Origin of the sequence: Vibrio zhanjiangensis (assembly GCF_030161235.1) — a bacterium.
In the GTDB taxonomy this organism is placed as follows: domain Bacteria; phylum Pseudomonadota; class Gammaproteobacteria; order Enterobacterales; family Vibrionaceae; genus Vibrio; species Vibrio zhanjiangensis.
In genome coordinates this window covers 1-57,671 of sequence record NZ_BSPW01000027.1, presented here as the reverse complement: position 1 = coordinate 57,671, position 57,671 = coordinate 1, and the positions used below count along the sequence as shown (strand labels likewise).

48 protein-coding genes and 1 pseudogene (1 of these 49 running past the window's edge) are annotated in these 57,671 nt (G+C 42.0%); 31 read left to right on the top strand and 18 right to left on the bottom strand.

The annotated features are described in order from the left end of the window. Together QQK21_RS08425 and QQK21_RS08420 are read left to right on the top strand one after the other, a co-directional pair. A protein-coding gene (locus QQK21_RS08425) for a PilZ domain-containing protein (protein ID WP_284191753.1) crosses the window boundary here: on the top strand, positions 1 to 501 show its 3' portion. 300 nt of this gene lie to the left of the window's left edge; the window shows 501 of its 801 coding nt (coding positions 301–801); its start codon lies beyond the left edge, outside the window; it ends in the stop codon at positions 499 to 501. Between the two features lie 211 nt (positions 502 to 712). Continuing rightward, a complete protein-coding gene (locus tag QQK21_RS08420) occupies positions 713 to 1,501 on the top strand; it encodes an AraC family transcriptional regulator (RefSeq protein ID WP_284191752.1) in 789 nt (262 codons plus the stop codon). 21 nt (positions 1,502 to 1,522) lie between these two features. Here the strand turns inward: QQK21_RS08420 and QQK21_RS08415 are convergent, their stop codons facing one another. Next, complete coding sequence (locus tag QQK21_RS08415; protein ID WP_284191751.1) at positions 1,523 to 2,443, bottom strand: M14 family metallopeptidase; 921 nt, start codon at positions 2,441 to 2,443, stop codon at positions 1,523 to 1,525. 181 nt (positions 2,444 to 2,624) lie between these two features. On the opposite strand from QQK21_RS08415, the gene QQK21_RS08410 reads away from it, so the two are divergent. After that, positions 2,625 to 3,521, top strand: coding sequence for a DUF808 domain-containing protein (locus QQK21_RS08410; protein ID WP_284191750.1), 897 nt, complete (start codon positions 2,625 to 2,627; stop codon positions 3,519 to 3,521). A gap of 4 nt (positions 3,522 to 3,525) precedes the next feature. Here the strand turns inward: QQK21_RS08410 and QQK21_RS08405 are convergent, their stop codons facing one another. The 3 genes from QQK21_RS08405 to QQK21_RS08395 all read right to left on the bottom strand — a co-directional run bounded on the left by QQK21_RS08405 (position 3,526) and on the right by QQK21_RS08395 (position 6,956). Further along, the gene (locus QQK21_RS08405) at positions 3,526 to 4,167 is read right to left on the bottom strand and encodes a DsbA family oxidoreductase (RefSeq protein ID WP_284191764.1); all 642 of its coding nucleotides are present in this window, start codon (positions 4,165 to 4,167) and stop codon (positions 3,526 to 3,528) included. Positions 4,168 to 4,264: 97 nt separating this feature from the next. After that, the gene (locus QQK21_RS08400; protein WP_284191749.1) at positions 4,265 to 6,133 is read right to left on the bottom strand and encodes a methyl-accepting chemotaxis protein; all 1,869 of its coding nucleotides are present in this window, start codon (positions 6,131 to 6,133) and stop codon (positions 4,265 to 4,267) included. Between the two features lie 208 nt (positions 6,134 to 6,341). Then, the gene (locus QQK21_RS08395) at positions 6,342 to 6,956 is read right to left on the bottom strand and encodes an AraC family transcriptional regulator (protein ID WP_284191748.1); all 615 of its coding nucleotides are present in this window, start codon (positions 6,954 to 6,956) and stop codon (positions 6,342 to 6,344) included. Between the two features lie 196 nt (positions 6,957 to 7,152). Between QQK21_RS08395 and QQK21_RS08390 the strand changes: the two genes are divergently transcribed. After that, positions 7,153 to 8,259 carry a 1-acyl-sn-glycerol-3-phosphate acyltransferase gene (locus QQK21_RS08390; RefSeq protein ID WP_284191747.1) on the top strand — a complete coding sequence of 369 codons (1,107 nt, stop codon included), beginning with the start codon at positions 7,153 to 7,155 and terminating at the stop codon, positions 8,257 to 8,259. Between the two features lie 23 nt (positions 8,260 to 8,282). On the opposite strand, the gene QQK21_RS08385 is transcribed toward QQK21_RS08390, so the two are convergent. Then, positions 8,283 to 8,882, bottom strand: a complete 600-nt coding sequence (locus QQK21_RS08385; RefSeq protein ID WP_284191746.1) for a hypothetical protein — start codon at positions 8,880 to 8,882, stop codon at positions 8,283 to 8,285. Between the two features lie 113 nt (positions 8,883 to 8,995). Continuing rightward, entirely contained in the window at positions 8,996 to 9,295 is a 300-nt protein-coding gene (locus tag QQK21_RS08380) for a YfcZ/YiiS family protein (protein ID WP_284191763.1), read from the bottom strand. A gap of 478 nt (positions 9,296 to 9,773) precedes the next feature. On the opposite strand from QQK21_RS08380, the gene QQK21_RS08375 reads away from it, so the two are divergent. Next, positions 9,774 to 10,235 carry a TetR/AcrR family transcriptional regulator gene (locus QQK21_RS08375; protein WP_284191745.1) on the top strand — a complete coding sequence of 154 codons (462 nt, stop codon included), beginning with the start codon at positions 9,774 to 9,776 and terminating at the stop codon, positions 10,233 to 10,235. Between the two features lie 53 nt (positions 10,236 to 10,288). Here the strand turns inward: QQK21_RS08375 and QQK21_RS08370 are convergent, their stop codons facing one another. Beyond that, positions 10,289 to 11,845, bottom strand: a complete 1,557-nt coding sequence (locus tag QQK21_RS08370; RefSeq protein WP_284191762.1) for a methyl-accepting chemotaxis protein — start codon at positions 11,843 to 11,845, stop codon at positions 10,289 to 10,291. A 348-nt stretch (positions 11,846 to 12,193) separates the two neighbouring features. On the opposite strand from QQK21_RS08370, the gene QQK21_RS08365 reads away from it, so the two are divergent. The 5 genes from QQK21_RS08365 (at position 12,194) to QQK21_RS08345 (ending at position 17,776) form a co-directional block, all read left to right on the top strand. Further along, positions 12,194 to 13,321, top strand: a complete 1,128-nt coding sequence (locus tag QQK21_RS08365) for a response regulator (protein WP_284191744.1) — start codon at positions 12,194 to 12,196, stop codon at positions 13,319 to 13,321. 168 nt (positions 13,322 to 13,489) lie between these two features. Further along, positions 13,490 to 14,494: a response regulator gene (locus QQK21_RS08360; RefSeq protein WP_284191743.1), complete on the top strand. Its 1,005-nt coding sequence runs from the start codon at positions 13,490 to 13,492 to the stop codon at positions 14,492 to 14,494. Continuing rightward, positions 14,494 to 14,937, top strand: a complete 444-nt coding sequence (locus QQK21_RS08355; RefSeq protein WP_284191742.1) for a hypothetical protein — start codon at positions 14,494 to 14,496, stop codon at positions 14,935 to 14,937. Before QQK21_RS08360 ends, QQK21_RS08355 begins: the two co-directional genes overlap by 1 nt. A gap of 64 nt (positions 14,938 to 15,001) precedes the next feature. Then, positions 15,002 to 16,480, top strand: coding sequence for an NAD(P)H-hydrate dehydratase (locus QQK21_RS08350; RefSeq protein ID WP_284191741.1), 1,479 nt, complete (start codon positions 15,002 to 15,004; stop codon positions 16,478 to 16,480). Positions 16,481 to 16,732: 252 nt separating this feature from the next. Beyond that, positions 16,733 to 17,776, top strand: coding sequence for a GMP reductase (locus QQK21_RS08345; RefSeq protein ID WP_284191740.1), 1,044 nt, complete (start codon positions 16,733 to 16,735; stop codon positions 17,774 to 17,776). A 123-nt stretch (positions 17,777 to 17,899) separates the two neighbouring features. Here the strand turns inward: QQK21_RS08345 and QQK21_RS08340 are convergent, their stop codons facing one another. Both QQK21_RS08340 and QQK21_RS08335 read right to left on the bottom strand, forming a co-directional pair. Beyond that, entirely contained in the window at positions 17,900 to 19,162 is a 1,263-nt protein-coding gene (locus QQK21_RS08340) for an LlaJI family restriction endonuclease (RefSeq protein ID WP_284191739.1), read from the bottom strand. 9 nt (positions 19,163 to 19,171) lie between these two features. Then, positions 19,172 to 20,596 (bottom strand): AAA family ATPase, encoded by a 1,425-nt coding sequence (locus QQK21_RS08335; RefSeq protein WP_284191738.1) that lies wholly within the window; start codon positions 20,594 to 20,596, stop codon positions 19,172 to 19,174. 77 nt (positions 20,597 to 20,673) lie between these two features. Between QQK21_RS08335 and QQK21_RS08330 the strand changes: the two genes are divergently transcribed. Next, the gene (locus tag QQK21_RS08330; protein ID WP_284191737.1) at positions 20,674 to 22,005 is read left to right on the top strand and encodes a DNA cytosine methyltransferase; all 1,332 of its coding nucleotides are present in this window, start codon (positions 20,674 to 20,676) and stop codon (positions 22,003 to 22,005) included. Positions 22,006 to 22,325: 320 nt separating this feature from the next. On the opposite strand, the gene QQK21_RS08325 is transcribed toward QQK21_RS08330, so the two are convergent. The 9 genes from QQK21_RS08325 to QQK21_RS08285 form a co-directional block, all read right to left on the bottom strand. Next, entirely contained in the window at positions 22,326 to 22,526 is a 201-nt protein-coding gene (locus QQK21_RS08325; protein ID WP_284191736.1) for a hypothetical protein, read from the bottom strand. Between the two features lie 348 nt (positions 22,527 to 22,874). Further along, positions 22,875 to 23,537 carry a hypothetical protein gene (locus QQK21_RS08320; RefSeq protein ID WP_284191735.1) on the bottom strand — a complete coding sequence of 221 codons (663 nt, stop codon included), beginning with the start codon at positions 23,535 to 23,537 and terminating at the stop codon, positions 22,875 to 22,877. After that, a complete protein-coding gene (locus QQK21_RS08315) occupies positions 23,504 to 24,229 on the bottom strand; it encodes a hypothetical protein (protein ID WP_284191734.1) in 726 nt (241 codons plus the stop codon). Before QQK21_RS08315 ends, QQK21_RS08320 begins: the two co-directional genes overlap by 34 nt. Then, on the bottom strand, positions 24,204 to 24,971 hold the full coding sequence (sctJ, locus tag QQK21_RS08310; RefSeq protein ID WP_284191733.1) for a type III secretion system inner membrane ring lipoprotein SctJ: 768 nt from the start codon (positions 24,969 to 24,971) through the stop codon (positions 24,204 to 24,206). Before sctJ ends, QQK21_RS08315 begins: the two co-directional genes overlap by 26 nt. A gap of 66 nt (positions 24,972 to 25,037) precedes the next feature. Continuing rightward, positions 25,038 to 25,367 (bottom strand): hypothetical protein, encoded by a 330-nt coding sequence (locus QQK21_RS08305; RefSeq protein ID WP_284191732.1) that lies wholly within the window; start codon positions 25,365 to 25,367, stop codon positions 25,038 to 25,040. 14 nt (positions 25,368 to 25,381) lie between these two features. Continuing rightward, on the bottom strand, positions 25,382 to 26,089 hold the full coding sequence (locus QQK21_RS08300) for a hypothetical protein (protein ID WP_284191731.1): 708 nt from the start codon (positions 26,087 to 26,089) through the stop codon (positions 25,382 to 25,384). 21 nt (positions 26,090 to 26,110) lie between these two features. Continuing rightward, positions 26,111 to 27,325: a type III secretion system inner membrane ring subunit SctD gene (gene sctD, locus QQK21_RS08295; RefSeq protein WP_284191730.1), complete on the bottom strand. Its 1,215-nt coding sequence runs from the start codon at positions 27,323 to 27,325 to the stop codon at positions 26,111 to 26,113. 2 nt (positions 27,326 to 27,327) lie between these two features. Continuing rightward, entirely contained in the window at positions 27,328 to 28,905 is a 1,578-nt protein-coding gene (gene sctC / locus QQK21_RS08290) for a type III secretion system outer membrane ring subunit SctC (RefSeq protein WP_284191729.1), read from the bottom strand. Positions 28,906 to 28,908: 3 nt separating this feature from the next. Next, positions 28,909 to 29,322 (bottom strand): hypothetical protein, encoded by a 414-nt coding sequence (locus QQK21_RS08285; RefSeq protein WP_284191728.1) that lies wholly within the window; start codon positions 29,320 to 29,322, stop codon positions 28,909 to 28,911. A gap of 409 nt (positions 29,323 to 29,731) precedes the next feature. Here QQK21_RS08285 and QQK21_RS08280 point away from each other — a divergent pair, with 409 nt between their 5' ends. From QQK21_RS08280 to QQK21_RS08185, 20 genes and pseudogenes are all read left to right on the top strand, one after another. Continuing rightward, entirely contained in the window at positions 29,732 to 30,043 is a 312-nt protein-coding gene (locus tag QQK21_RS08280; RefSeq protein ID WP_284191727.1) for a hypothetical protein, read from the top strand. A gap of 90 nt (positions 30,044 to 30,133) precedes the next feature. After that, complete coding sequence (locus QQK21_RS08275) at positions 30,134 to 30,640, top strand: hypothetical protein (RefSeq protein WP_284191726.1); 507 nt, start codon at positions 30,134 to 30,136, stop codon at positions 30,638 to 30,640. Between the two features lie 132 nt (positions 30,641 to 30,772). Then, positions 30,773 to 31,279, top strand: coding sequence for a hypothetical protein (locus tag QQK21_RS08270; protein WP_284191726.1), 507 nt, complete (start codon positions 30,773 to 30,775; stop codon positions 31,277 to 31,279). Positions 31,280 to 31,411: 132 nt separating this feature from the next. Continuing rightward, the gene (locus QQK21_RS08265; protein ID WP_284191725.1) at positions 31,412 to 31,981 is read left to right on the top strand and encodes a hypothetical protein; all 570 of its coding nucleotides are present in this window, start codon (positions 31,412 to 31,414) and stop codon (positions 31,979 to 31,981) included. A gap of 194 nt (positions 31,982 to 32,175) precedes the next feature. Beyond that, complete coding sequence (locus QQK21_RS08260) at positions 32,176 to 32,736, top strand: hypothetical protein (protein ID WP_284191724.1); 561 nt, start codon at positions 32,176 to 32,178, stop codon at positions 32,734 to 32,736. Positions 32,737 to 32,846: 110 nt separating this feature from the next. Then, positions 32,847 to 33,323, top strand: coding sequence for a SycD/LcrH family type III secretion system chaperone (locus QQK21_RS08255; protein WP_152431819.1), 477 nt, complete (start codon positions 32,847 to 32,849; stop codon positions 33,321 to 33,323). A 3-nt stretch (positions 33,324 to 33,326) separates the two neighbouring features. Beyond that, positions 33,327 to 34,334, top strand: coding sequence for a type III secretion system translocon subunit SseC family protein (gene sctE, locus QQK21_RS08250; RefSeq protein ID WP_284191723.1), 1,008 nt, complete (start codon positions 33,327 to 33,329; stop codon positions 34,332 to 34,334). Positions 34,335 to 34,344: 10 nt separating this feature from the next. Beyond that, positions 34,345 to 35,112, top strand: coding sequence for a type III secretion system translocon subunit SctB (gene sctB, locus QQK21_RS08245; protein ID WP_284191722.1), 768 nt, complete (start codon positions 34,345 to 34,347; stop codon positions 35,110 to 35,112). A gap of 207 nt (positions 35,113 to 35,319) precedes the next feature. Beyond that, positions 35,320 to 36,690: a FliI/YscN family ATPase gene (locus QQK21_RS08240; protein ID WP_284191721.1), complete on the top strand. Its 1,371-nt coding sequence runs from the start codon at positions 35,320 to 35,322 to the stop codon at positions 36,688 to 36,690. Continuing rightward, a complete protein-coding gene (locus tag QQK21_RS08235) occupies positions 36,690 to 37,163 on the top strand; it encodes a hypothetical protein (protein WP_284191720.1) in 474 nt (157 codons plus the stop codon). Before QQK21_RS08240 ends, QQK21_RS08235 begins: the two co-directional genes overlap by 1 nt. After that, on the top strand, positions 37,117 to 37,644 hold the full coding sequence (locus QQK21_RS08230) for a hypothetical protein (protein WP_284191719.1): 528 nt from the start codon (positions 37,117 to 37,119) through the stop codon (positions 37,642 to 37,644). The genes QQK21_RS08235 and QQK21_RS08230 overlap by 47 nt, the downstream gene beginning before the upstream one ends. Then, positions 37,637 to 38,623 (top strand): hypothetical protein, encoded by a 987-nt coding sequence (locus QQK21_RS08225; RefSeq protein ID WP_284191718.1) that lies wholly within the window; start codon positions 37,637 to 37,639, stop codon positions 38,621 to 38,623. The genes QQK21_RS08230 and QQK21_RS08225 overlap by 8 nt, the downstream gene beginning before the upstream one ends. Next, on the top strand, positions 38,616 to 39,272 hold the full coding sequence (sctR, locus tag QQK21_RS08220) for a type III secretion system export apparatus subunit SctR (protein ID WP_284191717.1): 657 nt from the start codon (positions 38,616 to 38,618) through the stop codon (positions 39,270 to 39,272). The genes QQK21_RS08225 and sctR overlap by 8 nt, the downstream gene beginning before the upstream one ends. A gap of 9 nt (positions 39,273 to 39,281) precedes the next feature. Continuing rightward, complete coding sequence (gene sctS, locus QQK21_RS08215; protein ID WP_284191716.1) at positions 39,282 to 39,548, top strand: type III secretion system export apparatus subunit SctS; 267 nt, start codon at positions 39,282 to 39,284, stop codon at positions 39,546 to 39,548. 6 nt (positions 39,549 to 39,554) lie between these two features. Next, positions 39,555 to 40,334 (top strand): type III secretion system export apparatus subunit SctT, encoded by a 780-nt coding sequence (gene sctT / locus QQK21_RS08210; protein WP_284191715.1) that lies wholly within the window; start codon positions 39,555 to 39,557, stop codon positions 40,332 to 40,334. Between the two features lie 3 nt (positions 40,335 to 40,337). Next, positions 40,338 to 41,384, top strand: coding sequence for a type III secretion system export apparatus subunit SctU (gene sctU, locus QQK21_RS08205; RefSeq protein ID WP_284191714.1), 1,047 nt, complete (start codon positions 40,338 to 40,340; stop codon positions 41,382 to 41,384). Positions 41,385 to 41,550: 166 nt separating this feature from the next. Continuing rightward, entirely contained in the window at positions 41,551 to 41,688 is a 138-nt protein-coding gene (locus QQK21_RS08200) for a hypothetical protein (protein WP_284191713.1), read from the top strand. A gap of 139 nt (positions 41,689 to 41,827) precedes the next feature. Further along, on the top strand, positions 41,828 to 47,293 hold the full coding sequence (locus QQK21_RS08195; protein WP_284191712.1) for a M91 family zinc metallopeptidase: 5,466 nt from the start codon (positions 41,828 to 41,830) through the stop codon (positions 47,291 to 47,293). Positions 47,294 to 47,385: 92 nt separating this feature from the next. Continuing rightward, positions 47,386 to 47,646, top strand: a pseudogene (locus tag QQK21_RS08190) (transposase domain-containing protein); the annotation flags it as partial. A gap of 177 nt (positions 47,647 to 47,823) precedes the next feature. Next, complete coding sequence (locus QQK21_RS08185) at positions 47,824 to 57,588, top strand: M91 family zinc metallopeptidase (protein WP_284191711.1); 9,765 nt, start codon at positions 47,824 to 47,826, stop codon at positions 57,586 to 57,588. The last annotated feature ends 83 nt before the right edge of the window (positions 57,589 to 57,671 follow it).

Below are 57,671 nucleotides of genomic sequence, written 5' to 3'. Positions count from 1 at the left end.
CGCCAAGGTTATCCTCTACAAGCTTGTGTGATCTCTTCTAAGGGGGAAGGGGCTAGAGTGTATTTTAAGTCAAAAATTGAATATGTTGTCAGCGGCAGAAATACCGAGCTGTTACTCGTGACTTTGCCTTCTGCAACACAAGTTGTAGTTGGGTTACGTGAAAGTGCGCGGCTCGAAATCAATTTGGTAGGCATTCTTGACCCTTCGGATAAAAAGTACTCGTGCCAAATAAGAGATATTTCTCAACAAGGGTGTTTGATTGTTGTGGATAGAGATTGCGCAAGTTATCGGATTGGGTCGTCGATAAATCTCAATATTTGCAGTTCAAACCAAGAAGTACAGGCTGTCGAAGGCACGCTTCAGGCCGTAGTAAAAAATGTATCGAAAATAGGGCGTTACTATAAATATGGTGTTCAATTTGAACAGCAAAGTTTGCAAGCTGTTGGCAGTCTGATTGAAAGTTTAGACTTTTGCGCGCTGCAACATAAATTTACACTTTAAGCTTGTGGCATGATTGATCAGCGCGTATGTAGTATTATTAAAATGACTGATATCTCGGTGTTTACATATGTAAACCAAATAAAGGTGTGATTCACGCGCTCCTATTGAGTTTTAAATATTCTTTATACTATTTTTGGCTTTACGCGAGTTGATGTGTGTCTTTATAATGATAAATATCTTATAAACGTCACTTCATCGTTAGGTTAAAATCGTGAGAAAGTCGGTCAAACACCGTCATCCGTCGTTACCCATTGATCGAGCACCTTCGGATGTATTCATGAACTTCGAAGCTTTTCTATCGAATACAGAAACGAGAAATCATAGCCATCCTTGGGGACAAGTTCAGTTGATTAGTGGTGGTATTCTTGAAATGGAGGCACAGGGTACACGGTTTCTTGCCCCGCCTCATCTTGCAATATGGGTTCCAGCTGGGGTCATGCACACCAGCTATAATCGTAAACCTTTATCGTACTGCTCATTAAATATCGCGCAGCAATTAACGGCCCATTTTCCGTCTTGTACGAGTCTGATAAAGATTACGCCAATTGTCTCTTCGATTATTGATGATTTTAGAAGCAGAAAGGTTAGTATTGCTCACAGTGTACAAGATAAGAGGTTGGTTCAGGTATTACTCGACCAGTTGGCGACTCGAGATATTCAGCACCACTTTTTGCCGTCGTCCGACAATAAATATTTGGCTCAGATATTGGCCGCGGTCGAAGAGAATCCACTGGACAATACCAGCCTTGCAAAGTGGGCCGAAAAAGTTCATACCACAGAGAGAACGCTAGCAAGACATTGTCAGTCTGAGCTGGGTATGAGTTTCACCGAGTGGAGATTAAGAGTACGTTATCTCTACTCGATGGAACTGCTTAGAAAGGGCCATTCAGTAAAGGAAGTAGCGTTAACCTTAGGTTATCGCCAAGCCAGCCCATTTATTGCAATGTTCAAAAAGTACGCTGGACACACACCTGAGCAGTATAAAAGTAAACTTCGTTGATCTACTGTCATCACTCCTTGACTAGAGTACGGTAAGAACATAGTCCAATCCACCGACTATCGCGGCAACTTGAGCTTGGTTACACTGCTCTGCGGTAACGTTTGGGCTGTCAGGGTAAACTTCGGTTGTTGTTCCATAGACACACTGGGTCATGCCGCCGCACAGGCCAAGTTTTACCATGGGATAATTGATCACTCCTTCTTGAACAACTGGCGAGCCAATGATTTCGCCTTGGTCATCTTGTGGTGCAATATGCATGACACGGCTCACGGATTGAATCACCGCTGTTTGAAATTCAGGCTGGGGATTTTCACTGTTGCCAACGGTATAAAATCCATCTGGAATGGTTCCTGGTATGAAGTTGACTCCGTCGCGTGCTGCTAAAGCTGGCCTAAATTCAGTTTCATCTGTATCAGTCGTCTCATGCAAATCGAAGTGAACTAGGATGGGTTGCTCAATTGAATCGACTAAACGGATGAGATTGGCAGACTCTTGTGCAGGACTATTTGGATAAAATGAACGGTTTGGATCGATTGCAAGCGGATTCCATCGGTTAATAGTCTCGTAACCCCATGGACTGACGCAAGGAACGACAATGATATTGAAATACTGGCTATAGTTTTCCATTTCCGTGTCAATAAATTGGAGGGCTCCGTGAACACCACTGGTCTCATAACCATGTACTCCGCCAGTAATGAGTACCACGGGTTTGTTCACGCTCCAGTTATGACTCTTTACATAAAACAAGGGATATTGTTTGGCGTCGTAGGATAATGTGCCGTATTGTTCGACGGTAAATCGACTCGCAAGCGCTTGAACTTTAGTGACTACTTCATCGTGGTAGTCGCGCTTTATTGAGGTTTGTTCCCGCCAAGCCTTGCACTCGGCCTCTTGCCATTTTTTGCCCGCGGTTCCGATTGGATATAATTCCCTTGTATTCATAGCTGTTCCTGTGTCCTTGGCGCGATATGCGTACAGGATAAAATGTCTTGTTGTCGGAAGCAATGGCAATAGCTTCGTAGGATAATATTAAGATAAACGTATTTATAACAGGAATTGAGTTTGAGTATTAAAGTCTAAGTGATACATTTAACGACATATCATTATATTTGAAGAGACCCTTATGGCTGGCGCGAGCTTATTAACCTTGTTGGATGATATTGCTTCTGTACTGGATGATGTCGCTTTGATGTCAAAGGTTGCAGCAAAAAAGACGGCAGGAGTGCTGGGAGATGATTTGGCTTTAAATGCTCAGCAAGTATCAGGTGTTGCCGCTGAGAGAGAGATCCCGATAGTGCTCAGTGTGGCTAAAGGATCGTTTCGTAACAAGTTAATCTTGGTACCTACAGCTTTAATTATTAGCTCGATTGCTCCGTGGCTGATTATGCCTTTGCTATTGATCGGTGGGCTGTTTCTTTGTTTTGAAGGTGCAGAAAAAATTGCTGAAAACTTATTTCATGCCGAGCAAATGGACGAAGATGAGGAGCTAACAGGACCGATTGATGAATATGAGAAGCGCAAGATAGCAGGCGCAGTGCGTACCGATTTCATCCTATCGGCTGAAATCATTGTTATTGCCTTGGGCACAGTGCAAGGACACTCGATGACGACACAAATCCTGGTCGTTAGCTTTATCGCCGTACTTATGACGATTGGCGTCTACGGTTTGGTAGCGGGTATTGTTAAACTCGATGACCTAGGGTTTTATCTCAATCGCGTTTCTCAAGGAAAGGGAATAAGAGCGTGGTTTGGTCAGAGCCTAATTACCTTTGCTCCCAAGTTAATGAAATGCCTTGCCGTAGTTGGCACGGCGGCTATGTTCTTAGTTGGGGGAGGCATTGTGGTACACAATGTTCCAGCGATTCATCATTGGTTAGAGCCCGTGGTTATGAATTTGCCGAATTTACCATTAGTGAGTGCTCTAATTCCTACACTCTTAAATGGCCTGATAGGTATGTTGGCAGGGATTATCGTACTTGGTGTCTGGACAGGTATAGAGAAAATTCGCCACAGAGCATAGAGTCTTATAGCTCTGCAATGTCTAAAAGGGTGTCGACCAAAATTTCGGTCGGCTGAGCGCCTGAAATTAGGTGCTTTTTGTTGATGATCATAGTTGGGACTGAATCAATACCGGCTTCAAGCCATTGATATTCGGTCGAGGAGACGGCTTCAGCCCAGCTTTCATCATCAAGTATCTGTTCACACAAGCTTCTTTCAAGGCCAATGGAGTCCGTGATGCTTAGCAAAACGCCTGAGTCACTGATATCTCGGCCATGAGTGAAGTATGCGCGAAATAATGCAATTTCTAATTCTAGCTGCAGATTGTAGGATTGAGACCAAAGTAGAAGTTGGTGGGCTTTGCGAGTATTGTAAATCTTCATATCATCTGAAAAGTTAAACTTAAAACCCAAGCCCAGACCCAGCTCGGTAATGGTTTGTCTCGCCGCTATACTCGCGTCGAGAGAGGTACCATATTTTTCTGCAATATGCTCTCTGAGGTTTTGGCCGTCTGGTTTCATCATCGGATTGAGTTCGAAAGGATGCCAATAGATCTCAGCTTTGAGGCTATCAGACAACGTTAACAGTGCGTATTCGAGATTTTTGTAGCCGATGATACACCATGGGCAGACTAAATCAGATACGAGGTCTATGCGGATACTTTTCATCATTTTTGTATACTCATTCCTCGCTCGGTAAACAGCAAAACATACCTTTATCTTGTGTTTGACCAAGCCCTTCAGATGAGAAGGGCTTAACATACTGCTAGAGTTTAAATTTATTGAGTATTGCGTCTTGCTCTCTAATGTTTTCAGTTTGTGCTTGCATCGCGATATTGGCGTTTTCAGCGGCACCGGCAACTTGCTCGGATAAATCCTTGATCTTAACAGTGTTACTGTTGATTTCTTCAGCCACTAGGCTTTGCTCTTCTGCGGCAGACGCAATCTGAATGTTCATGTCACTGATACTCTGGATGGCATCACGAATACTGCTTAGTGCATTGTTGGCTTCTTCGGCACGTAATACCGCACCGCCAGCCGTTTCTTTGCTGGTATTCATTGCGTTCGCGACCGAAGTTGCACCAGCCTGCAATCGCTCAATCATGGTACGTATTTCTGTGGTTGATTCTTGTGTTCTTTGAGCAAGGGTCCTCACTTCATCGGCAACAACGGCGAAACCACGCCCTGATTCTCCCGCTCTTGCCGCTTCTATTGCGGCGTTGAGGGCTAACAGGTTGGTTTGGTCAGCAATATCATTGATAACTTTTAGGACGGTTGCAATATTGTCGGTTGCTGACTCAAGCGTTTTGACTTCTTCGACCGCTTCATCAATTCTTTGTGAAAGTTCACTAATGGAAGCCGATGTGTCGCTCACCATTCGTGTACCAACTTTGGTTGCTTCATCGGCATCTTTGGCCGCGGATGCAGCCCCTTGTGCATTATCTGCCACATTCCCTGATGTTGTTGCCATCTCATGCATGGCGGTGGCTAATTGTTCTAGTTCATGCAATTGATCTTGCATTGCACTAGCGGATTCTTGAAGCCCCCTTGAGGTCATTTCAGACCCACGAAGAATTTCTTCACCAATAGATTTTGACTGAGTCAATAACTGTTGAAGAGTACTTGTGAATGAGTTAAACCCTTCCGCTAATTGAGAAAACTCTTGATCAGTGTTGGTATCTAGGCGTTGTGTGAGATCCCCTTCACCAGAGGCTACATCTTGTATCGCATTATTTAGCGCACCTAAAGGACGCATCAGTGCCGTCATTAACACCAGCAGTACTGCCACGCTAATACCCAATGCAACTAGTGTATAGACAATAGAACTATTGCGTAGGTCGGCGAGTGACTGGTAGGCTATCTCTTCGTCAAGTATCACACCTATGTACCAGTCTTCACCGGGAACTTTTGAAAAATCAAGAGTGTACTCTTTGCCGTCTATGGATACTTGTCGAGGATCTTCATGAATCTCTACATCACCAAGGAAGTCTTTCATTGGTTTCCCGTTCATTTCGGTATTGGGGTGCGCTATGGTTGTTCCATCTCCTGAAACGATAAAAACGTAACCAGCGTTGAAAAGGTGGACTCTATTGACCAGTTCAGCGAGGCCAGCCAGACTGACATCGTAGAAAATAGCGCCAATAAACTTGCCGTCATCATAGACAGGAGTGGCAATAGAAACCAAAATCTGGCCTGTGGCGGAGTCTGCATATGGAGCCGTTATAATGAGTTTGCCTGCTTTTTTTGCGTCGATATACCATGGACGAACCCGAGGGTCCCAAGTTGGGCCGGGATTCCAATTAGGATCATTGTTAATATTGGAACCGTCCTTTTCAAACCCCAATCCGGCCAACAGGAAGGTTTCTTTCACTACAGGACGAGTGATGACCATCTCCATGGCACTGGGTGTAAGATTGGCCTCGAGCATACTGGTCGCATAATTAGCGATAGTCTTGCGGCTGTTAATTTCTGCCTCTGTAGTATCACGAACGCCGTCAACAATTTCGGCAACACTAGAGGTAACTAGAGATTTGACCTCAGCTTGTACGGTGTAGTACTGCTGTAGAGTCAGCAAAGAGACTGTGGCTAGAAATAGAAGAGATGATGCTGCCACAATTTTATGGCTGAATTTCATTGTCGACTTCCCATGTGATCAACGTTTATGTTTTCTAGTATAGTGTCATAGTGAGCAAATGCTTATTAATCAGTGGATAGTGTGAGGTATTTTCTTATTTGGATGATGAGTATTGTGTGTCAATTCATTAAAGTGAACTTGATTTTTGTATGTTTACGCTTGCCGAGTTAAATATTATCTTGTTGATTTATTGGATGTAATAGCGCCTTTATGACGTTTTTCTTCCAAGAATAGCCTGTTCTAACTGGGTGTAGACAAGTTCATTCCCTTCAAACAGTTCGGTAATGACTTGGGCTCGTTTTGCACCGGATTGAATCCGTTTGGTGGCTTCTCGAAGCCTGAGCGCCAGATGTTGTTCTGCCAAAAGTGTGGTATCGCTTGTCGAGGGTGACCACTGCTTAAGTTGAGTTGTGAGCGTGCTCTCTGATAGCTCAGGACGTAAAGTACTCAGTTCATCAATTAACACAGCAAGAAGCTTTTTTTGTGACTCTCTGGTTTGTGGGAGCACGGATAGTCTATTTAGGATCGCGGTGGCTAAATCATTTAGTGCAACATAGCCACCGTTCTTGGGGAAAGGTGCTTTGACTCGAGAAGAAACCTCAATTTTTTGTATCTGAGTATTGGGAAAGAATGTGAGGGCGGTTAACGAATCAAACGGTATCCAAACATATTGACCTGCTTCTATGGCGTACTCAGTTTTGCCAAATTTTATTAACGCCAGTCCTTGAGTCACTTTAAGCAAAATATGCTTGAGACTTTTTCTTCTCGGCTGCATAACTAGGTAGGGAAAGTCATTATTATGGTATGATATGGAGTAATGCATCGGGTAGTTTGGGCTCTCTGGTTTGCATGAGGGGGTAGGGTAACGTTTATGGTGAAAAAAACCAATAAAACTGTGATGTTTTATCCATTCATCAAAGCAATGCTGGTCTGACCTTGGATATAATCAATCGAGTATAGCTGCTAATCCTGAGATCTCAGCGTAGAATAGACTTGTTTTCTAATAGATTAAATAACACATGACTGTTGATAAAGACCCTTATTTTGATATTCGTCCATACAATGATGATGAAATCCCAGCGGCGATCAATCGCCTTATCGCCGATGAAGAATTCATTAGTGCTATCCTTCAATACAAATTTGCTAACCACTCTGCTTGGTTTAAGACTTTTTTGTCGCCACTGGTGAAAGTCTACCTCAAAATGAAATGGTCTAAGCTCAAGTCTGTAGATAGCATTCAGATGGAGGTAAAAAAATACCTTGAGCAAACCCTGAATAATACTACTCAAGGTGTGACCTATTCAGGTTTGGACAAGTTAGATCAGCAGCAATCCTATCTGTTTATATCCAACCACAGAGATATTGCGATGGACCCCGCTTTGGTTAATTTCGGATTAAATCAAACCGATCACAAGACAGTCCGAATAGCGATAGGCGATAATTTGCTTAAAAAACCTTGTGCAACAGAGCTAATGAGACTTAATAAAAGTTTTATCGTAAAGCGTTCTGCCAAAGGGCCTAGAGAGATGATGAAGGCTTTAGGTACGTTATCGAGTTACATCAAGCATTCACTGGACTCGGGTAACTCAATATGGATTGCGCAAAAAGAAGGCCGAGCAAAAGATGGCAATGATTTTACTGATCCTGCCATTTTGAAAATGTTCCATGTTGAAGGCCGCAAGCAAAAAATAGAATTTTCTCAATATATTCAGTCGTTAAGAATTGTTCCAGTATCTATTTCATACGAGAACGACCCTTGTGATATTTCAAAAGCCTTGGAACTCCACCAACTTGAAACTCATGGCCGTTATGAAAAGGGTGAGTTTGAGGATATTGAGAGCATCATTCAGGGTATTGTGGGGGAAAAAGGACGTGTGCATGTAGCGTTTGGCGATGTCATTGACGGCGAGTTTGATTCACCTGAAGCGCTGGCCGAGGAGATTGACCGGCAAATCCATGAGAATTATCGGTTATACCCAATCAATGAGTTGGCAGCAGGTCAAGAGGATGTGGCTCAAGAAGTGAAGGAGCGACTGTCGAGTAAACTGAGTCAGCTGCCTGAAGGGGCAAAGAGTCACTTGTTGGCCAGTTACGCTAACCCACTTAGAAATAAAGGCACTCAATGAGTGCCTTTATTTTATCTGTTTTGTTAGGGGGCAACAGCACCACCCAAATCTAGATTTTTGGGCCATTTGGAAATGCGATTCCCACCAAGGAAAATATTTCCCTTAACGGTCATTTTGTCGGGAAACTCAGTGATTTTAGAGCCCCCAATATATAAGTTGCCTTCAACCACAATCCCTTCAGGCAAGGAATTTAGCGGAGTTCTAATGACGCTCAAGTCCCCTTTTACTTTTAAACGCGGTGGCAGTTTTGTTAAGGGTGTGTCAGTTAAATTGATGTAGCCTCCCACCTTAACACCGCGAGGCCATCGGGTAATCTGCGAAGCAAGCAGATTAGCGTAACCTTTTATATTGACACCCTTAGCTATTTTTTTGAGAGAGCTGTTTGATGCATCAAGGCTGCCTTGAATATCGACATCTGCAGGGATTTCCTTGATGCTGGTTTTGGCAATATTGAGGTTCCCTTTAATGACTAATCCGGCTGGCAGTTCCGAATAAGGCTTATTGCGTAAATCTAAATTTCCGTAGTTATCAACATGATTCAATATATGGTAGTGATTGATTGGTTCACTCAATACAATGTTGGAAAACAATCCGACTGTGAAAATGATGAGCCATTGCTTCATATCGTGACCCTGACAATGATTTGGGATAAGTATTAACGACAGGCAAGCAATGGGTCAACATCAAGAGTTCAGACCTTTTCGTAAAGCGGACGCATCGCCCGCTTTCTCACTTGTTAGCGAGTCAGTGAGCGAGTTTTAAGCTCAAAAATTAATTTTTCAGCACTCACACCAAATTTAAATTTGGCCGTTAGCTGAGTGGAGCCTTCGGTAATGTCTGAAACATGATATTCCACATCTTTGGATACTTGGTAAGCTAACTCAACGTATTTTTCCAATTCGGCTTCGAGCAATGTTCGATTTTCAGCATGAATGATAACTTCTGCTACATCGTCACCTTCTTTTATAATAAATCCCATCTCTCCAGCGCAGCCGCACGCTTCACAGACTTCTGTGTTTTCCTGTTTTGTGCTCATCATGACAATCCTCTTACAAAAACTGTGGTTATTTTATCGATATATTTGACAGTGATCCACAAAAACAACCAATACTTGGTAAGTCTTATACTCGATATGATGTTAAATTAATGTTGTTATTTTTGGTCGATGATAAACCTGTCAAATAATGTGATGAGAGTCATATTGTAGATAAATATCATGCATTTATCGGCGTAGGGCTAGGGATACAGAGTTGTCAGCAATGCCAATTTATATGATTATCGGAACTCAATAATATGAATTAGATATAATGCCTGTTGTTTTCATGTGTTTTGATAATCCTTTGCTATTAAATTGTCTGCGTAACATGCTAATAGTGATCGGTGTAGTAAGATTCCTGTAGTCTTTCTTTTTGTTATGCTCCCAAAAATCATATTGATTACCACATAAGACAGCTTATTGGCGTAATAGTTAATTTGTAAAGGTTAGATGGATTTACAAAGAGAAGAGCCTGAACATGCCAAAGCGTAGTAAAGAAGATACCGAAATCACGATTCAGAAGATCATGGATGCAGTCGTGGACCAATTGTTGCGTTTAGGGTATGACAAGATGTCATACACCACTTTGAGCAAGCAAACTGGCGTGTCTAGAACGGGTATTAGTCATCATTTTCCTAAGAAATTGGATTTTATAACGGCACTGGATGAACGAATTTTTAAGATGTTTGTTGAACACCTCAATGTGGAGGAAAGTCTGCAAGATTTTTCTGAAAGTTGGAACAGCGCGCTGGACAACGCGGAATTCTTGGCGATATTACGTTTACTGTTCCACCATATTGTGACGTCGCAAGATGCCCATGATTTTGCGATGCGTGGTATTGATCGACTGTATCAAACTGCAGAAGCGAGATTTGGCCAGACTAGTGCCAAGGAAATTGAGCTATTACTCGGTAGGTCGCTCGTTCGAATGTCAAAGTAACAGGTGTTGATTTTTGCGAAAAGAAGCCTTCCGTTTGGAAGGCTTCTTTACAGTTATAGTCTTCTGAATTGATTAACCAGTTGACCTTGCGATCTCAAGTTATCAACCAAAGTTTCGCATTCGTCTTTTGTATCACTTGCCAGAATATTGGTGGCTGAGCAGACTTCGCTAATGGATTGAACGCTAGAGTTCATGTCTTCAGTTACTCTGGCCATCTCTTCAATTGCGGTGGCGATTTGATTGTTGCGGTCCGATATATCAGTGACTTGATCAAACAGCGCGTCCAGTTTTTCACCTGAAGTACTGGCACAGCCAACACATATATCAGAAAGCTTATTACCTTCATCCATGGCTTGAACTGCTTTATCGGTACTGGTTTGAATCAAGTTAATGATATTTTGAATTTCTTCGGTTGATTCATGGCTTCGCTGAGCCAGTTTACGAACTTCATCTGCGACCACGGCAAAGCCACGGCCTTGATCACCAGCACGCGCTGCCTCAATTGCGGCGTTAAGTGCAAGAAGGTTCGTCTGCTCAGCAACACCCTGAATGACGACCAGAACTTCTCCGATGGTACGGCCATGTTCTGACAGTTGTTGCACCACTTCGGACGCCACTCCCAATTGACGAGACAACTCGTTCATCGAAGTCACGGTCTGTTCAACAGAGTCTTTTCCTTCCACAACGGCCGAGTTCGCTCTCTCGGTTGCATCTGAGGCATTTTGCGCATTTTGAGCAATTTCATTCGCCGTTGAATGCATTTGATTGATCGCAGCGGCCACCTGTTCTGTTTCGGACGTTTGGCCAGCAAGATTATCGGCGGTTGTTTCACAGTTCTTAGCCGAAGACTGTGCTGCCCCAGCAATTTGGTGGTTGGAGTCTTGTATCCGACCAACTACGGCGTTGATTTCAGACTGTCTCATCTTCATCGCTAAAGCAATTTCGGATATATCATCGATATGACCATTGTAAACAAGTTCCATCAATGGGTTATCGAAAATCTCTCTCGCTTGTTTGGAGAGGGCTTCTAAACGCCGTGTCTGCAAAAACGTGGCAAGAGTGGCCAGTACGAAGAACGCCCAAACTGCCGCAAGTCCCGAGACAGTGGCGATTGCACTTGAAATAGCGCCAGCAACTAAGAAGGTGAGACCGAGTCTTTGCCAAAGCCGAGTTCGAGGTTGTTTTAGCTTACGAGGGGTTTTACCCGCCTTAATTTGAGCGTAAATCTTCTCCGCATTGGCGACATGTTGACGGTTGGGGCATAAGCGAACGGATTGGTATTCCGTGACTTTACCATTGACAGTGATGGGTGACGCGTAGGCATCAACCCAGTAGTGGTCGCCATTTTTACATCGATTTTTTACAATGCCCATCCAAGATTTGCCGGACTTTAAAAAGTCCCACATATCTTTGAACGCTTCTGGCGGCATATCTGGATGTCGAACAATATTATGAGGTTGGTCTATCAGCTCATCGAGTGTGTAGCCTGCTACGTCGCAAAATTCTTTGCTTGCATAAGTAATATGACTACTGGTTTTTGTTATTGAGAGTAAGTTGAACTCTGGCGGATAGGTGACTTCTTTTTGGGTAACGGGTTCATTTACACGCATTGGGCTAACCTTGCTTCCTTCAAACAACACAAGAACTAATACATTTGTCATTAGTATATGCACAAAATTAGATAAGTGTGAAAGTTGAAAAATTTTTACTTTACGTTGGGGACATTATTGCCTTGGATTTCGTGCATCTTCTTTCTAATGTTAATATTAACCTTTATTTTTGTATGGGTTTTTTGATCGAATTTGACCTTACCTCTCCTTGACGAGGGTCAGTTGCACTCCGATACTTATAAAATTAAAAATAAGTGGATGTGGCTAATTGCAGATAAAATTCAGCATCATGTTAGTTCACTTGTGGCGATAGTGTTTTTTAGATGCTCGTAACAGCTAGGAGCAAGCATGGTTGAGCGTTCTACAAGCGTCCTAATTGTTGACGATAATGCTGAAAGTCGGCTAACGATCAGCAGTTTGTTAAAGCCTCACTATCGTGTGTTTGTGGCCACTGGGGGCAAACAAGCGCTGGACATATGTGCCAAAAAACGCCCCGATATTGTTCTGCTCGACATAATGATGCCAGAAATGGATGGTTACGAAGTGTGTGAGCGGTTAATGAGTGACCCGAGTACGACTGACATACCCGTCATTTTTTTAACCGCAAAATCTCAAATAGAAGATGAACAAAGAGGCTTTGAAGTTGGGGCGGTTGATTATATTCAAAAACCCGTCAGTCCACCGATACTTTTATCTCGCATCAATACTCATCTCAAATTAAAGCGAGCGGTTAGAGAACTTGAAGAGCAAAATGAGCATCTCGAGGAGCGCGTAAAAGAGAGGACTTATGAGCTTGAAATGCTGCAAGATGCGACGATAAGTGCCATGGCATCACTGGCTGAAACTCGTGATAATGAAACTGGAAATCATATTCGTCGTACACAGAATTATGTAAAAGTACTCGCAGAAGAGCTGGTGAATATGGGGCATTACGCTGATGAATTAACGCCAGAGGCGATTGAACTTTTGCATAAATCAGCACCACTGCATGATATAGGCAAAGTAGGAATTCCAGACGAAGTATTGCTAAAGCCAGGTAAGCTCACACGCGAAGAGTTTGAGGTCATGAAGTATCATACGACTCTGGGACGTGCTGTGTTAATGGCGGTGGAGGATTCGATTGATTTTAGCTGCGAGTTTTTGACATTAGCAAAAGAAATTGCCTACAGCCATCAAGAAAAATGGGATGGTAGTGGCTATCCTGAAGGGTTATCGGGAACAGACATCCCGCTCAGTGCTCGTTTAATGGCGCTTGCTGATGTTTATGATGCATTAATCTGTGAACGCGTTTATAAACCTGCCTTTCCTCATGAGAAAGCACTGGAAATCATTGCAGAGGGGAGAGGTACGCACTTTGAACCTCTGATTGTTGAAGCTTTTCTCAATGTCGAGCATGTGTTTGGAGAAATTGCATCAACATATCGGGATGAAGGATTTGATGAAGAGACGTTCAATTTTCATTCTGAAGAAGAATAGACGTGCTGGGTAATATTCTCTGATTGAGAGATAGTCGAAGCACGGCTTGTTAGCAATAAAAAATGTTCTGCTCAGAGGTCTGGTATTTTTTGGTGCTCAGGTCCCTCGATAATCTGAGCATCTGTTACACTGAATTTATTGGCAACTCTATTAGTGGTAGGTGTATGCATGTCTTTACCTGTTCTCATTTGTGATGATTCTGCTCTCGCCCGCAAGCAAATGGCGCGTTCATTGCCAGCCTCCTTAAACGCAGACATCACGTTTGCTGTCCATGGGCTTGATGCGCTGGAACAATTGGCGCAAAAAGAATTCAAAATTATGTTTCTTGATTTGACCATGCCTGAGCTTGATGGTTTTGGCACTTTAGATGAGATACAGGCTCGCGGTATAGATATCAAAGTGGTGGTGGTTTCGGGGGATATTCAGCCGAAAGCCAAAGAGCGAGTGATGGCCTCAGGCGCGAAAGCTTTTATCCAAAAGCCGATTGATAAAGATATATTGAACTCGGTATTAAAAGAGCTTGTAGAAAGGCCAGCTCAACCACAATTGATCACACCCGTTGCGCTTGATCTTCCGGTTCTTAAACGGCGGGATATCTATCGCGAGGTAGCCAACGTTGCCATTGGTGTCGCGGCAGATGCCCTTGCACGACATTTTGATGTGTTTGTTCATCTTCCCTTGCCGAACGTCAATATTTTAGAGGTCAGTGAGCTGCAAATGGCCCTTCGCGACTTGGCTGATAATGACCAAGTGTCGGGAGTGTGTCAGGGCTTTAGTGGTGAGGGCCTTGCTGGGGAGGCACTTGTGCTACTGAGCGACTCAAGTGTGTGTGATTTGAAAAAGCTGATGAAAGTGCCAGCAGATAGTGAAGAGCTGGAGGAGTTAGAGTTATTAATGGATGTCTCTAATATTTTGGTTGGCTCTTTTCTTAATGGGCTAGGTAAGCAAGCGGAAGTTCGATTTTTTCAAAGCTCACCAGAGCTTTTAGGACAACACATCTCGATTGACTCTATTATTAAAAATACCGCAGGCTCATTTCAAAAAACCATGACGTTTGAAGTGAGCTACAACATTGATGGTACGTCAATACGTTGTGATTTATTGTTTATGTTTGTTGATGAGTCGCTTCCATTACTCGACGACAAGTTATCATATTTAATGGAGGATTTCTGATGGTTAACCTTCCAGCCGAGTTTGAGCAGTTTCACTGGATGGTCGATATGGTGCAAAATGTCGACTTGGGTCTGATAGTCATCAATCGAGAGTATGAAGTGCAAGTGTGGAATGGTTTTATGACACACCACAGCGGCATTCATGGCCATGATGCGATAGAGAAAACCATCTTTGAAATCTTTCCGGAAATCCCTGAAGAATGGTTCAAACTGAAAGCGAAACCTGTATACGATCTCGGTTGTCGCAGTTTTATTACTTGGCATCAACGCCAGTACCTGTTTAAGTGCCGAAACGTTCGCCCTGTGACTCAGCAGGCTAAATATATGTACCAAAATATTACGTTGAACCCAATGAGAACGCCCACTGGCCAAATAAAGTCACTATTTTTATCTATTCAAGATGCAACCTCTGAAGCGTTAAGCGTACTGAGTCGAAGTAAATGATATAACACCTATGGTTTAATAAGGGTCAGCTTTCGTCTGGCCCTTATTCTATTTAGGAGGACAAATGTCATCAATGAAGCCACTTTACAGCGCAGCGCAAGTTAAATCGGGCGAAGTTAAGGCTGCAAAAGCCAAATCAGTCGCTATGTATGAACTCATGCTTAGAGCTGGAAGTGAAGTATTTGAGGTAATGCGTCACCAATACCCCAATTGCAAACGACTGTTGGTTGTTTGCGGTGGAGGCAACAATGGTGGTGATGGTTATGTGGTGGCAAGGCTTGCTCTTGAGGCAGGAATAGAAGTTTCGGTTTGGCAAAGTGTCGCGAAGGATAAACTTTCGGGCGATGCTTTAACCGCCTATCATGATTATCTGGCTGTCGGAGGCTCAGTTGAAGCACCTGATTTTTCGAAGGAACTAGACGCAGATTGCATTGTGGATGCGATACTTGGCACAGGTCTGACGGGCTCTGTGCGAGCAGACACGGCGCAATTAATCGAATACTTAAACCATAGCGGCATTAAAATCATTTCAGTCGACTTACCCTCAGGGTTATCGAGTGATACTGGACGAAGTTTAGGTGTCAGCGTTAAAGCTTTGCATACGGTGTCTTTTATTGGTCTCAAATGCGGGTTATTTACCGCTCAAGCCAGAGACTTCACTGGTGATGTTCATTTTCGAGGTTTAGGTGTAGATGATGAGTTTGACAAGCAAAATACGCCTAAAGCGCATCTTTTAACTACAGTTAGTGATTTTGCTCCCTTGCTGAGGCGAAATAAATCGGCCCATAAGGGGCATCATGGCAAAGCCCTCATTATTGGTGGCCATCAAGGTATGGGTGGCGCTAGTTTGCTGAGCAGCCAAGCCTGTATGAGGGTAGGTGCAGGGCTAACCGCCTTATTGACTCATCCAGATAACACCATCGCGTCGACTATTGCTTGTCCTGAAGTGATGGCGTCATCTTGGCAAGATAAAACATCGGTAGAGTTTAGGCTGAGCCAATGGTGTGATTGTGTGGCAATTGGCCCAGGACTGGGAACAGATAGCCATTCAAAACGGATGTTTGATAAGGTCTGTACATCCGAGGTTAACAAAGTGCTTGATGCGGATGCGCTCAATCTGCTTGCGGCCAATCCGAACAGAGATAACCAAAGAATTCTTACCCCACATCCCGCAGAAGCGGCGCGATTATTAGAGTGTTCAGTTGATAATATTGAACACGATCGCTATTTGGCGGTAGAAAAACTTTATGGTCGATATGGTGGCGTGATTGTTCTAAAAGGCGCGGGCACGTTAATTTTTGATGGTAAGCATACTTATGTTTGCAATGCGGGTAATCCTGGGATGGCAACAGCGGGTATGGGGGATGTCTTAACGGGCGTGATTGTGGGCTTGTTAGCTCAAGGGGAAAGTCTCGTTAGTGCTGCGGTAAAAGGAGTGATGATTCATAGTCTTGCAGCAGACAGAGATGCCCGACACAAAGGTGAACGAGGATTATGTGCCAGTGATTTGTTGCCACATATACGGTTTTTGGCTAATGATTAGAAGAGGTAGACAGGTGTGATTACAATGCGATCATGAGGTGAAATTTGGTTTGCAGACATTCGAAAGGGTACCACAAAAAAAATGCAAATATCAGTCTTGCGGGAATTAAATCACAACCTATAATGCTGAAAACCGGAGCGTCTGCCAACGCTCCGGTTTTTTTGTGTCCGAAAAACAGTAATCGCGTCTGCCAACGCTGTTACACCGCAGTTTGTCAGTGACACTTACACTATCGAATCAAGGAAATGCACAATGCGTATCGAACAAGAACTTAAGTTAGGTTTTAAAGACGTACTCTTTCGCCCAAAGCGATCAACGCTCAAAAGCCGTTCTCAAGTTGAATTAACCCGCGAGTTTACCTTCAAGCATAGCGGTCGTCAATGGTCAGGCACCCCTGTAATTGCAGCCAATATGGACTCTGTCGGTAGCTTTGCAATGGCCAAAGCCCTTGCCGAGCATGGTGTGATGACTGCGGTTCACAAGCATTACACGGTTGATGATTGGGCTGCGTTTGTCAAAGACGCCGATACTCAAACACTGAAAAACGTCATGGTTTCAACGGGTACCTCGGAAGCCGATTTTCAAAAGACCAAAGACATTATGGCACTAAGCGATGAGCTTATCTTTATCTGTATCGATATTGCTAATGGTTACTCGGAGCATCTGGTTGAATACATTGAAAAAGTCAGAGTGGCCTTTCCAGATAAAGTGATTTCGGCTGGCAATGTGGTTACAGGTGATATGTGCGAAGAGCTGATTTTAGCCGGTGCAGATATTGTTAAGGTTGGCATTGGTCCTGGTTCTGTGTGTACCACACGCGTGAAAACAGGTGTCGGTTACCCTCAGCTGTCAGCCATTATTGAATGTGCTGATGCAGCTCATGGTCTTGGCGGCATGATCATCGGTGATGGCGGCTGTTCATGCGCTGGGGATGTCGCAAAAGCCTTCGGCGGCGGCGCGGATTTTGTGATGCTTGGCGGCATGTTAGCCGGTCACGAAGAGTCAGGCGGCGAACTGGTTGAAAAAGACGGCCAAACTATGATGAAATTTTATGGCATGTCGTCAGAGTCGGCGATGAAAAAACATTCCGGCGGGGTGGCCCAGTACCGCGCAGCTGAAGGAAAAACCGTACTATTGCCATTTCGTGGTAGTGTTCACGGCACTATCTCAGACATCCTTGGCGGCGTACGCTCAACCTGCACCTACGTAGGCGCAGCCAAGCTTAAGGAGCTGACCAAACGCACTACTTTCATCCGAGTACAAGAACAGGAAAACAACGTGTTCGGGAAAGAGTAATCTGGCTAGCGAGTGAAAGATTTGGTTTATTAAGAGCCGCACATGAACTAATCCAATAGTTTGCTCCTTTACTATCCGGATTAGCTCAATTTACATAGCTTGAAAATTCAGATTAAGGGATTGTTACGCTAGTAGTTGGGCACTGAGGCGAACGAGTTTTTTTCCTCTTATATAGTGTTGAAGTAACTCCCTCGGACATAAGTAAATGCATTGAATGGGAGGATAGGCGATATCCTCCAAATTCTTCGTTTGTCGGTTCTTCATATGGGCACTTTCTATAACCCCTTCAGTGCCTGGAAAAATAAAGGCGTTATTCACTTGAGAAGATGGGCGATAAGTCGTGAGCGCTTTTGCATAGAAAAACTGCTTTACTAGATCAGGCCATCCAGGTGCTTCACGTGTAGTTTCGGTAACACCATAGTACTTGGCATCAACCACGGCAAAGTTGTCGCTGTCTGGGCGGTGTAAAATAATATCGGTCCTTTGGCCTTTTCGAGCCGCATCCGCAAAACTTCCATCCGTTAGCTGATATGTCGGAGTAGGGAGCAGATGGTTTAGTTTTACGCCAAAGCTGAGAGTTTCCGAGAGCATACTCTCCCACATACCATGAAAGTGCTTGACCCCGATGACCAAAATCTGTTCCTCTTGTCCTTTAATTTGCTCGAGAAATTCTATTAAGTGAGAGATTAACTCTAGCTCTCGAGTTGCGAAATAAGAATGGATTTGAGATTTAAGGTGAGAGATTTGAGAATTAATCTTCCTTGATGGAGGGCTAACAGATTTCAAACTTTCTGATATGTGGGAGGGCTTAGTTGATATCAGCCAACTGAACTGAGCATCGAGCTTACGAATAACTTCAGCATGGATGCGCGTGATTTCTTCACCGATAAACCGATAGCTGGAAGTCCCGTCGACTTCTAAATAAACTGGGCCGTTATCACTAACGAAAGCTGTTCGCCTGCTGATAGTCTTTTTCCAATCTGCTTTCCCACTGTTTACAACATTTCTTTTTTGACGCTTTGAAAATAGGCCATTGATTCTAAAGTCATTAAGTAACCACATTATAGAGCTGAGTTTACTAATTCCTATACAGTCATCACCTTCATCATCGGCAGATATCTCATTCTTCTTTGTTGTTGAATATCGATGAATAGCCGCCAACATATCAGATGCAAGCAATGTTTTGTCTTTATGTTTATCGAAGCTGATGCGGGTTTCTCTGGGAAGAAAAGCATGCAAAACATCTTTATCTGAGATTAGCCCACAGAATGAGACACTTTTTCCTCCAACCGTTACGAGCCCTTTCTTACGCAGAACTGCCTGCAATGACTTATCAAAAGATCTAAGCGAATCTCTGTCATTGTGAAGCTCTAAAGAATAATTCATGTCGAGCCTCTAGTGTGTTTCATCTCTGGCTACTGTCATCTGAATGAGTTCAGAGGCCAAGCTGTCCTTTAGTACATTTCGAGAAGCATCATAATTTTGAATTAGCTGGCCGTAAGTGGTGAGCTCAACTTCTTCACCGCCTGAGTTGGATACGTACTCCGCAAAAATGACACTGCGTTGGCCATGTCTGAGCACATCATCCCAAAGGTACGTGAATATCTTTCCTTTCAGAGCAGCCTCGCCATTCTCATTGAGCTCGTTATCATCCAAAAAACGATGGCCTAACAGTTTATCCTCGGGGATATGGTCTAAGGCGAGGGCTTTGTTAACTGCTTTAGCGAAATCGACCCAAAGAACATCGTAAACTTCAACTTCACCATCATCATCCTCTAATGGCAACGGAAGAGTACCTTTTGGCGCATTTGAATACTCTATCGGCAGGTATTCAAACTCCCAACGCCTTTTAAACGCGGTGTCTAGAGGCATAACCGCTTGGTCACTACTATTCATCGTAGCTAAAATCGATAGATTTGAAGGTATAACTAGTTTCCCACTTGCGAAGTAGTTATCAGTCTTACTATTTAAGTATGCTAGCCAGTCTGGATCTGAGATATTGACTGGATATTTACTTTGTCTAGTTGGTAGCCTGTCTAGGAGTTGGAAAATCTCGCCAAAAGCAGCGGCGGCGGCGGCGCGGTTTATCTCTTCTATAACCAATGAACACTCTTTACTCGGATTGTTTACCGCGAGGATGATAGCATCTGTCAAGCAACTCGGCCTAAATTCATAGTGTATAGTTCGATCAACCATTACTGGCTTCAAGCAACCTATGAAGTCACTGTATTGAGTATCTGGGTGAAAGACTGTTCTTATTGTAAAATCTGTTTCTGTTTTCTGTTCTATCGCGTAACTTTTACCTGTACCTGGAGCACCGAAGTAGATTTTGTTACGTCCTGTCTGAAGTCGACGGTCATTACTACTTCTTTGAGGTTGCAATAGTTCTAAATAAACATCGTCATTAGGCATCTGGCTATTTAAATACATGATACTTGTATCCAAATAGTCTTTGGAAAGTTGAATATCTTTTTCAGAGTAGTTATCTAGGTTGTTTGAGATGGTCACTATTTTGTTGAGTAGCGAAAACATTGGGAATGTTTGAACTCCTGCAAGCGCTATAGTTACTTCATCAGAAATATAGTTTGAAAATAGATATCTCCAATCAGCTTCTACATAGTGAAGATAATTACTAAAGGTAGCTAGATTGCTGTTTATATCCTCAAGGGCTTCAATGACATGCTTTAGGGAAATTGCGAAGTATTTTTTACCTCGCCTTCCAGTGTTAGAAAATTTGAAGGAGGGAGAGACCTCTAGATACTCTAAGGAAGTTTCACTGGCTAGTGTGTTACATTCTTTGATAAAATCATCAATTCTCATTCTGAGCCTTTAAATTTGCCTGTTTAGATGTACAGTGCTACTATCGCTTGGTGAAAAAGCGGATAAGTGAAAGTAAATTGGATCTAATTAATCAATCAGTTGCTGAATATATCAAAAATACTCGTGAAAACCTTGGTTTAGGCCGTACTGAGTTCGCAAATTTGCTAGGAATGTCATCAACTGGAGAGAGAACAATCAGAGGATGGGAAACTGGTGAACACAAACCGACCAAAACAAAGCTGGATGCAATTGCCAATCTTGAGTCTGAACTGAAAGAGCGCTTTGAAAATGCACCTTTCCGACAAAAGCAGGAAGAGGATTGTAATTTCAGATTTATCGATCTGTTTGCTGGTATTGGTGGAATCAGATTACCATTCCAGGAGCTGGGTGGTTACTGCGCATTTACTTCGGAGTGGGATAAGTTCGCCCAGAAAACCTATCTGCATAATTATGGCGAAATGCCAAAAGGGGATATTACTCAGATAGAGTCAAAGCGTATTCCTGACCACGATATTCTGTTAGGTGGGTTCCCTTGTCAGGCCTTCTCACAGGCAGGCCTAAAGCAGGGTTTCAGTGACACTCGCGGAACAATGTTCTTTGAAATTCAGAGAATTCTTGCAGAGAAAAGACCAAAAGCATTTCTTCTTGAGAATGTTAAGCAGCTGAAAGGCCATGACAAAGGCAGAACACTAAAAACAATTGTCGATATTCTTGAAGGCAAACACGAGCAGGATATTCCTGATGTTGTTCCTATTAGTGAAGATGCTCGTCATGCTCTTAGCGAAAAGCTTAACTACTGGGTTGATTTTAAAGTTCTTCGAGCGGCTGACTTTGGTGCTCCACAAAACCGCGAAAGAATCTTTATCATAGGTTTTGATAAAGATTACTTTAAAGGTGTTAACTTTGATGAGTTGTTCTCATGGCCAGTACCACCAAGAACACCTACTCTTGTAGGCGACATACTTCAGTCTCAGGAAGAGCTTCAGGCGGACATTGTTGCTGTAGGTAAAGACCGCTTCACTATCTCAGACAAGCTTTGGGAGGGGCACCAGAAGCGTAAAGAAGGCCATAAAACAAAAGGGAACGGCTTTGGTTATACGCTTTACAACGCTGATAGTGAATACACCAACACAATCAGTGCACGTTACTACAAAGACGGTTCAGAGATACTGATTGATCAAAGTCACATTGGCAAAAATCCTCGTAAGCTTACCCCACGTGAATGTGCACGGCTTCAGGGGTTCCCTGAAGAATTCGACGTAGATGCAGTATCACAGGGGCAAATCTACAAGCAGTTTGGTAACTCAGTTTGTATGAAGGTAATCAGAGCAGTAGCAAAACAAATTATCACGGCGATTAATCTTGCAGAGCAAAAGTCTCCTGCTAGGGCATTAGAAAAAATAGTCTAAATAATAGAAGGTGTTTGCAAATGCCATCTAATTTTATTTCAGGGCTATAAGTAGCAATTAAGGACAGAGCGAGGTTGCTTATCGACACTAACGCTTCGTGGATATTTGCAACCTCGGTTGGATATGTTTGGTAGCGATTATACGGTGTATCGAATTTCCACCACCTTGAGTAATGTTGGGCTAACTGGTTTACCTGTATTGATCTTGTTGGCATTCCAAGACTAGCTTGTGGATGCCTGACCAGCTCAGTTTGGCGCAAGGGTTTAAATCATGAGATGTAACTTCGGCCTTAGCGCCAATGAGCACACAGTATGATAAAGTTAACCTTTCTCCTCCGGAGACAAAAATCCTTTATTTGCGCCAGGGGTGACTCTTGTTGCTCGGATTTCATTTTCTAGGGCGATGGAGGTTTTGGGGAAGAAAGTGCTTTCGTCGGTCTCGGTGTTGATGACGGGTTGAGCTTTTATTTCAGCTTCGTATGCCATTGAGTTTTCGGGGAATATGATCTTAGATTTGTTCATGAAATAAACCATTTTTGCATTGAGGGCGTCGAGCCGATTGTAGACGCTTTGTCTGATATAGTTTGCCTAAAATCGTGGTTGTTTTCACTAAATCACTATTTATGTGCAAAGTATCACATTGATATGGGATGAATAGTGGATAACAAAACACGTTTGGGTTGCTGATTTACACTAAATCATCCCTAGAGCACGGTGGCTGACGCGGCAAGAACTGAGTTAATCTTGCCGCTGATATAGGTAAAATTCTAATATGAAACGAACGACTTTCTTGGCGTTGTTGTCATTATTAATAAGTAGATTACTGACACTGATTCAGCCTCCAGTTAATACTAATATACATACGTCACGTCAGTAAGTTGCATCGATCTCAGACATATTTGGCTCATGATAAGATTGTGTCTGTTGTGATTTTTTAGAACATAGTAACGGTCGTACATTATCAATAGATAGGAGATAAACTTCATTGTCTGATTCTATTTCAAGTGCATCTATCAAATCTTCTTCACCTTCGATTATGAGGTCTGGGAATGATTCAGACATTTGATGTTTTAGGTTCATTGGAACTCTCACGCAGATACTTTGACTTAAGTCAAGAAACTCTAGCCCTTGCCTTATTAAACTCCTGATCAAATCTTTTCTATCGCAGTCGTGGATGATATTGGACAATATATCGGAGACTATATTCTCAATTTGTTGTTCTAAGGATGAAATTGAATTCTTCCAATAGGCACGCTGTTTGTTTTCAAGGCTGCACTCATCAAGTTTTTGAACGGACAAAGCTTGATTTTGCGCTTTGTTAATTATTGCCTGCTTTTCGCTTAGCGCACTTTCAATAATTTTTTTTGCTTCTTGCCTTGCTTCATCAAGTAGCTTTTCTATTTCATTTTGCCCATTTGTCTTAGACTCTTCTATATGAGTCAGCGTGCTGAGTTCGTCAGCAGAAATTATTTTGGTATTTTGAAGAGAGGTGATCTCTTCTATGCCGATTTTGGTAAAAATTTCTCGTGCCATTCTTTTGATATCCTCTCTAAACATATAAATAAAGTGGACTCTACATCCTCTTTATTTAATGGGACAATGCCAATCTTTTCGTTTACTTTTGTGTTTATTTCTTTTTTTGGGAGTTTTAACGTTAATAGCTTCTTGTATACATGGGGCCAGTCTGCCGTCAATATATTGATTCCTAACAGAGATATCTGAGGTAGATGATCAAAGAGAAACGAGTCTAGCGGCAAAAACGTTTTTGGAACAGGCAAGGTCTGCAGTTTATCTTGAAACGGCATTTTCGAAACATCATCATTTAGACTTGATTGTCGCGTTAGCCATCCATAATGTTCGAGGAAATACTCTTTTATAACTGTGATGTCCTTTTTGTTAATGTAATTATTGATATTTTTGTTATAAATATATCCTGACCATAGTGTAAGAGTTTTACAAACTATACCGGATGGAAGAAGAGCTAGATGCTGTGCAGTTAAGTTTTCTGTTCCTTTATCTACTCCAGTCAGTTCAAAGTCAACGGTAGAGAGATCTAGCTCTAAGCATTCCAATAGATATTGATTCAACAAGGCTTCCTGCCGAGAAGATGTTATTGATGGCACACAATCTTCGTACAGGCGGTGTAGGTAACCTTCGATATGAGTAGGATGTACATTTGCTCTTATGTTTAAAACTTGATCAAGAAGCTGACTCTTGTACAACATTTTCTAACATCTCCAAATTTTTATTTTTCAACTTTCTGATTGAGAAAAATGAGTAGCAAGCTATTGCTATTGAAAGCATGATCAATATGACAATTGCAATATAAAGGTAGGCTGATGAGCTACTCTCCTCGACTTTTTTGATTATCGGTGGCGGAGTGCTTGATTCAACCAAAATAACTTTAACATTGTTGTACTCTAGACCTTCAATACTGCTTTGTACCAAGCTTTTTATCTGAGGGGTTAACTGTGAAATTTCAGCTTCTTGGGAATGTTTAACAAATACTGCGGCAGAAGACGGTTGTTTGGTTTTCATGCGAGTTTCTGCTGGGATCATTAAATGTACTCTGGCAGAAATCACACCGTCGATTTGATTTAGCGTTTTAGCTAATGATTGAGAGATAGCGTATTCAAACCTTGCTTTTTCTTGCGTTGGTGTAGAGACTAGGCCATCCTGTGGGAACAACTGCTCAACGGTAGCAAACTCTTGCTTGGGGTATCCATTCTGTTTTAGCAGCTCAACTGCTGAGGAGAACTGAGAACCTTCCACTTTGAGGGTAATGCTTTTTCCATTGATCGATTGCTTTTCTGCATCTATTCCTTCACTAAGAAGTAGAGCCAACATTTGGTTCGCTTCGGATTCCGATAGATTGGAATACATCTCTTCTTTACAGCCCACTAAAGCTAAGCTGAATAGTAAGAGGGTTAGTTTGAGGAAAATGTTTCGCATATCTTTAATATTCATGGGCACGATTCTGTCTAAATAGATTTGCTAATGCCTGAAACTGAAGACAGTTTCAGGCCACGTTGGTTACTGGCTGCTTAGCAGTTTATCGAAACCTTGGGTAAATTTTCCGACAAAAGTTGCTGAAGTTAGTGTGTTCAATACAAGACTATTTATTTCCGAGTGAAGGTTTCCGTAGTCGACCACAGAAAGATCTTCCGTCGCTCGTGTCAATGTCTCGTTATAGTGCTTATCTACCTTTGAACTGAAGCTAACTGCACCTTCCAGCCAATCTTCCCCCATAGGTTTAACTGGCTCTTGAATATGTTTGTCGAACAGCGATTCTAGGCTAGCCCTTGATACTGGCTGTTGAGGCATGGTGTAGGCGCTTGCGACCGGAGATATTGAGTCTACCATATGAGTTCCTTTTGTTATGTTGGTTGAGTATCAAGCAAATTTGATTTGATCAAATTTGCGATTGAGCAAAGTTTGAGTTCCGCCTCTTCAGAGTGATGCTCCGCAATACCTATGAAAGCTAGGAAGAATTTTCCTAACTCTGAGCTATCATTGATAAGCAGCTTTCGTGCTTGTAAGAAGTGGCTATGTCTACATAAACTTATTGCATAGATAATCTGTGCGACACGTTTATGAAAAATCTCTTCTTCTGATTGACCTTCGGCATATAGAAAAGGCATAAGTATTGAACGCACGTTATCGGTACTACCTTCCTCAGCCACACTCAAGGCGATATTTGCAAGATGCTTAGCTACATTCGGTCTAATAGTCCTTTTAGTACATCGAATATTGCTTTTTGTGTTGTGCTTTGCAGTTGAGTTGATAGTTGCCAATCGTTGTTTAGCTTCTGAAATACTGCTAGGTCCATACTGTCGTGAGGATCCATTGTTTTCATGTGTTCCTCCAGCTTTGAAGTGGTTGACTGAACTGAAGCTCCCAATATTTGATGTACTGAGCCTAAATCCATAATGATTCTCCTGTTGTTTAATGATATGTTCGATAGCACACTCTAATGCTACCTTCCAAGTATTTAACTCCGCATACTCACAGGGTGTATTGAGCTGCTTCATTTGCAATGTTATTTTCAAAAGCCAGTCTTCGAGCAAAGGTTGGCCTTGAAACATGAGAGATGTGTTTGTCAGCATTTAACCGGCCGCTCCAATCCAAATAATTTGTTTATCCTTTAATAGAGATATGCCATCTTCGGTTATTTCTTTGATAGTAAATCCATCACCGATTATCGAGTTCTTCAAATATTTTTGCCCATTGGAGAGCTCAAGATAAGGGGTGAAACTTGTACTAACAGCCCGAATGGGAGGTAACATCCCTTCTGGATCAATAAAAGGTTGATATTGTATGGGCACTTGGTTGCCGAATTTTGAATTTGCAGAATCAATCAGCTGATGGATTTGTGCTTTTTGCAATGTGTTTGTCTTACCACTAATGAGTATATGTTTCTGATAATTTGAAGCCCCAGTAGTGTACAAGCCCATTTTGTCAATGCTTTGGTTAAGCCACAAGATAACTTCTGAAGCTTTGGTCGTGTTAAAGGTAACTTTAGATAACCCAGGAATTTCTTTTTTTATTGATGTGGCCAATGTCGCTGTAGACAGTTGGTCGGAAACTACACCTTTAATTGTGGCTCTTCCTTCGAGATCCACACTGACATCATAGCCATACAAGTTATGTTCATTCAGTAATGTTTGTATTGAAGTCGTTAGTTTATCTATACGGTGCACTTTCCATATCAAGGGAAACTCACTGTTAGCTTCGATTTGGCGTCGAGCAGTATTTGATGTTGACCTATCTTGTATATAACCAGTGACGAATGTGCGTTTATCCTGCTCTGAAACAATTAAACCAAAGTTCTTGCTATCTGTTGGAGAAGTAGATGACTGTTCGAGCGCCGGTCTAATATCAATAGTATTGTTTTTAATAGAATTATTTGACGAATAAAATGATGCGTTCAAGCTTCCTATACAAAGTAACCCAGAGAAGAGTACTCCCGTCCAAGGAAACCGAAAACGGGGTTGCTGTGGAAGATTTATCGTGGGCCAAGTTGCATCGACTTTACCAACAGTAAAGGCAATTGCCCCAATTTGAACGACATCATAGGGAGCAATACTCGACAACGAGGTTCGTTGAACTTTGCCGTTGATGTACCATTTAGCATTGTTTAGCTCTTTAAGCGCGATAATTTTGTCATTAACCGTAATTTGCATTGCGGTATCTGCTAAACCTATGTCTGTTAGGACACAGTCTGCACCTTCATGGCATGAGCCGATAATAATGTGTTTCTTATCTAGTACCATCTCTGCCCCCGAATGCTTACCAGAGAGCACCTTTAATGTCCAAGTCATAACTATTCACTCCATGCGCTTTCAAAGGCTTCTCTAATGAGTCTTAGTTCTTCAACTTCGCTTGTAATTTGGTTGTTGAATAACTTAGTTGCATCAGACTGTTTTGTATGGCCTGATACTTCATCCAATATTCTTGGCCGAATGAGAAACATGCGCACTGAACGACTATCGTCAGAGCTGTCATAAGTAAATAAACGTCCAAGAAGTGGAATGTCACCAAGAACAGGAACTTTTGAACTTCCTTCTAGATTACGCTGTGAATAAAATCCTCCAATGAGTAGGCTTTGATTTCGTGCGACCGTCGCTTGCGTAATAATGGTACTGTCTTTAATCACAGGGAGATCTGAAATAGTCTCACTCTCTCGTTTGCCATCTGTAAGTGTGATATCTAAGCTGATTGCAAGCCCCTCTTTAGAAGGAATGATTCTTGGGATTACAATAAGCTCGGTGCCTGCTGAAAGTGTGACCAATTGAGCATCTTCTTTTGCCTCAACTTTTGCATAGAACTCTTCTTTATTGCTGATCACCGCTCGAGTATTTTCTCTTGCAAGTAAAGTGGGTCTTGACAAGGTGCGTGCTTTTTTCTGTTGCTCTAAGGCTGTAAGCGTGAACTCAAATTGACTAAGGGTTCCTAGAGGTAATGTTGTCGCAAAGCCAGTTCCTCCATGCCACGCTCCTTCAATAATGCCACTGAGTGGATTGACGCTTAAAGAGCCATTGCTTCCTTTAGCTTTCCAATCAACACCAAGGTCTTCTAAAGCACTCTCCGCTACATCAATAATCGAAATGGATATTTCCACTTGGCGTTTGGGCTTGTCCATTGAATGAATAAGAGGAATGATCCTTTGCACTGAAGATTCTGTGTCATAAATGAGTACACTATTCATGTCAGGGTCAGCAACAATGTTTCCTTGCGTAATTACTTCGCCACTATAGCCAAGAAGGCTGCGCAACTTTGTCACCATTCCTGGTGTAGTGCTACCATCGTCAAGTTTTCTATCTTCAGCGTGACTATAAAGAAGAGGGATAACGTAGGGTTTCATTTGGTAGTTGGGTTCTTTTGCTGCACTATCATCGACAGCTTTGGCTGCATCAATTGCGATTTCCAGAAATTTGGGTGGACCTGAGACAAGTAGCATTCCTGTGTCAGGTAAAGCGCGCATACCAAAACGATTCGGATCCAAGCCGATTTTCTTCATTTTGTTTGAAAATCTTTCAGATGAAGCATTGTTAAGAGTAATTAACTTGGTTTGAATTTCACTAGAGCAGTTGAAATAGATAGTAGAGTCGATTCGAAACCAAACAATGTTATATGCTGATGAAAGTTGATGAAGGAATGCCTCTCCGGATTCTGCTTTGATGCTTCCGCTGAACGAATCTTCAAAGCATTCACTAACCACTCCAAACAGTCCATAGTGAGCAGAGAATGCGTTTAAAACATCAGGTAAGGGTGTGTTTTTTGCTCTATAGCTATACTTTTCATTGGGTAATGTTGAAGCATAAATTGGCTGTATTAGCATTACTATGGCAAATAGAGCGATAAAGTTAGAAAAGCGATTAAGATGAATACTAATTTTCATTTTTTACACCATATATTTCATAAAGTTGTGAAAGTGATTACAGGTGTTGTTATCTGATAATGAATGAACAAGTGAATGGGCCCATAGCAAATCATCAATAGCATTAGAAAATGCATCAGTATCACCAAGGTAATCTGACATTCTAAGTCGGAGGCTGTAACTTATTTCTTGGTTGTCAAAAACTAACTCAACATTTGTATGTAAAGATATAGGTATCATTTTTCTCATCGTGTATTCCAAAATGCTATTATCTATACTTACATCCATTTCTCCTGTCCAGAAACATATTTTAGACTCATTCAAATCTATATTAAACTGAATGATAGAGTTTGATATTTTTGTTATGTATAGATTGCTTTCAGCTTTTAATAGCGGAAGCATGGCATTACTCGTATATGTTTTAATATCTTTATACACGTTATCTGTTCTCTATTATCCGAAGGTTGAGCATACTTTCCCATTTTCGAGATATTAAATCACAATAAAATGATAAAAAAGACAGCAATAACCATGATAAAATTATCACGTTGGATTTTTTATCAATTTTATATTTTTTTTATCAACGTACATATTTACACAATTTAGAGTCGATAATTGACACTAAGTTGTTGATATTTATATTTTTTATTGCTTTTCTTTGATTTGTTTCTCAAACGTTATGTGTCAAATTCCTGATAAAATTATAAATAAATGGTTTTAATGATGATATTTAACTAACGTCTGTTGTAAGTTTATATCAACGCATGATTTAGAGGTTTCATTGCGGTACAGATTAAAGAAATTTACTCACAGCAATAGGATGAGTTACTTAGGAGATAGACTAGAAATGAGTAGTAATAATGAATACGTAGATTATGATGATATTCTGCTAAAACAAGCTATAGAAATAGAAGAGAGAGAGGCATTTACATCTGAAGCACTAAAAACTCTAGAAGAAAATAGTCGGAAAAGGAAAAGTCTTGATGCTATGTATCCGTCTATTGACGATATGACAAGAAATAAAATCAAAGAAAATAAAGAAATAATTAATAAAGAGCTGGAAAAGCAAGGTATTACATCAGATGATAGTTTTGTAGATATTGTTAAGGAAAAAAACAAAGTAAATTATAGGGCGAGGCCTGGGAGGGTTTTAATATAAAAGATAGTGACTAATTATCAAATTAAATATAGATGTAACATAGATTTTTTCAATATTAAATGAATAACTTAAAATTTAAAGGTAGAAGATATGACTACAGTAACGGGTACTAACAGCACAACGCTATTTGCGGGCATGGAGCAAACAGAGCAAATGTCGCTATCACAACTAAAAGCCGCAGTTATGCATGATAGAGCAACAGAAACTGAAGAAAATGTGCGTTATAAACTGGTGGATATGCAGCAGCAAACCAATGAAATGAAGGCAATTAATGACGTTATGCAAATGCTGCGTAACGACATTAGTAATATCAATGGTAATAAGGATGACAGCAAGGGCACCATGTCAGCTGAGGTAAAGCAGTTTCTATCGGACAATGTGAAAGGGTTTAGCGCCCAAAGCGAATACACAAGAGCGGATATGCAGCTGCAATTGGATAACGTGAAGGCAGTTTACGACAACCTAGCGTCACAAGGTTCAATTGACATGATTCGTACCAATGACGCAATGTCTAAGAACAAAAATGCTGTCGATGCTTATAGCACTATTGTTAAGAATGACGGTGATGCGAAAGAAGGTATTATTCGTAATATGTAATTTATTCCATAAATTATTAAAATTTAAATTAATGGAAGTGTTTAATAAATATATTAATCCATCCAATAATGTGAATTGTCATTTTGGTTTTAATATGTAAAAAATAATTTTTATAAATAAAAGGTAGAAGATATGACTACAGTAACGGGTACTAACAGCACAACGCTATTTGCGGGCATGGAACAAACAGAGCAAATGTCGCTATCACAACTAAAAGCCGCAGTTATGCATGATAGAGCAACAGAAACTGAAGAAAATGTACGTTATAAACTGGTGGATATGCAGCAGCAAACCAATGAAATGAAGGCAATTAATGACGTTATGCAAATGCTGCGTAACGACATTAGTAATATCAATGGTAATAAGGATGACAGCAAGGGCACCATGTCAGCTGAGGTAAAGCAGTTTCTATCGGACAATGTGAAAGGGTTTAGCGCCCAAAGCGAATACACAAGAGCGGATATGCAGCTGCAATTGGATAACGTGAAGGCAGTTTACGACAACCTAGCGTCACAAGGTTCAATTGACATGATTCGTACCAATGACGCAATGTCTAAGAACAAAAATGCTGTCGATGCTTATAGCACTATTGTTAAGAATGACGGTGATGCGAAAGAAGGTATTATTCGTAATATGTAATTTATTCCATAAATTATTAAAATTTAATTTAATGGAAGTGTTTAATAAATATATTAATCCATCCAATAGTGTAAATTGTTATTTTGGTTTTAATATGTAAAAAATAATTTTTATAAATAAAAGGTAGAAGATATGACTACAGTAACGGGTACTAACAGCACAACGCTATTTGCGGGCATGGAACAAACAGAGCAAATGTCGCTATCACAACTAAAAGCCGCAGTCATGCATGATAGAGCAACAGAAACTGAAGAAAATGTGCGTTATAAATTGGTGGATATGCAGCAGCAAACCAATGAAATGAAGGCAATTAATGACGTTATGCAAATGCTGCGTAATGATATTAGTAATATCAAGGGCAATAAGGATGACAGCAAGGGACAAATGTCTAAAGAGGTTGTTCAATTTCTCTCCGACAATGTTCAAGGCTTTGAGCCCCATAATGACTTATTACTAGGAACTGGCAAGTATGGGCCACTAGGCCGTCAATACTTTACTGGGACTCGAGTATTTACAAGAGCAGATATGCAGCTGCAATTGGATAACGTGAAGGCGGTGTATGACAACCTTGCATCACAAGGTTCAATCGATATGATCCGTACCAACGACGCAATGTCCAAAAACAAGAATGCTGTGGATGCTTATAGCACTATTGTTAAGAATGACGGTGATGCTAAAGAAGGTATTATTAGAAATATGTAAGAATATTTCTTTATATGTTAGGCGTTTCCCAGTCATATTGTTCGTATATGATTGTGAGTTTATTAAAGCCAAGTTTAAATTAATTAAAATAAAATTGTTTTGAGCATTTCATGTTGGGGTTCAATGCAACTTAATTTTACTTTAAATTAATTTTTAATTTTTAATTTTTAATTTTTAACTTTTAAAGGAAAAATATGACTACAGTAACCGGTACTAATAGCACAACTCTATTTTCGGGCATGGAACAAACAGAGCAAATGTCGCTATCGCAGCTTAAAGCCGCAGTAATGCATGATAGAGCAACAGAAACTGAGGAAAACGTGCGCTTTAAATTGGTGGATATGCAGCAACAAACCAATGAAATGAAAGCGATTAATGACGTGATGCAAATGCTGCGTAACGACATTAGTAATATCAAGGGTAATAAGGATGATAGTAAAGGAACAATGTCTGCAGAAGTTGTGCAATTTCTTGCCGACAATGTTAAAGGTTTTACACCCAATGACCCATCGGTGATAGGCGGAAATCTGATCACAGGGGAGCTTTTTTATGGTGAGGCCAAATATACAAGAGCGGATATGCAGCTGCAATTAGATAACGTAAAGGCGGTGTATGACAACCTTGCATCACAAGGTTCAATCGATATGATTCGTACCAATGACGCAATGTCTAAAAACAAAAATGCCGTGGATGCATACAGCACTATTGTCAAGAATGACGGTGATGCGAAAGAAGGTATTATCCGCAACATGTAGTGAATGGTAATAGACATATATTTTGTGCTTAATGCTAAAAATTAAAGGGTTGTATAGACATCGACCTATATCTTGAAAATGATATTACTAAATATTTATAAGGATGAGAAATGGAAGAAGAATCAGTAAAAAACTGCACTCAAGAAGATATTTTGCAATATCTGAAAGGTGGAGGAACATTAGCTGAGCTTCATGAGTTTAGCCCAACAACATTAGAAACAGTCTATCATGCTGCTTTTAATTACTACAATATGGGTAGCTATGAAGAAGCAGTTAGTATATTTCAATTTCTATGTGCGTTCGACCACTTCAAAGTGAAGTATTTTATTGGCCTTGGTTCATGTCTATTTATGCTTAAGCAATATGACTCTGCTATAGAGACATATAGTTATGCAGGCCTTATAGACGGTGATGACCCTAGACCTCCCTATTATTCTGCTAAGTGCCATTTAATGCTGGGCAAACACCAAGCAGCGGCAAGTGGATTTTTCGCGGCAAGCCAAATGAGTGGAAATTACAATCAATTTGATGACATTTGTGCGGATGCAAAAAGACGTTATAAAAAAATGAACTTAATTGAGGGATAAATTATGGAAATAACTGGAATGCTATCAAGCATAATCAAGAATAGCCTTGATAACGTGCAAACTGAGGCCAGCAATGTAAACGTTGTACCAACGAAAAGCCTTAGTCATGATATTCCTGTGACTGTGAGTGAGAGTCATGTCCAAGAAAGTGGCTCAAATGCACCAGTTTTAGAAGAACCTGCTGGTCAACAAACCGATATCTATGCCGCCTTGATGTTGGCACGAGCTGCAATGCAAGACAGTCAAGTCAAATTCTCGCAAACCGATGTAAAAGCGGCTCGAGATCAGAATAAAGCGGCGCATGAAGACCGAATTGCCCAGCAAGAAAAAGCCATTGAAAAAATGGAAAAAGCGAAGAAAGGTGGCTTGTTCAAAAAAATATTTGGTTGGATAGCAACAGTTGCGGTTGCGGTTGCTGCAATAGCTACAACGGTAGCCACTTTTGGTGCTGCTGCACCAGCTGGCGCGGCAGCGATAGCTGGAGCTGTTGGAGCAATGGTAGGAGCTGGATTAATGGTGGGACAGCAAGTTGCTGCTGAATTTGGTGTGTCACTAACAGAAAAAATAGCCGTTGGACTCACTAAAGCTTTTGGCTTAAGTGAAAAAGTAGCGCAATTAATTGCGGACATAGGCTTTGGTATAGCTGTTACTGCGCTAACACTTGGTGCAGGTGCTGCAGCAAGTGCTACTAAAGCAGCGACCAACACACTAAGCACTGTCGCTAATACTGTAAACAAGGTATCGCAAGGCATCGCTGGTGTCGGTGCGGTTGGTCAGGGTAGCAGTCAAATTGCGACCAGTACTCTTTCTCACCAAGCAGCCAAAGCTCAGGCAGATGCGAAAGAAACCCTTGCAGAAATCGCCAAGAATCAGGCACAGATGGAAGAAATGGAAGAAGCGATAAAAGATGCTTTGTCTAAGCGAGGTGAGATTATGGATTTGGTGATCGCTGCCATGAATGAGAATACAAATTCACAAAATGGGATCATCAGACATGGTCTAACAGCATAAGGATATTATTATGACAACGATAGTTAATGTTAATCTTGCAAGTAATACATTGTTCCTCGAGGGTTTAGACACTTTAGAAGCGAACAAAGCGAACGATGTAAGGCATCCTCAGGTTCCTGTAGTTGCAGTAAAAGGTGCTGAGCGAGATATTAAACATGAAGTTGGTGATTTAGAGTTACCGCAGGATAACTTATTTTCTCAAGCCCATGTGAAAGGAGCGATAGCCGCAATTGGTGGTACTGAGGGTTCTGAAGTTAGCCTTGCTGAAACACTAATTCTATTCCATCAAATGTCTATGGAGCACAAAGAAGCTGAAAGGCAAGAGCGTAAAGCGAATGTCGCGGCCATTCAGACATCGATACATAGTCAGGCAGATAAAATTCGTGATAGTGCGAGAAGTTCGTTTATCGGAGGCATTGTATCAGGCGCTACATCAATCGTTGGAGGTTTGGCAACTGCTGGCGCATCATTCAAGTCAATCAAAGGCAACTACAGTGAAAAGCAGACTCAACAAATTATGGGTCTTGCAAATGGTTCAGCTCAGGTATACAACGCAGCTGGAGGTATGGTTAATTCTGTTATGGAACTTCATGCGGGTAATGCGAAAGCAGAAGGTAAGGAACTTGAAGCAGAGCAAGCTGGGTATGAAGCGTTGAAAGAGGACTCCAAAGCAAGGTTTGACTACTCCAAACAATTGATGGAAGAAGTCAAAGACGCTTTGAAGACTTATTCTGAAACAAACAATCAAATGATGTCAAGTATTGTGCAAAGCATGTAAACAAAAGTAGCCACTTGTTTTAAACAAGTGGCTACTTTTTTATATTGTTTGGCCTGTTTAACTTGTTTAGGTTTTTAGAAAAACCATTACCTACTTTACAGAGATAACAAAAGTGATATTTATCTAAATTTAGTTTTTTATGAGTTCTTTTCCAACGTGCTTAGATAATCTGATGTGACCAGTTCTTACGCCGATGATTGATGAAAAATGTCACAATATAACCAACCACCATTTGGAGAGTGCGATATCTCCTCCAAACTCAATCAACTCCATGAACGTTTATCCGTTCCTGTGAACTTTCAAAAAGCAGGTAAGGTAGTTGGTGTTACAGGCAATATGATAAAAGCCTTGATGCCAAGCGCAGCTATAGGACATATGTGTTATCTCAAAACACCAGGTCAACCGGTTCTGTATGCTGAAGTGATTGCTATTCAGTCACCTTATACACTGCTTGCCCCTTTGGGTGAGGCTCGGGGACTTTCAAATCTTACTCGAATTATAAATACGCGTAAGCAACATGAGATAGAAGTAGGTGATCACCTTCTTGGTGCGGTGCTAAATGGTCTTGGAGAGCGTTTTCCATCGACCGCATTTTCTTCAGTATCACCCTCAAAAAGCACTCAGAAAACGATGCGGGCTGTATTTCAAGGTGCGCCAGACCCGATGACTCGACCACCAATAAGTTCCCATATTTCTCTTGGAGTTAGAGCTATAGATAGCATGCTGACTATGGGTGAAGGACAGAGAATGGGTATTTTCGCCGCCGCAGGCGGTGGTAAGAGTACTTTGTTATCAATGATCATCGCCAATACAGAAGCAGAGGTTGTGGTACTGGCATTGGTGGGTGAACGTGGTCGAGAAGTCCGAGAATTTATTGAAATGCATATGGATGAAGAAACGCGCAAGAAAGCTGTACTGGTTATCGCGACTTCAGACAGACCATCAATGGAAAGGGCAAGAGCAGCATTGGTTGCGACAACCGTAGCCGAGCATTTCCGAGAAAAAGGGAAAAAGGTCCTACTCATGGTCGATTCTTTAACCCGTTATGCTCGAGCACTTCGTGAAATGGGTTTAGCTGCTGGTGAACCCCCAACTCGAAGAGGCTTCCCTCCATCTGTATTTGAACAATTACCACTCCTACTAGAGAGGCCTGGTATCACTGAACAAGGTTCTATAAGTGCTTTATATACGGTGCTTGTTGAAGGTGATGATATGACGGAGCCAGTCGCTGATGAAACTCGTTCTATTTTGGATGGGCATATTATTCTCTCCAGAGAGTTGGCTGCAGCTGCACATTATCCGGCAATCGATATTCTCCGTAGTGCTAGTCGAGTGATGAATCAAATCACTTCTGAAGATCATTTGGCGAGTGCCAATAAAGTCAGGAAATGGATGGCTACATATGAGAAAAATGAGATGCTGGTAAGGTTGGGAGAGTATCAAAAAGGGAGTGACCCTGACCTAGATATTGCCATCGCAAAGCGTTCGCAAATTCAAACTTTACTGCAGCAAGGTACACACGAACCTTCTGATTTTTCTGAGAGCCTACGACAACTGGAATTAACGGGACTTGGATAATGGACTGGAAGATTCTCGAAGATATCAAACGTAAACGTAAAGATACCGCAGCTAAAGAGATGAAAGAGAGATTATCTGCCTATCAAAAAAGTGAGCAAGACGTGTCCGAACAAGAAGCTATTCATACTCAATTGCTTTCCTCTCTACAGCAGATATCTCAGTCGCCTTTTAGTGACAATGTGCCACTTAGTAAAGAGGCGCTGAATAACTGGCAGCAACAAGTTGCCGCTGCAAAAAATAAAGTAAATGAGTCTGCCAACACTATTGTGAAGCTAAAAAAAACCTCACAAGAACATTTTTCACAATGGGAGACCGCACAATCGTGTTATCAATCTGCTCATAAGAAATACGAAAAATGTGTGGAGATCAGAAAAGAAGATGACAAACACCAATTTCAACTTGAGCTTCTCGAAGCAGACAAACAGCTTGACGAATTCTTACCCAAGCAAAGCCAAAGCAACATGCAGCTCTAAATGCGGTGATCATAAAAACGTAGAAGAAAGAAACGATTCACGCGATAAGTTTGGAGAAGGAAAAAAGCGCCAAGAAGAGGAACTTTTGTTTAATGAGTTGGTGTTGGGGCAAGTAAGTACTTTTGAAAAGCATTCGCCAATTGCGCAACCAAGCAATGGAGAATCAAGAGATTTGAATAACGTACGTGCTGTCGTTCGTGAGTGGGCCGAAAAGCTTTGGGCTAGCCACAATGGTGAGATGCTTAGGGTTACTGCCAGAGCTGGTGAAATCCCAATTACGATCACTTCATGTCTTGCAAATGGGATGGCCAATATTTCTATTTCATGTACTAACCCCGTTTTTTTTGAACGAATGAAACAGCATCGAGCCGATCTAGATCGCAAGCAATCAATTGCAAAAGTGAGTTTTGAGCTGATTACTGACAGTCCATTTTCTCTTCATATGGACCAACTTCAAGATGAGGAACACTATTATGAATAGTACAGCACTAACAGCCTCTGAGTGGTTAGCCCAGTACAAGAGCAGCTATGAATTTGTTCATAAGTCTTGTACATGGCGACTCTCACAATCCTCAACGCAAGCAGATATGAAGTTAATGGGCCTATGGCAAGGTAGCCAATTCGAACTTTTTTGCTCGGCTCAACAGGTTTTAGCGTGTGTATCTCCATCAGTTACACCTAAGGTGTTTGAAAGCCTTCCGCTAACAGCAAGGCAATTGCTAATCCAACCAGTATGTGAACAATGGTTTCTTTTAGTTGGTGATGACTATCCCGATATTTCAAATGTTGAATTAATTACTGAGACTGAATTTGATTCTCAATTAATTTGCTTGTTGCCGACCGATGTGGAGGAAAGCGGTCAGCAATCTATTGGCTGGTTTTTTAATTCTGATTGCCCCGAAAATCTTCCTATACTCGATGTGTTACTCTCCAGCTGGCCTAAGACAGAGATCATTGACCAACCTCAACCACCCCATTTTTTGAGGTTTATATCTGGTCTACAGCCACTAACAAAAGAAGAATTATTGACCCTTCATACGGGATCTCTAATCCGTCAAGGCTATGTTTTTTATCCTAATATAGCGCTTGCTGATTGTTCCTCAAATAACCATAAAGGGCTACCTAAAGAAGTGACCCTTTGCACAGGCACGGCAGAAAAAAACTATTGTGCTGACAATAGTCTAGACATATCGATGATACATGAAGGAAGCCCTTGGCTTGTATATGAAGTCGCAAGTATGACAGTGACAAAAACCCAGTTTGAGAACATTCTCGAACTGGGCATTGATGATGACGCTCTCATGCAGCAACTAAGTGGAAGTATAGTAAATATCTACCTTTTCGATGAACAGAAGAAAATTGTTTATTGCGGGCAAGGAGAAATCGTACTTTTTCTTAATAGTTACGCTGTGCATATCTCTCATTGGACTAACCCAACAGAGCAGGCCGAACATGTTTAATACACCAGACGCTTTCACCCTAATCGGCGGCTTAACTTTGGTAGGCCTGCTTCCATTTATTACTGTGATGGCAACTTCTTTTGTGAAAATATCGATCATTTTTGTTCTGATCAGGAATGCTCTTGGTGTACAGCAAGCACCACCTAATATGGCCATGAACGGACTTGCATTGGTACTGACTATTTTTATCATGGCTCCAGTAGCATATGAATGTCATCAAATTGCCCTTGAGTTGGGAACTGAGTGGGAAAACAGTACGGAAGCGATGCAGGGCATTGGCCATATACTAGAGCCGTATCGCCAGTTTCTACTCAATAAAGTCAGTCAGACCGAAGTGGATTTTTTTGCCGATACGGCGAAACAACTCTGGCCGCCTGAGCATAGAGACATTATAGATAACGAAAGCTTTCTTGTGTTGATACCAGCTTATACGGTAAGCGAACTTACCTCGGCATTTGAAGTGGGTTTTATTCTTTACCTTCCGTTTATCGCTATTGATTTAATCGTTTCCAACATTTTGCTAGCAATGGGGATGATGATGGTATCACCTATGACTATCTCACTTCCCTTTAAGTTACTGCTTTTTGTCTTGCTAGATGGCTGGACACGATTAACCCACGGCATTGTATTAAGTTACCAAATTGGGTAGGACACGAAGATGGAAGAGTCACAATTGATTTCCTTGACAGCTCAGGCTATGCATCTGACATTAATTCTTTCGCTACCAACGATCGTTACAGCAGCGGCAGTAGGTGTTCTCATCGCACTAATCCAAGCACTAACGCAGGTTCAAGAGCAAACGCTAGCATTTGTGGTAAAGTTGGTTGCAGTCGTAGGTGTAATGTTTGCTACCGGTCACTGGTTTGGCAGCCAAATATACCATTTCAGTCTACAAATTTTTGAATCTTTACCCAAAGTGTTGTAGTGCGATATGGATGGGTTAAATGAGCTTCTAATCTCTTTTGGTCTTTGCTTACCAAGATTAATTGGTGCAATGATACTTATTCCAGGTTTTTCTACTCGTGTGCTTGGGGGGCAAATGGTACGTAATACCATTGCCGCGGTACTTGCTCTGCCATTATTTCCAGTGGTATCAGCAGATATGAATCAGCTTGATACCACGAGTTTTCTTGCCGCTATTGCAATAAAAGAAGCATTAATTGGGTTACTGATTGGTTTTATAACGGCCATTCCATTCCAAGCAATCGAAAGTGCAGGGTTTATTATTGACAACCAACGTGGGGCATCAATGGCGATGACAATGAATCCTCTTTCAAATGAACAGACAAGTCCTCTTGGAATACTTTTAAACCAAGCAGGCTGCGCGATATTTTTTTCATTTGGCTTTGTACTCATATGGTTAGGGGCAATGTACCATTCCTATGTTCTGTGGCCCGTTAACGATATGCTGCCACCATTTGCCCAAAACGCGACTTTAACTGCATTACAAGCTTTTAGTCATATTATGGAAATTGCATGGCGCTTAGCTGCTCCAGCGGTGATTGTTATGTTTTTGGCTGAATTTGGCCTAGGGTTAATGAATCGATTTGTTCCCCAAATGAACGTATTTATATTGGCAATGCCAATAAAAAGTGCTTTAGCCATCTTAATTCTTATCTTATACCTGAACCTAATGTTCGAGGCGTTTCTCGAGGAAATGCTTGTTTTTATTGACTTCACCTCATGGATGACGGCGTTTTTAGGAGGCTAAAACATGGAAGAAAAAACCGAGAAGCCGACCCCTAAAAAAATCAAAGATGCACGAAAAAAAGGTCAGGTCGCAAAAAGTAAGGAAATACCTTCGCTAGCCCTTATGCTCACCACTCTGATTTGGCTACTTCTAGATTCTGGCCGAATTAGCGTAAAACTAGAAGAACTTTTTTCTGTGACTGGCTTTTTAGAAAGCGAGAGCTTTTCCAAAGCGGCTGAAGGCGCAATAAACCATTCGTTCGGTATTGTTATGGAAATTCTTTTGCCTTTTTTACTGCTAGTCGTTGTGGTTGGTATTTTTTCCAATATTGGTCAATTTGGACCATTGTTCGCACCTGAATCAATGAAACTAGATATTAAGAAAATAGATCCAATATCGGGAGCAAAAAAAATATTTGGCAAGAAAAATTTCATCGAGTTTTTACTTTCGCTCATAAAAGTGATTATCTTTTCAATCACTGTTGCATTCGTGATATATACTGAAATCCCCAACATTTTGCAGTTGCCATATGCTTCGGCCAATTCCATTCTTCCCGTTGCAGCGCAACTATTCATCTCTCTGTTTGTTATTGTTACAGCACCTCTTTTTGTGATCGCTATTCTCGACCTGCTATTTCAGAGGCACAACCATGAGAAGGAACTGAAGATGAGCAAGGACGAGGTAAAGCGAGAATACAAACAAAGTGAAGGAAATCCAGAAATAAAGCAAAAACGGAAAGAGTTTCATAACGAAATTCAATCTGGTGGAATGAAAAAGCAGTTAAAGAAAACGTCGGTCGTTATTGCTAACCCAACCCACATAACTGTAGGTCTTTTTTATGATAAAACAGAGGCTCCGATTCCCGTTGTCTCTTTAAAATATACGGGTAAACAAGCATTACGTCTCAAAAAACTTGCCCAAAAAAACAACATTCCTATTATTGAGAACATCCCCCTCGCAAGAGGCTTATACGCAGACGCTGATCTTTATGAATCAATTCCTAGAGTACATTTCGAAGCCGTATCTGACGTCATAAAATGGGTGAATTCTCTGAATCATCACGACAACTAATTCTATTTAACCTGAACTCGGGATAAAAATAGACGGGAACTGTTATGACGATGCTTTTGTTGTGAAAGTGTTCTGTGCAACTTTTTCAGGACACTTTTCTAAAGGACTTTCATAGTCGATCGGTGACATATCGCCGTTAGTCGTATGTAGCCGATCAGTTACTGGTATGGCTATCTATAACGCCAAGTCTATGGCTGATATCGTCGACCGAAGAGGTAAGCCATTTGCGTTACCCAGCGCACTCACTCAACTTAGAAAAACTTGGGAAGCCGATCTAAAGCTCTGGCTACCATCAGCCGTATAGGCGCCTACAGATAATTCTTTCGTTGGTTTTTTGATTTTTTTATTACTATTTTTGGTGTTTTTATCATCATTTTTATCTTTTCGGGTGTTATCTATAGCTTAGATAAAACTCTCGCATTAAATGATAAAGGCAGTAAACGATGGTTATTGAGACTAATAAACTTAATCCTACAACAGTGGTAAATAGTGGTACAACTCAACTCGAATTCAAGAAAAACCCGGTTGCACGTTCACTGACTCGGGCGTCTAATGACAGGAACGCAACACCGAAATCAACTAATGCAAAGGCAATAGCTACCACTCCTGATGGCCCAGCAGTCGGTAAAACTGTCGCGGCTGTAGAAAAAAAAGTAGGTTTTGAGCAAGAATCCCAGGCAAATACTGATGTATTGGAAACTGAAACTCAGGAACATATAGAAAGCTTCTTACAAAACTTCGAGAGTATCCACCGCGATTGGGAGGAGTTTAAATTACTTGGTTACAACAGAAAATCTCCGCAAGTCAATCAAGAAGCGATTACTGAGCTGAAGAAAACTGCAACTGAATTGCGCCAACACAAAGATCAGCAAGTGATTGATAAGGCAACGGAAGTATTGAGTCTTTTAAAGAATTTCCCTCAAAAAGATATCAACGCACTGGTGTCTCGGAAGTTGGCTCATGACAATGAAAAGGAGCGAGGAAAAGCGGTCGTGATGGTTGCACATGTCAATGCTTCTATCGCTATGTTACAGGATGGCTTAGAGACGCTTGCTCATAGTCGCCAAAGAAACCTTTCGCAAAAGGTAAAGGAAAAGACACGCGACGCCGTGATAGCTCAAACATTGACACATCTCTCTCAAGGAAAAGAGGATCAAGAAGCGCTGACAGTATCGTTGCAGACGATATTAGATGAGGATAAAGGACCGTTAGCTAAAAAATTAACCAAGGCACAATCGTCTGAATTTGAGGCAACTTGTATCACTGAGGCTGAGAAGCTTAGGGAAAAAGCACACAGCTTGCAAGAAACAGCGACGCGAGTATCTCGACCGATGATTAAGGTAAGAGGGTTTCTAGGAAATGTACATAAGTCGCCCATATCTATTGAGAATCGAGTTAAAGCTGAGAAATTTTTAGCAAATTCTTCGAACTTGTTGAAGGAGCTGAGTAACGATATTAGTGACAGCGCTCAAGCGCTTTCCCCTCAAAAATCGACTATCAGTAAAGTGGGTGCCTCCGTGGGGAATTCGTTAATAAAAGCCCTCGTTGCCTTTGATAACCCTGATTATGCGTTAGAGTCCGCAGCCAACATGGTAGAAAAGGGCGGGAAATCAATTGCGATGGGAGCTAATGCACTCAGATCCACAGCAATCTATGGCACGCATAAAACCACACAGGCAGCGAACACAAAGAAAATTAATCACTTAGAGACTGCTGAGCAAATTGTGGATTCCACTGCCCGGGCATTTCTAAACCAGATGTTAGGAGCGCAAGAACATATAACGCGTTCGGTCGACCCACTCCTGTCCACATTGACGACCTTGATAAAAGAAGATGAGAAGTTAAAAGAGAAATTAGGTTGGAATTACGCAGAAGACTTTGCTTTGAGCGGCGATATTTCTACCAAAAATATGCAGAAAGCCTTGCAAAGTAAAGAAGGAGAGAGCAGAGAAAGGGCGGTATTGAATGCAGTTCTAGACGAGAGTTTAAGGATAAGCCAAACTCAGAAAAGCAAGGAGAGTCGAAGTTGGTTTCAGAGCCATGAAAACCTCAAACAAAGTGTTGTTACAGTAAACCAGTCGATAAATCGAGCTTTGACTATGATCTCTGATAGCAATCTTCAAGCTGTTCAAGAAAGGATACTCGATCGTGTACCTGTTGAATTAAAGCCTGAGGTGACGAAAAGTCTAGCTGATCTGACTTGTCAAATGGCAGATTACAGAACTCAGTTAGAGAAGTCAGTCAAAGCCCTAAAAACGGCGGTAAATTTGTCTGGGCATGGTGATTTTGAAGATGCTAGGAAAAATGCACTTGCGGCGAAAGAAGAGGCGGGCAAAGTTAAGCAAAAGATCAAAACAAAGAGTACCGAACTCACTGGAGAATCTCTTCACACATACTCACGTCATGGGCGATTAGCCAAGTCAATCGGTGAATGGATCAATAACACCAAACTAGAGTTTTCTGACGAACCGAAAGAAGTGGGGGAGATTATTGATCGTGTGCTACAGGGGCTTGAACATGATGGTCTAGGTAAGTTGCTGAGTAAACAAGGGGACCCGTTGGCTATTCTTGGCAGTGAACGGGTAAAAACCGCAGAATCTGAAGCGGCAGAAAAGATGTTACTTTGGGGGAAAAGTGCTGCTGAAATCATGAAAGAAAGGGGCGACTTAAAGGATTACTTTTTTCGCTGGGGAGAGAAAAATGTTTCCTACGCGGCGGCGGTAAGTCTTATCGGTGGTGCGGTCGGTGAAGGAGTCGCCGCCTTAGAATATCTTGCTGATTTTGATCCGAGTCTTAAGCCTAAAATGGGCCTCTTAAAGGTAGCTTTGGCTCCCCTCACTATGGAAATTGGCATTCGCAAACTTAAAAACTCAGTCAAGCCAGGACAAGATTTACCGTTTGAAGAGATCAATCAATATGTGCGGGAGGAATCCTTAAAAGCGGCTTTTCGTTTGGCAACTGGGCTTATGCCTCGCGGGGCTAAGAGTGCCTTAGGTGCTGCCATTACTGTTGGCGGGTTAGCGACTGGGAATAGCAACCTAGGTAAGACGGTTAAAAGTCATTTCATTCTTGATACCGCATACGTGACTGGCTTTATGGGAGCGAGAGCTGTAGCCGATGAAGTTATTGGAGAAGTGTTGAAAGGAAAAACGCTATCAGAAGATATTCAGCCAACAGAAGAGCTTTCCAATGCTTTTGAACAGTCGAGCGCAACTTCTAACACCTATCCAGCTATTGCTCGAGGTAAAGGTGAATATAAAGAGGCGGTCGTTGATGCCCAGATGGAAAATCATACAGAAGAAGTTGCTGGTAATGATTCTGTTGGGGGACATGATAACACGGATCTAAACATACAGTCTTTGGTTGATAAGGTCAAAGTGAACGGTAGTAGTGACGTTCAAGCAAAGACTCGCGAAGCTCTCAATACGCTATGCCAAACAGAAGACGGGCGGGCAATGCTCAATATACTCATCAATTCTGGTATGGAGTTTGAAATTCGCTATGCAGGTGAAACAGGCGACGAGCTTAGACAAGAGGGGGGCCGAACGTTTTTCGCAAGCAGTACTGATGTCGACAACGGCATAATCTACTTTGATCCATTTAATACGCTGTCAGCGACAAGCGGGGAAGATATTGAAGATGATGAATGGCGTGAACGCGATCCATCCATAGCACTGTTTCATGAGTTGAAGCATATATACGATCGACTTGCATCCCAAAATGCTAATCTTGATGCGGATGTGTTTACTGAAAATGGGTATCGCCAGCAGTTTTATGCACTTAGAGGAGAAGAGGCAGTACTGAGGGATGATGATAGCCACGGTACTTATGCTGATGGCAGAGTCGGGTTTTGGGATAATGGTCCACGAGCAGGCGAGTTTGACGAAATTGAACTTGATATGTACGGTCATCACCATGGAGACGAAGGCTTTCCGTCTTTGAGAGAGCGATTTCGGAATGGAATATTCTCAGAGGAAAGAGCAGGGCGTTATTCTGGCTCGCCACATACCCCCGAAGAAATCGCAGAGAAAGCCAATATTGTCAATGAACTCTTGCAGAATTCAGGTCAGCCTCCCTTATCTTTCGAGGAGCGTCTGCTAATAAGGAATTATCCAGGTTTAGAGCCCTACCAGATTACAGACACAGTTAAATACTGCCGTGAAGAAAACGATAATTGGTACTTCAATTCGGGAGCGTTAGACAGCGCAAGAGAAGACTTGCACCATAGTGTTTTAGCTAATCGAGGGATTTTTATCGACGAATTTCTTGAAAGGGAGATATCCCAAGACATGGGTTATAATCTACGCCAGAAGTATTCTGGGGATAGCCCTAATTCAATTCTTGACCAAAAAGTGACCGTCGTTTACGACAAACGTGTAACTACTCGCGAGAAAAGTACAAACGGGAAGTCTGGGGATTACAAAATTACCGATACTACACCTAGCAAAACCTTTACAATCAGGCAGATTGCCAATGATGAACATTTGAAATACGCACGGGAGAATGATCCTGCTGGTTTAGGAAACTATATGAATGTGAGCCGTTATCAGGCCGAAGACTCTGATCTTGCTGATTTGGCAAGAAAAGTGACCGACCGTGATTTCCAAACTGCCTATGACACACATATTCAGGCACTTAAGAACGATTCAGAGTTTATGTCGTCACTTGACTATTTTTATCAACAGGCTTTTGAAGCAAAGTTGGAACAGCTAGGTATATCCGAACGTGATGTTTTTCAAGTAGATGTAAAGATGCAGGTCAATGGAGGGTGGTCATGGAACAGTGAAGACGTAGAAGATCACTCGTTGTTCGCTTTCTACGACAAAGATAACAAACTCAAGCTTTTCTCTCCCCATGATAATAGAGAGCCATTTACATTTGATGATGTTTCCGCTGCAAATAATGCAATGCTGGATAATGACAGCGAGTTTGCAACGTGGGTTAGGCAGTCTTCTGACCCGAAGTGGCAAAGCTATTTAGACAAGCCCAGAGAGGGAAGCTTCTGGTCTTTTACCGATAATGATCACGCAGAACTGGAATTGGTAAAGTGTGATGGTGGAACTGCCAGAAGAAACACGAATGCAATGCTGGACATGCTCAACAATTATATGGACATAGCCGCAGAATCAGACCTTGAACAAGTTGGGCATAAAGTCCTCAGCATATATAAAGATACTATCGGTGTTGTAGCCTTGGCTGCAACGGAGGGATTTCCTCCAGGATTGAAGTTTTTAGCAAGAGCGGCAAATGCGGCGATTCAAGGTGGGTTGGAAACAGGACTGGCGGAAACGGTTGCTGATAAACAAGAGGCAGGAGCAAAACTCGGAGTAAGCGTGCTGGGAACTGCGGCGTTTCCGGCCGGAGGTGGGGCAGCTAAGAAAGCGGGAGGGTCGTTAGGCCAGTTAATGGGGCAGGGCAAGGATGCAGCTCAGAATACTGGGGCATCAATGGGGGGAGCAACGCGCTACGGCCCATACGCTGCAAATAAAGGGGGATTAGCGGGAACCATTGCCGGAGCAATGGTTGGAGAAAAAGGTGAAGAGCCAACTCAGCCACCGAGCCTAGGTTCATTCCTCCAAGTTAGCCCGGCTCCTAGAGACTTGTCTCCAGATGACAAATTAAGAATGTTGAATGATAAATTTGATGAACAAATGTATCAAGCATTGAGTGAAGATCGCTTTTCAAATCAAAATGACCCAAATCACGAACGATTAAGGCGTTTTCTTACCAATGTATTAAGTAGGCCTTCAAGCCAATTCGGCGAGCTGAATACAAGGGAGTTTCTTGAGGGTGCGATTGATGTTGCGAGTGATTCTGTAGTAAATCACATACTACCTAAACTGCAACAGGCGATGGAAGTTCTCAGTTCTGGTGGTACAGTTGAGAATGTTAGAGCTTTATTTGCTTAACCTTCAGTAGCTGAATAGTAGCCACTATTTTCCAGATAGAGCACTTATAAACCACAAGATGGGAAGCCTGATAGCTTCCCATTGTGGTTTAAATTCTGGATAACAACAGCGATTACAAACCCAATCAAGTAGAGGTGCTCGCAGATCTACTGCCAATTGAATTCATGAATAATGCTTACGAGCTTACTGATACCGCCACCCTCAGAAAAAGAAAGCTGATTTTAGAATTAATGGCATGGTTACTGGTTGGTATGGCTATCTATAACGCTAAGTCCATGGCTGATATCGTCAACCGAAGAGGTAAGCCATTTGCGTTACCCAGCGCACTCACTCAACTTAGAAAAACTTGGGGAGCCGACCTAAAGCTCTGGCTACCATCAGCCGTATAGGCGCCTACAGATAATTCTTTCGTTGGTTTTTTTGATTTTTTTATTACTATTTTTGGTGTTTTTATCATCATTTTTACGTTTGCGGGTGTTATCTATAGCATAGATAAACCTCTCACATTAAATGATAAAAGGTAGCGAACCATGTCTAGAGTAGATAAGAATCCTCAATTTCCATCAGTGACGAAAAGCGGTGGCACTCAACATGCTCCCGAGCAAACTTTTGGTGCAGGTTCATTGACTCGGGCGTCTAATGACAGGAACGCAACACTGAAATCAACTAATGCAGAGGCAATAGCTACCACTCCTGATGGCCCAGCAGTCGGTAAAACTGTCGCGGCTGAAGAAAGAGCAGTGGATTTGCCAAAACAGTCGCTTGTTGAAGCTTTAAAGGACAAGCAACAAGAAGCAATAGAGTTTATCGAAAAAGGCTACAACGAGCTTATCATTGAGATTGACAAAGGGTTAGTACCATCACTGCGTGAAAGGATTGCCGAGATAAGATCGAATCGAGATTCGCAGGCCTCTAATCTGGGACCAAGTGAAGAGACATTAAAAGGAATTGAGCGGTTTTTAGATAAAATTAAAGACAAAGCGAGCGTTAATTCGGATGATAGAGGGTTAGCTTATCAGTTTGCACGCCACGTAAAAACAAGCATTCAAGCCGTAGATGAAGCGTTAAAGCTGGGCCAGATGAATGCGAGTATAGGTTCTTTATCTCAGTGGGAAGTGAAAACGACCGATGAATTCCTGCACAGCGACGACTTTTTCAAAAACCACAAGGGTAAGTTTGAACCCAAATTGGCAATGGATAAACTCTGCAGCTCTTCAGGGCAAAAATTGATGGCCCAACATTTGGTTAAACAGCGTACTGAGGTTATGAAGACTCTGACGGCCAACAACAATCAGCTATGCAATTTATACGTGAAGTTAGATAGATACGATAAGGATGTATTGGGCACCGACTATTTTTCGATGCCAAGAGACATCATTGGCGATATCCAAAGTTTGGTTCATAAAAGTGCCAATGAGTTCCGTGGAAAAGCGGGCGTTTTTAACAAGCCCAAAGACGCATGGGAGTACAAACCATCTTACGTCACTCAAAAGCCGCCCCTTAAAGAAACAGTGAGTCGTTTTTTTGTAGATTCAAGTGGCAAAACACGCGAAGCATTCAAATCACTCACGGGCACGGTTGCCGAAAAAGTTAAAGGCTTACCTTCGAGCACTCTCGGCGTATTACAAGAGCTTCCAAAGCAAGCTGAACTTACATCGTATACGCTTAATCACTGGAGAGATGTTGGTCATAAAAAAGCGAGAAAAGTTGGATTTGATAGGATCAGAGCGCCTGCTGGGTTGAAAACTGAGGAGCCGAAAGTAAAGTCTATTGTACGCAGCATGTATTGGCTAATGCAGCAGCCAGCTTTGCGTATGCAATATGATTTAAACCCCTTACAAGCAGCAGCAACAAACTTGAAAAAAGATAAGCCTTTAGAAGCGGATTTTGCCGCTGAAGCGATGCAAGATTTCGCACAGGCCGTGATTGATGATTTTTCTACTGGAAAAGCCAGTGGGAAAGAGCAAACAAGTTCTGATAGTAAAAAAGATAAAGCGGGTCAAATCAAAGAATTCCACCAAGCTTGTGATAATGCATTAGAAATATCCAAGGATATTGAAGAACAGATTGCCAACTTGCCTAGTGCGTTGCAGGAGCTTGTTAGCTCGCACTCAGATAGCTTATCAGAGTGGGGACAAGCAACACTGAAGACAGAACTTAAGAAGATCATTGACTCCAAATTCTATGATCCTGTAAAGAAAGAGTTAGAAGGTATTTCTAACAAACTGAGTGGCAAAACATCATTTACGGAAAATGAGCTAGGTGACATCATCCACCAAACCCGTATTGCAAGTCTCTCAGGCCAAAGTGACTTGGACAATCTCGATCTTAAAATTACTTCTTTAACAAGTAAGCGTCTCGACCCTTTTTCTCGCCATGCTAAAGTTGCCAAAGACTGGGGTATGAAGGCTAATGAGATGATGCCTGAAACGGACATTCCGACGGCTGAATCACTACGTCAGACATTACAAGCAGAGGACTTGCTTGATGCCGTTAAGTCAGACGATGATCCGGAAGGGATTCTATTTGCGACCCGAATGTGTCAAGAATGGCACTACGCGCGTAAAGATAAAATCATTTTGCCCAAAACACCAGAGCAACACCTTGCAGACGAAAAATCGTTTGCTGAATTTGCGGTAAAGTGGGGGCAGAAACAAGCGACTCGAGGTGTGATCTACGCGGTCATTGAGGGCGGTGTTGACCTCGCGGCTGGCGCTACTGTCACCCTAGTAAAAGGAACAGTCAAAGCGGGGGTTAAAACAACGATAGCGTCATTTAAAATTCCGTATAAGGTCCATCAGATAAAAACGGGTGTCATGCCTGGGGAAGACTACCCATACAAGGTTGTGCAGGACGTGGTTAATAATAGGTTGAAGCAACTTGGGTTTAAAGCCGCTATGTCTTTTGTACCCCGTCCGATAAAAACAGTCGCTGGCGGTGCCTTGGTGCTGAGTGCTTACGCACATAACGCAATGGTGGATCCTAAAGATAAAATTAAGACAGATTCTTGGTTGAAGACTCTAGCTGTAGAAGGTGGAATTACCGGCGCGGTTATGCCGGTTTCAATAGCGGCAAGGGCCGTAACAAACAAAGTGATGGAAGCCAAATTAAAGCAGGATTTGACCAACAAGCATATCCCCGAGCAAAGGCAAAAGCTTCTCCAAGCATACCAAGACTATACCAATGGCATAAAAACGCAATTTGAGCAGATGAAGCAGCAGTTTAGGGATGAAATGAAGGACAAACTGCCCGAAGCTGTCATTAGCGAGATGATTGAAGCTCAAGATCTTGCATTTAAGACTGACCTAGCTGAACTTCAAGAGCAATGTAGACAAAAGTTGTCAGATAGTTTTGATAAGGATATGCAAGATCTTAAAAGTAAGGGGTTGATTGATAGTTGGGACCCTTTGTTTACCAAGGAAGAAGAGGTAGACCTTGAAGGCAAAACAGACTCTATGGAGTCAGTTGAATCTGAAGCAGAAAGGACTGATGTGCCAGAACATGTGTTGCCATCATCAGCCGAAGCAACTCAATCGGAACCATTTCCCGGTCCAGTAAGAGATTGGCAATACAAGGTTTCAGAACATCACACCATTGAGATAAAGGGTACTCAAGAATACTTTGATCATGTATCTGCAGTGTTTAAGCAACTTTCTGAGACTAAAGAAGGAAAGAGATTGCTCGAGGCATTGCAAGGAAAGGACTTCTCGATTCGTTTTCCAGAGCCTGAGTCATATCACGGTATGACCATTTATCCTGCTACCACGGATTTGGAAAAAAATGTAATCTCGTTTGACCCTTTAAGTGTCTCGTCTTTTGACTCTGACAGTGCTGCTACACAGCAGCCACTACTGAAGCTTGCCCATGAGTTGATACACATCCTAGATAAAGACAATCTAATCAAAGGCGGCTCAAGGTTTACAGAAGAAGACCTGGAACGATTAGAGCATATGGCGGTAGGCATCCCTTATGTTCAAGACGGTCAAACACACGATTTTAGCAAGACAGAGGTGAAACAATCCCACCTTAAAGAAGGCGCCCCTATCTTCACGGTTAATCAACTTCGGAAAGAATTAGGATTGGACCCTAGAACTGAGTATAGCGAAGGAGTTGGTATTGATGATGGGGAGTTGCATTATCAATATCAAGACAACCCGAGCATGGAAACAGAAGTTCAATTCTATAAGAATTTCTTCAAAATGAGTAAGCAACTTACAAAACAAATCGAAGCGGCCGAAAGAGAATTTAACAAAGCAAAGGCAATGCCGAAGTATATTACCAAGCCGCTAATGCAGGGGTCACTAATACCTACTCGCGAAGTGAACACTGAGAGATTATCAAAAATGAACGCTAGTCGCCATAAGCTATCTGTCGCTAATGGTCAATTATCTCGACTTCGTACTCAAGAAAGACAATTTAGAAGTGCCCTGCCTAATATGGAAAGGTTGACCTATGCAAAACTCTGGGTAGCAGAAGTTAAGGCTGAACAACCTGGAATGATAGGACGTCAGGGTATAATCCGGCGTGTGTCAGATGACGTTCTTATCGCCGAACAGTATTTAAAACAAGTAGAAGATGATATTAAGAATGGTCGTGGTGCTCAATTAGAACAGACCTACGCCCCTGAAAACTCGATACAGAATGTGAGTGATTTCAAGAAGACAATGGTGGCTGAGTTGCAGCAAGCTTATGCCTCAGGTGAATTTGTTAAAGTCTATGCCTTGATTTTATCCAAATTGGACTCTGTGAACCAAATTCTATCTTCAGGGGAGGCGCTTTCACCAGAAGATAGGCAAGCTCTAGAAGAGCAGAGGCAGTTATTAGGGCAAGCAGAACGTATACTTTTCAACCAAGCATTTTCTTCATACGTGCCTGAAGTGCGTGATCTCTTTTTTGACCCAACGCCTGAAGAGACACAGCGATTGGTGATGGATATAAGCAGCACTATTTCTAATGATCCTTCTTTTGAAGGTTATCGCTGGCCGCTGCTACCTAGTGAAAGGATATATCTAGAAAAATACGGATATGGTGAACAAGAAACTCTAGCTGATACCATCCTTCAATATCGGCAAGGCCGATGTGAACTGCATGAAAACACCGAACAAGTTGAAGCGCAGTTTTATGCATCGAGAACGGATATTGTTCAGCCCAATGGAGAGATCTATACCGCAGAGCAGCAAATTCTTGATATTAAGGAGCACGGTGGCCTGATTCAATATGAAAAAGAGGTCATGAATCAAAACCGCATGACTTACTTTATGGATAGAGTCTCTCCAGACAGTGCTGCACAAAGGTATTGGAAAAAAAATGGAGTCGATGAGCCTAGAAAGGTCAAATTTGCAATCCGTCATATGGAGCGTACTCCAAGACAAGTCACAGACTATATCAGAGAACATAGAGGAACGGGCTATCAAGGCTTAGAACAACTGATTGGTAAATCTATAACTTATAATTCAGGCGGCCACCAAGAGCATTATACAATTGGTTATAGGGATCTCGAGTCTGCTTTGGGTAAAGAACATTTGTATTCGGTTAATGCAGATGAGTTAGAAACAGCAAATTGGAGCTCCGAGGAGTATGCTCAGCTATTACGACAGCGTGCGACTGAGAAAGTTGGAGCCATTTCTGATAGTAATGAGAGAGCGGCGACAGAGAGCTTATTAGATAGAGTCCTACATCCTAATCTATACATAGAAGAACCAATCAATACTCCTTATATAATCAAGCCTTTTATCGGTGACTATCCATTAGAGAACATGATAGTAATCGTTGATGGTGACCACTATACCATGATCAGCTTAATGCCTGATGGAGAAGTACACAACTTTTCTTCTAGGCAAGAGCTGAACCAGTTCTTCGGTGATGCAAATAATCGTGAGTATATTCTCTCTCATGCAAGCCTATACAATCAAATGGATGGGCGTGTTAAAAGAGGGATGGTGACGATATTGGAAGAGCTTTCTGCATCAGGAAACAATGCTAATCAATATATTTTAAAAGATGCATTCAAGCATAAAATGAACGCAAATAATCTCTTCGATACTCTCGCTGAAGATGCGAAAGGTTATTCTCAAAGCAGACTTTATAGCGAAGTAGACCTAGTGACCGGGTTAAAAAATAACTATGATAAAGGCTTAGGTGATACGGTGACTGTCAATACCGAGCCAAGCTATGAACTTCCTAATCACTACCAAACAGATAGCTTCAATAGGCTTTATAAGACTCTGAATGATGCAGATCTCCAACCTATGATCACAGATGAAATTGATGATTTTAAAAATAACCACCTAGGGGTATTTACGCAATACCTTGAAAATCAGTATAAGAGCCAAATTGAAAAAGCAGAATCGGATGGTGTACTGAGCTCTCAGGAGGCCGACGCACTACGTAATATTCCAGATAATGCATACGTTCCATCATTGAGCAATGGTAGAAATCATTATCCTTTAGAAGGTATGTTGTTGACTCGGCAAGGAAACGCGATCATTCTTGTGAGTTTGCAATCCAATGGGGGCGTGCATAAGTTCAATAGTGAAAAAGAGTTTAATCTATTTTTTGCTAACCCTGCGAATAAAGATTACATCTTATCGCATATGAGCGAACGCAATAAGCAACCAGGGTTGCTCTCTAGTGAAACCCCAGCTCGCTCTTTAGAAATTCTGGCTTCATGGACTAATAAATATTATGGTACTGACTTCCCCGCACGTGAAGCACGTCAATATGAAGGGGTGGTCGTACTCTCAGAAAATAAAAGAGCCAATGTTTCCCATCCTCAAAACATCATTGGTCAATCACATGTTAAATTAGATCAAACTGATGCCTTTGAAACCATGGCTGGTAGAATGCTGGATAGGCTAAAGAGTGATGCTGATACGCTAATCACTTCGGATGCCGAGTGGGCGACGGATAAGTTTTTCGAGATATCTGGTTATATACTGGGTGCAGCTTCAATAGCGTTGACGGGGGGCGCTGCAGCTGGGATCGGGGGTGTTTACGTTGCGGGTGCCGCCGTTGTGGTTGATGTAGTCAGTGGGGTACACGGTGTTGCTGAGGGTTTATACGTTATTACTCAAGGTGATACGGCTGAGGAAAGAAATTTTGGCCTTCTTCCGCTCGCGCTCGCTCCTTTAGATATGTTCGGTGCCGCAGGCAGTGCGGTAGAATTGAGGCGATTAAATCGGATGGATGGTAATGACTTTGGTCTGACTGGAGGGCGTGGTGCACCACGTAATGCAGGGGAGGTATCCCCCTCTCAGCGGTTGGATGAATCTGATGGAATTCTGAAAAGATTAGGTCTAGGAAGGCGAGACCCAGAGCCATCTAAACCAACGTTTGAGCCTAATGAGGCTCTTGATAGATTTAGACATGTTGACACGCCATCCCAGCAGCAGTCAAAGATTGATGAAATCAAGGATATTGTATCTGAAGACAGTGAGATACAACGTTATATCAATGACCCGACAGAAAACTGTGAAAATGCGGCGAAAAGAATAAGGACTCTTCTGCGTGACAATCCAGATGTTGAGAACATCAGGGTTGTCAATATGGCTTTTTGGGATAACGCTCTTGGGAATGAAGCGGATGTGTATACGAATCACTGGGTGATCTTTGCCGAATATAAGGGGGTTGATGTGGCATTTGACCCTACAGCAGGTCAATTTAGGCAACGACTCGGGATAAGTGGACCTATTTTTGATACTAGAAACAACTGGTTTGCGACCTATCAGGATGCCTTATCGAGTAAAAGAAATACATTGGCTAAAATAGCGGAGGTTGACAATTTTGCGAGTGCTCCATTCTTATCCAGTGGGCAGTTTTCAGGCTTTCAACATGTAGAAGGGGCGCAGGTACTTTCAGATGCTCATTGGTATACATCTACTGGCTTCGATCAGAACCTCAAAAAAGCGGAGGAGTTGGTCAATAAAAACACTGAGCAAGCGAAACGCGCTCAAAAGATGAAAGAAGAGGCGTGGCGTAGGTATCAAAAAGAACACAAGAACACACAAAAAGATAACCCACAAGGTATAAACTCCCGCGACTCTGCTTTTGGAAGTGGTCACGTAGAAGGGTCTAATCCAAGTGGGCCCCCACAGGACTTATTTCTGAATCAACCGCATGACGGTGAATTATCGAGTTTTTGTGGCTATTACGCTCTTAGCCATTACGAAGGCAGGGAACTTGATTTAGATGTTTTTCGCGAAAAGGTATATGAACAGTTCAGAAGTATAGGAATACCAGACAGTGACATTCCACAGTTTGTCAAAGACAATGGAACGGGCATGGAAAGTATTGCTGTTGCTGAATATAATTTTATCGAATCAACAGACCCCACAAGAGCCATAGAAAGTGGTCGGTTTATGGCGGCGACGAACAGGAATGGGGGGCATTGGTTAACATACATACGTGATAATCAAGGTAATTGGTGGGAATATGACAGCTGGACAGAAAGAAGCCTAGTTGGCAATGAACAACAGCTCCGGAGCCGCTTACAGGCTGATAACATGACGAGTGTTTATTACAAGAATGCGCCCAATAGCAGAGTCGCTGAAGGTTTGGATGCGGTAGGCACTTCGACTCACAGAGTTAATGGACAGTTAGTGTCGTCTACCGATCTCCAAACTTCGGGCGGTTTTAAGCCATATGTGAAGCCTAGCGGCAAACAGTATATCTATTTCCCGTTCATGAATGATGAACGAGTGAACAAAAGGCTTATTCCTCTGCTTCGTGATTTAAGCGATAAAGGTGCCGATCCATATGAAGTTGTATTTAAAAATCAAGAGCAAATAGAGGAGTTTCGACGAATTCTTATCGATACATATGGTCCAGCTGATGCATCGTCTTTGGAGCCGAAGTTTCATTACCTTTATGGTCTCGAAAAAACCGATTTAAGTGATCTCAACTCAACAGATATGTTATATGTGAGTGGTCATGGGCAGCCGGGTGAAGGATTTATTTATAGTGCTGCTTCTGATACTGCTCCTAAAATGAGCGCTGGGGATGTTGCTCATGACATTGACGGTATGTTATTACCTGAGGATGTCCCCGTCAAAGTGGCTGCATGTAACAGTGGTGTAGGGAACCCTGAAGAGATAAGAGTGTCTTCGTCAAATGCCGATCATGGCGAGCTCTACTCAGAGATCACCGATAGGAGGAACATGGGAGATTTTGATGCATCACTCACAGGAAAATTAGAAAATGCATTAATGGATCTCCAACCAGAAAGACAGCCAGGACTAGTTTACGGTTTCCTCGGTTTTATTACTAACAGACGAATTCGGACAACTATGGGTAGAATTGAGAATGGTCAACTAAAAGTAGACGTCTCTACACACGCATCTGCTGGTTTTGAAACTCCGACTGGTAGCTTAGTCGATTTTAGAAGAAGTGACATGATGCGTGGTCGATATTATGAGCCCAACCCAATGTTGGGGAGACATGGCCCACAGGATCTATCTTCAGAAATACCGCCGATTGATCGTGATGCATTGAAGGCAAACCATAAAAAAGTGAAATCTAAGGTAACACGCGAAAACGGCCTCGTTCTTATTCAAGCCCAAGGTGGAGAGCCGAGTAAAAAACTCTATTTGGCTTCAGGAACGGACAGAAATTCAATTAGAGAAGCCGCTTACACGGTATGGGAAAATAGCGCGAAAGGTAATGGTGTACCATCAACAGATGTTTTACTAGGTCCTGAAAGTTCGAGCCCGAGTATAAGCGCTATAGTAAGACAGATGAATGGTGGTGACCTAAGTCAATATGATGAAGTGTCAGGCTATTTTGGTGGAAGTTTCGTTAGAATTGTTAGAGTGGCGTCTGATGACCAAGCAGAAGATAGATATGAAATAAGCATTGAAGAGCTTGAAACAAAAGTATTGGAAGACGATACGCAAGACACCAACAATCCGGAATCACAGAGAGAAGAGCCAACTCAGCCACCGAGCCTAGGTTCATTCCTCCAAGGTAGTCCGGCTCCTAGATACTTGTCTCCAGAAGACAAGTTAAGAATGTTGAATGATAAATTTGATCAACAAATGTATAAAGCATTGAGTGAAGATCGCTTTTCAAATCAAAATGACCCAAATCACGGACAATTAAGGCGTTTTATTACCAATGTATTAAGTAGGCCTGCAAGCCAATTTGGCGATCTGAATACAAGGGAGTTTCTTGAGGATGCGACTGATGTTGCGAGTGATTCTGTAGCAAATCACATATTACCTAAACTGCAACAGGCGATGGAAGTTCTCAATTCTGGTGATGGTAATACAGTTGAGAATGTTAGAGCTTTATTTGCTTAACCTTCAGTAGCTGAATAGTGGCCACTATTTTCCAGATAGAGCACTTATAAACCACAAGATGGGAAGCCTGATAGCTTCCCATT

Bases quoted from the DNA above. Each gene is read 5' to 3' on its own strand.
- sctD (WP_284191730.1), bottom strand. From the start codon at position 27,325: ATGACTTGGACATTAAAGGTGCTCTCTGGTAAGCATTCGGGGGCAGAG.
- QQK21_RS08410 (WP_284191750.1), top strand. From the start codon at position 2,625: ATGGCTGGCGCGAGCTTATTAACCTTGTTGGATGATATTGCTTCTGTA.
- QQK21_RS08385 (WP_284191746.1), bottom strand. From the start codon at position 8,882: ATGAAGCAATGGCTCATCATTTTCACAGTCGGATTGTTTTCCAACATT.
- QQK21_RS08185 (WP_284191711.1), top strand. From the start codon at position 47,824: ATGTCTAGAGTAGATAAGAATCCTCAATTTCCATCAGTGACGAAAAGC.
- QQK21_RS08315 (WP_284191734.1), bottom strand. From the start codon at position 24,229: ATGTTGTACAAGAGTCAGCTTCTTGATCAAGTTTTAAACATAAGAGCA.
- sctR (WP_284191717.1), top strand. From the start codon at position 38,616: ATGTTTAATACACCAGACGCTTTCACCCTAATCGGCGGCTTAACTTTG.
- QQK21_RS08270 (WP_284191726.1), top strand. From the start codon at position 30,773: ATGACTACAGTAACGGGTACTAACAGCACAACGCTATTTGCGGGCATG.
- QQK21_RS08280 (WP_284191727.1), top strand. From the start codon at position 29,732: ATGAGTAGTAATAATGAATACGTAGATTATGATGATATTCTGCTAAAA.
- QQK21_RS08200 (WP_284191713.1), top strand. From the start codon at position 41,551: ATGGCTATCTATAACGCCAAGTCTATGGCTGATATCGTCGACCGAAGA.
- QQK21_RS08395 (WP_284191748.1), bottom strand. From the start codon at position 6,956: ATGCATTACTCCATATCATACCATAATAATGACTTTCCCTACCTAGTT.
- QQK21_RS08335 (WP_284191738.1), bottom strand. From the start codon at position 20,596: ATGAGAATTGATGATTTTATCAAAGAATGTAACACACTAGCCAGTGAA.
- QQK21_RS08275 (WP_284191726.1), top strand. From the start codon at position 30,134: ATGACTACAGTAACGGGTACTAACAGCACAACGCTATTTGCGGGCATG.
- QQK21_RS08400 (WP_284191749.1), bottom strand. From the start codon at position 6,133: ATGAAATTCAGCCATAAAATTGTGGCAGCATCATCTCTTCTATTTCTA.
- QQK21_RS08260 (WP_284191724.1), top strand. From the start codon at position 32,176: ATGACTACAGTAACCGGTACTAATAGCACAACTCTATTTTCGGGCATG.
- QQK21_RS08390 (WP_284191747.1), top strand. From the start codon at position 7,153: ATGACTGTTGATAAAGACCCTTATTTTGATATTCGTCCATACAATGAT.
- QQK21_RS08350 (WP_284191741.1), top strand. From the start codon at position 15,002: ATGTCATCAATGAAGCCACTTTACAGCGCAGCGCAAGTTAAATCGGGC.
- QQK21_RS08255 (WP_152431819.1), top strand. From the start codon at position 32,847: ATGGAAGAAGAATCAGTAAAAAACTGCACTCAAGAAGATATTTTGCAA.
- QQK21_RS08405 (WP_284191764.1), bottom strand. From the start codon at position 4,167: ATGAAAAGTATCCGCATAGACCTCGTATCTGATTTAGTCTGCCCATGG.
- sctC (WP_284191729.1), bottom strand. From the start codon at position 28,905: ATGAAAATTAGTATTCATCTTAATCGCTTTTCTAACTTTATCGCTCTA.
- QQK21_RS08415 (WP_284191751.1), bottom strand. From the start codon at position 2,443: ATGAATACAAGGGAATTATATCCAATCGGAACCGCGGGCAAAAAATGG.
- QQK21_RS08380 (WP_284191763.1), bottom strand. From the start codon at position 9,295: ATGAGCACAAAACAGGAAAACACAGAAGTCTGTGAAGCGTGCGGCTGC.
- QQK21_RS08305 (WP_284191732.1), bottom strand. From the start codon at position 25,367: ATGGTAGACTCAATATCTCCGGTCGCAAGCGCCTACACCATGCCTCAA.
- QQK21_RS08340 (WP_284191739.1), bottom strand. From the start codon at position 19,162: ATGAATTATTCTTTAGAGCTTCACAATGACAGAGATTCGCTTAGATCT.
- QQK21_RS08375 (WP_284191745.1), top strand. From the start codon at position 9,774: ATGCCAAAGCGTAGTAAAGAAGATACCGAAATCACGATTCAGAAGATC.
- QQK21_RS08345 (WP_284191740.1), top strand. From the start codon at position 16,733: ATGCGTATCGAACAAGAACTTAAGTTAGGTTTTAAAGACGTACTCTTT.
- QQK21_RS08365 (WP_284191744.1), top strand. From the start codon at position 12,194: ATGGTTGAGCGTTCTACAAGCGTCCTAATTGTTGACGATAATGCTGAA.
- QQK21_RS08370 (WP_284191762.1), bottom strand. From the start codon at position 11,845: ATGCGTGTAAATGAACCCGTTACCCAAAAAGAAGTCACCTATCCGCCA.
- QQK21_RS08240 (WP_284191721.1), top strand. From the start codon at position 35,320: ATGTCACAATATAACCAACCACCATTTGGAGAGTGCGATATCTCCTCC.
- QQK21_RS08320 (WP_284191735.1), bottom strand. From the start codon at position 23,537: ATGGCACGAGAAATTTTTACCAAAATCGGCATAGAAGAGATCACCTCT.
- QQK21_RS08325 (WP_284191736.1), bottom strand. From the start codon at position 22,526: ATGAACAAATCTAAGATCATATTCCCCGAAAACTCAATGGCATACGAA.
- sctJ (WP_284191733.1), bottom strand. From the start codon at position 24,971: ATGAATATTAAAGATATGCGAAACATTTTCCTCAAACTAACCCTCTTA.
- sctS (WP_284191716.1), top strand. From the start codon at position 39,282: ATGGAAGAGTCACAATTGATTTCCTTGACAGCTCAGGCTATGCATCTG.
- QQK21_RS08235 (WP_284191720.1), top strand. From the start codon at position 36,690: ATGGACTGGAAGATTCTCGAAGATATCAAACGTAAACGTAAAGATACC.
- QQK21_RS08265 (WP_284191725.1), top strand. From the start codon at position 31,412: ATGACTACAGTAACGGGTACTAACAGCACAACGCTATTTGCGGGCATG.
- sctE (WP_284191723.1), top strand. From the start codon at position 33,327: ATGGAAATAACTGGAATGCTATCAAGCATAATCAAGAATAGCCTTGAT.
- QQK21_RS08355 (WP_284191742.1), top strand. From the start codon at position 14,494: ATGGTTAACCTTCCAGCCGAGTTTGAGCAGTTTCACTGGATGGTCGAT.
- QQK21_RS08195 (WP_284191712.1), top strand. From the start codon at position 41,828: ATGGTTATTGAGACTAATAAACTTAATCCTACAACAGTGGTAAATAGT.
- QQK21_RS08225 (WP_284191718.1), top strand. From the start codon at position 37,637: ATGAATAGTACAGCACTAACAGCCTCTGAGTGGTTAGCCCAGTACAAG.
- QQK21_RS08300 (WP_284191731.1), bottom strand. From the start codon at position 26,089: ATGTTTCAAGGCCAACCTTTGCTCGAAGACTGGCTTTTGAAAATAACA.
- sctU (WP_284191714.1), top strand. From the start codon at position 40,338: ATGGAAGAAAAAACCGAGAAGCCGACCCCTAAAAAAATCAAAGATGCA.
- sctB (WP_284191722.1), top strand. From the start codon at position 34,345: ATGACAACGATAGTTAATGTTAATCTTGCAAGTAATACATTGTTCCTC.
- sctT (WP_284191715.1), top strand. From the start codon at position 39,555: ATGGATGGGTTAAATGAGCTTCTAATCTCTTTTGGTCTTTGCTTACCA.
- QQK21_RS08360 (WP_284191743.1), top strand. From the start codon at position 13,490: ATGTCTTTACCTGTTCTCATTTGTGATGATTCTGCTCTCGCCCGCAAG.